The sequence below is a fragment of the Paraburkholderia sp. GAS348 genome, assembly GCF_050434205.1.
Lineage (GTDB): Bacteria > Pseudomonadota > Gammaproteobacteria > Burkholderiales > Burkholderiaceae > Paraburkholderia.
Genome location: NZ_JBNPVT010000013.1, coordinates 1 through 57,671, shown reverse-complemented (window position 1 = coordinate 57,671; position 57,671 = coordinate 1). Strand labels below are relative to the sequence as shown.

Annotated in this window: 40 protein-coding genes (1 of these 40 running past the window's edge); 28 read left to right on the top strand and 12 right to left on the bottom strand. The window is 60.7% G+C overall.

Annotated elements, in window-relative coordinates:
- The 5 genes from P3T22_RS21295 to P3T22_RS21275 form a co-directional block, all read right to left on the bottom strand.
- Positions 1–85 carry the 5' portion of a hypothetical protein gene (locus tag P3T22_RS21295; RefSeq protein WP_063495476.1) on the bottom strand. 377 nt of this gene lie to the left of the window's left edge, so only the first 85 of its 462 coding nucleotides appear in the window; it begins with the start codon at positions 83–85; its stop codon lies beyond the left edge, outside the window.
- A gap of 276 nt (positions 86–361) precedes the next feature.
- Complete coding sequence (pdxY, locus tag P3T22_RS21290) at positions 362–1,231, bottom strand: pyridoxal kinase PdxY (protein WP_429326026.1); 870 nt, start codon at positions 1,229–1,231, stop codon at positions 362–364.
- A 219-nt stretch (positions 1,232–1,450) separates the two neighbouring features.
- Positions 1,451–2,911, bottom strand: a complete 1,461-nt coding sequence (gene glgA / locus P3T22_RS21285) for a glycogen synthase GlgA (protein WP_063495478.1) — start codon at positions 2,909–2,911, stop codon at positions 1,451–1,453.
- Between the two features lie 106 nt (positions 2,912–3,017).
- Positions 3,018–4,283, bottom strand: coding sequence for a glucose-1-phosphate adenylyltransferase (gene glgC / locus P3T22_RS21280; protein WP_063495479.1), 1,266 nt, complete (start codon positions 4,281–4,283; stop codon positions 3,018–3,020).
- A 677-nt stretch (positions 4,284–4,960) separates the two neighbouring features.
- On the bottom strand, positions 4,961–5,956 hold the full coding sequence (locus tag P3T22_RS21275; RefSeq protein ID WP_429326085.1) for an LLM class flavin-dependent oxidoreductase: 996 nt from the start codon (positions 5,954–5,956) through the stop codon (positions 4,961–4,963).
- Positions 5,957–6,279: 323 nt separating this feature from the next.
- On the opposite strand from P3T22_RS21275, the gene P3T22_RS21270 reads away from it, so the two are divergent.
- The 24 genes from P3T22_RS21270 to P3T22_RS21155 all read left to right on the top strand — a co-directional run bounded on the left by P3T22_RS21270 (position 6,280) and on the right by P3T22_RS21155 (position 39,963).
- Positions 6,280–7,881, top strand: a complete 1,602-nt coding sequence (locus tag P3T22_RS21270; protein ID WP_429326025.1) for a rhodanese-related sulfurtransferase — start codon at positions 6,280–6,282, stop codon at positions 7,879–7,881.
- A 556-nt stretch (positions 7,882–8,437) separates the two neighbouring features.
- Positions 8,438–8,989, top strand: coding sequence for a hypothetical protein (locus P3T22_RS21265; protein WP_063495482.1), 552 nt, complete (start codon positions 8,438–8,440; stop codon positions 8,987–8,989).
- A 25-nt stretch (positions 8,990–9,014) separates the two neighbouring features.
- Positions 9,015–9,968 (top strand): patatin-like phospholipase family protein, encoded by a 954-nt coding sequence (locus P3T22_RS21260; protein WP_063495483.1) that lies wholly within the window; start codon positions 9,015–9,017, stop codon positions 9,966–9,968.
- Positions 9,969–10,315: 347 nt separating this feature from the next.
- On the top strand, positions 10,316–11,005 hold the full coding sequence (locus tag P3T22_RS21255; RefSeq protein ID WP_063497873.1) for an ABC transporter permease: 690 nt from the start codon (positions 10,316–10,318) through the stop codon (positions 11,003–11,005).
- Between the two features lie 4 nt (positions 11,006–11,009).
- Positions 11,010–11,723 (top strand): ABC transporter permease, encoded by a 714-nt coding sequence (locus P3T22_RS21250; protein WP_429326024.1) that lies wholly within the window; start codon positions 11,010–11,012, stop codon positions 11,721–11,723.
- A 79-nt stretch (positions 11,724–11,802) separates the two neighbouring features.
- Positions 11,803–12,594: an ABC transporter ATP-binding protein gene (locus P3T22_RS21245; RefSeq protein WP_063495485.1), complete on the top strand. Its 792-nt coding sequence runs from the start codon at positions 11,803–11,805 to the stop codon at positions 12,592–12,594.
- Positions 12,595–12,622: 28 nt separating this feature from the next.
- A complete protein-coding gene (locus P3T22_RS21240; protein ID WP_063495486.1) occupies positions 12,623–13,663 on the top strand; it encodes a GlxA family transcriptional regulator in 1,041 nt (346 codons plus the stop codon).
- 202 nt (positions 13,664–13,865) lie between these two features.
- Complete coding sequence (locus P3T22_RS21235) at positions 13,866–15,101, top strand: aspartate aminotransferase family protein (protein WP_429326023.1); 1,236 nt, start codon at positions 13,866–13,868, stop codon at positions 15,099–15,101.
- Between the two features lie 29 nt (positions 15,102–15,130).
- Entirely contained in the window at positions 15,131–16,189 is a 1,059-nt protein-coding gene (aruF, locus tag P3T22_RS21230; protein ID WP_429326022.1) for an arginine/ornithine succinyltransferase subunit alpha, read from the top strand.
- Complete coding sequence (gene astA, locus P3T22_RS21225) at positions 16,186–17,217, top strand: arginine N-succinyltransferase (protein WP_429326021.1); 1,032 nt, start codon at positions 16,186–16,188, stop codon at positions 17,215–17,217. The genes aruF and astA overlap by 4 nt, the downstream gene beginning before the upstream one ends.
- 8 nt (positions 17,218–17,225) lie before the next feature.
- Positions 17,226–18,689 (top strand): succinylglutamate-semialdehyde dehydrogenase, encoded by a 1,464-nt coding sequence (gene astD, locus P3T22_RS21220; RefSeq protein WP_063497874.1) that lies wholly within the window; start codon positions 17,226–17,228, stop codon positions 18,687–18,689.
- A 9-nt stretch (positions 18,690–18,698) separates the two neighbouring features.
- Positions 18,699–20,039, top strand: coding sequence for an N-succinylarginine dihydrolase (gene astB, locus P3T22_RS21215; RefSeq protein WP_063495490.1), 1,341 nt, complete (start codon positions 18,699–18,701; stop codon positions 20,037–20,039).
- Positions 20,023–21,081, top strand: a complete 1,059-nt coding sequence (gene astE, locus P3T22_RS21210; protein ID WP_429326020.1) for a succinylglutamate desuccinylase — start codon at positions 20,023–20,025, stop codon at positions 21,079–21,081. Before astB ends, astE begins: the two co-directional genes overlap by 17 nt.
- A 270-nt stretch (positions 21,082–21,351) precedes the next feature.
- The gene (locus P3T22_RS21205) at positions 21,352–22,146 is read left to right on the top strand and encodes an ABC transporter substrate-binding protein (RefSeq protein WP_429326019.1); all 795 of its coding nucleotides are present in this window, start codon (positions 21,352–21,354) and stop codon (positions 22,144–22,146) included.
- Positions 22,147–22,465: 319 nt separating this feature from the next.
- Entirely contained in the window at positions 22,466–23,854 is a 1,389-nt protein-coding gene (locus P3T22_RS21200; RefSeq protein WP_063495493.1) for an EAL and HDOD domain-containing protein, read from the top strand.
- A gap of 340 nt (positions 23,855–24,194) precedes the next feature.
- Positions 24,195–25,274, top strand: a complete 1,080-nt coding sequence (locus P3T22_RS21195) for a hypothetical protein (RefSeq protein ID WP_429326018.1) — start codon at positions 24,195–24,197, stop codon at positions 25,272–25,274.
- Positions 25,275–26,019: 745 nt separating this feature from the next.
- A complete protein-coding gene (locus P3T22_RS21190) occupies positions 26,020–26,358 on the top strand; it encodes a hypothetical protein (RefSeq protein ID WP_148662113.1) in 339 nt (112 codons plus the stop codon).
- An 86-nt stretch (positions 26,359–26,444) separates the two neighbouring features.
- A complete protein-coding gene (locus tag P3T22_RS21185; protein WP_429326017.1) occupies positions 26,445–26,801 on the top strand; it encodes a hypothetical protein in 357 nt (118 codons plus the stop codon).
- Between the two features lie 2,176 nt (positions 26,802–28,977).
- A complete protein-coding gene (locus P3T22_RS21180; RefSeq protein ID WP_148662116.1) occupies positions 28,978–29,487 on the top strand; it encodes a DUF5625 family protein in 510 nt (169 codons plus the stop codon).
- Positions 29,488–29,698: 211 nt separating this feature from the next.
- Entirely contained in the window at positions 29,699–30,247 is a 549-nt protein-coding gene (locus tag P3T22_RS21175) for a DUF5625 family protein (protein WP_148662117.1), read from the top strand.
- Positions 30,248–30,511: 264 nt separating this feature from the next.
- Positions 30,512–34,765 (top strand): calcium-binding protein, encoded by a 4,254-nt coding sequence (locus P3T22_RS21170; RefSeq protein ID WP_429326016.1) that lies wholly within the window; start codon positions 30,512–30,514, stop codon positions 34,763–34,765.
- Between the two features lie 191 nt (positions 34,766–34,956).
- A complete protein-coding gene (locus tag P3T22_RS21165; RefSeq protein WP_429326084.1) occupies positions 34,957–37,029 on the top strand; it encodes a type I secretion system permease/ATPase in 2,073 nt (690 codons plus the stop codon).
- Positions 37,026–38,480 carry an HlyD family type I secretion periplasmic adaptor subunit gene (locus P3T22_RS21160; RefSeq protein ID WP_063495498.1) on the top strand — a complete coding sequence of 485 codons (1,455 nt, stop codon included), beginning with the start codon at positions 37,026–37,028 and terminating at the stop codon, positions 38,478–38,480. The genes P3T22_RS21165 and P3T22_RS21160 overlap by 4 nt, the downstream gene beginning before the upstream one ends.
- Positions 38,470–39,963 carry a TolC family protein gene (locus tag P3T22_RS21155; protein WP_429326015.1) on the top strand — a complete coding sequence of 498 codons (1,494 nt, stop codon included), beginning with the start codon at positions 38,470–38,472 and terminating at the stop codon, positions 39,961–39,963. The genes P3T22_RS21160 and P3T22_RS21155 overlap by 11 nt, the downstream gene beginning before the upstream one ends.
- Before the next feature lie 36 nt (positions 39,964–39,999).
- Here P3T22_RS21155 and P3T22_RS21150 read toward each other — a convergent pair whose 3' ends face one another.
- Both P3T22_RS21150 and P3T22_RS21145 read right to left on the bottom strand, forming a co-directional pair.
- Positions 40,000–41,457: an HDOD domain-containing protein gene (locus P3T22_RS21150; protein WP_429326014.1), complete on the bottom strand. Its 1,458-nt coding sequence runs from the start codon at positions 41,455–41,457 to the stop codon at positions 40,000–40,002.
- Between the two features lie 91 nt (positions 41,458–41,548).
- Complete coding sequence (locus tag P3T22_RS21145; protein WP_063495500.1) at positions 41,549–43,363, bottom strand: putative bifunctional diguanylate cyclase/phosphodiesterase; 1,815 nt, start codon at positions 43,361–43,363, stop codon at positions 41,549–41,551.
- A 298-nt stretch (positions 43,364–43,661) separates the two neighbouring features.
- On the opposite strand from P3T22_RS21145, the gene P3T22_RS21140 reads away from it, so the two are divergent.
- From P3T22_RS21140 to P3T22_RS21130, 3 genes are all read left to right on the top strand, one after another.
- Complete coding sequence (locus P3T22_RS21140; RefSeq protein ID WP_063495501.1) at positions 43,662–44,999, top strand: EAL and HDOD domain-containing protein; 1,338 nt, start codon at positions 43,662–43,664, stop codon at positions 44,997–44,999.
- A 206-nt stretch (positions 45,000–45,205) separates the two neighbouring features.
- Positions 45,206–45,769: a peroxiredoxin gene (locus P3T22_RS21135; RefSeq protein ID WP_063495502.1), complete on the top strand. Its 564-nt coding sequence runs from the start codon at positions 45,206–45,208 to the stop codon at positions 45,767–45,769.
- A gap of 101 nt (positions 45,770–45,870) precedes the next feature.
- On the top strand, positions 45,871–46,335 hold the full coding sequence (locus tag P3T22_RS21130) for a hypothetical protein (protein WP_429326013.1): 465 nt from the start codon (positions 45,871–45,873) through the stop codon (positions 46,333–46,335).
- A gap of 229 nt (positions 46,336–46,564) precedes the next feature.
- Here the strand turns inward: P3T22_RS21130 and P3T22_RS21125 are convergent, their stop codons facing one another.
- The 4 genes from P3T22_RS21125 to P3T22_RS21110 all read right to left on the bottom strand — a co-directional run bounded on the left by P3T22_RS21125 (position 46,565) and on the right by P3T22_RS21110 (position 55,648).
- Positions 46,565–49,879 carry an efflux RND transporter permease subunit gene (locus P3T22_RS21125; protein WP_429326012.1) on the bottom strand — a complete coding sequence of 1,105 codons (3,315 nt, stop codon included), beginning with the start codon at positions 49,877–49,879 and terminating at the stop codon, positions 46,565–46,567.
- Positions 49,880–49,882: 3 nt separating this feature from the next.
- On the bottom strand, positions 49,883–53,005 hold the full coding sequence (locus tag P3T22_RS21120) for an MdtB/MuxB family multidrug efflux RND transporter permease subunit (RefSeq protein WP_429326011.1): 3,123 nt from the start codon (positions 53,003–53,005) through the stop codon (positions 49,883–49,885).
- Between the two features lie 18 nt (positions 53,006–53,023).
- On the bottom strand, positions 53,024–54,433 hold the full coding sequence (locus P3T22_RS21115; RefSeq protein WP_429326010.1) for an MdtA/MuxA family multidrug efflux RND transporter periplasmic adaptor subunit: 1,410 nt from the start codon (positions 54,431–54,433) through the stop codon (positions 53,024–53,026).
- Positions 54,434–54,811: 378 nt separating this feature from the next.
- Positions 54,812–55,648: an IclR family transcriptional regulator gene (locus P3T22_RS21110; RefSeq protein WP_429326009.1), complete on the bottom strand. Its 837-nt coding sequence runs from the start codon at positions 55,646–55,648 to the stop codon at positions 54,812–54,814.
- A 919-nt stretch (positions 55,649–56,567) separates the two neighbouring features.
- Here P3T22_RS21110 and P3T22_RS21105 point away from each other — a divergent pair.
- A complete protein-coding gene (locus P3T22_RS21105; RefSeq protein WP_429326008.1) occupies positions 56,568–56,891 on the top strand; it encodes a hypothetical protein in 324 nt (107 codons plus the stop codon).
- Positions 56,892–56,934: 43 nt separating this feature from the next.
- On the opposite strand, the gene P3T22_RS21100 is transcribed toward P3T22_RS21105, so the two are convergent.
- Entirely contained in the window at positions 56,935–57,270 is a 336-nt protein-coding gene (locus tag P3T22_RS21100) for a DUF2442 domain-containing protein (protein WP_429326007.1), read from the bottom strand.
- Positions 57,271–57,671: the final 401 nt, after the last annotated feature.

The window sequence follows — 57,671 nt, the reverse complement described above, 5'->3', positions numbered from 1 at the left end:
CCTGCTCGTGCGCTTCGTCCGCGTCGACGCTCATGCACAACTGTTCAAAAAATTCTTCCCGCTCGCTGCGGATATAACCGTCCATCGATGCCTCGTCTGCTGAATGCCGGATGCCGGATGCCGGATGCCGGTCGCCGGACGCCCGATGCCCGATGCCCGATGCCCGATGCCCGGACGCCCGATGCCCGGACGCCCGGACGCCTGAAAAATGCGGCGTAGGCGGCTGGCGGCCAGGTCCTACGCGGCACGCATTATAGGACGCCCGGCTGAAAAACGCGGCTCACGTGCCGGGTGTGGGATCGGCTGGCAACTGAAGCAGGCCGCACGGGCGCGTGTTGAACCGCGCCAGGGCACCTGGCGGCTACGCTGTCTCTTCCGCTACCCAGGCGTCGAACCATTCGCGCGGTTGCGCGATTTCGTTCTGCGCGGCCACCAGTTCCAGTTCATAGCGCCCAGCCTGCCAGGTCGCTTTGACCACCGCGTTCACGGCGGCCAGCGTGTGCTCGAAGGCCGCGCGGATCGAATCGCCCAGCAGCGTGCGCGCGACAAACACCGCGCTCGTCAGATCGCCGACGCCCACCGGCTGCCGCGCGAACGGGTAGAGCGGACGCTGCCCCATCCAGGCTTCGCGCTCGGTGACGACCACCATGTTGAACCGGTCGGCGGGGCTGTTGCGATCGAGCAGATGTTTGACCAGCATGAGCTTGGGCCCGCGGGCGATGACCTCGCGGCACGCGGCCACGGCTTCTTCGAGCGTCTCGATCTCGCGGCCCACGAGCCGCTGCAACTCGGTATGGTTCGGCGCCATGGCGTCGGCCACCGCCGGCATGGTGCGTACCAGAAATTCCTGGATGCCCGGTTCGACCTTGCAGCCGCTCGCGGCGCCCATCACCGGATCGCAGAAGTACCACGCGCGCGGATTAGCGGCCTTCACGGCCTTGACGATCTCCAGCACCGCTTGCGCCTGCTCGGGCGTGCCCAGGTAGCCGGACAGCACGGCGTCGCAGCGCGGCAGCATGCCGATCGCGCCGATTCCTTCTACAAGCTCTTCCATCTGCGATGCCTCGATCGCACTGCCGGTCCAATGACCGTACTGTGTGTGGTTCGAGAACTGGACGGTATTGAGCGGCCAGACATTGACGCCGAGCCGGCTCATCGGAAACACGGCCGCGCTGTTACCGGCGTGCCCGAAGACGACATGTGACTGGATGCTCAGAACGTTTTTCGTCATGATGTGGCCCGCGCAAACGGTGATGCGCGATCAGTGAGAACAGATGGATGGCCGCGATAACGAACCGGCCTTGGCCGGGCGCCTGAAGCGGCGTGGCTGATTCAGATAGTGCAAGAAAAATGCGCGGTCTGCATAGTCAGGAAACAATACATGAGTTTGTCACGCGCGAGTCGATCCGTCCCCGTGTTGTTGCGTCGAACCATCAAACGGGTAGGGGGATCAGGCGAGTTCGCGATACAGCGCCAGATAGCGCTCGGCCGAGGCGCCCCAGCCGAAATCCTGATGCATCGCGCGACGCTGCGTGGCTTTCCATTCGGGGCGGCGGTCATAAAGCGCAAACGCGCGGCGGATCGCGGCTGTAAGGCCCTTCGGCTCGAATCGTTCGAACACGAAGCCGGTGGCGAGATCGTCGGCGAGATTTTCGAGCGACGCGTCGACCACCGTGTCCGCCAGGCCGCCGACGCAATGCACGAGCGGCAGCGACCCATAGGCCAGCGCATACAGTTGCGTCAGCCCGCAGGGCTCGAAGCGCGACGGTACCGCGATCACGTCGCTGCCGGCGACGATCGTATGCGCGAGTGTTTCGTCGAAACCGAGTTCGACTGCCACCGATTCCGGATGCATGTGCGCGACGCGTTTCAGACCGGTTTCGAGCGCCGGGTCGCCGGTGCCGAACACCACCAGCTGGCCGCCGCGTTTGACAATTTCGGGGACCGTCTCGAGCAGCAGGTCGAGGCCCTTCTGTTCGGTTAGCCGGCTCACCACGCCAAACAGCAGCGCATCGCTTTTCTGCGCGAGGCCGAAGCGCTTCTGCAGCGCTTCCTTGCAGGCCAGTTTGCCGGCCAGACGGGTAGCCGTGTAGTGATCGTCGAGCAGCGCGTCGGTGGCGGGATTCCACACCGAGTAGTCGACGCCGTTCAGGATGCCGCTCAGATCGTGCGAGCGATGGCGCAGCAACGCGTCGAGCCCGCCACCCTGAGCGAGCGTCTGGATTTCACGGGCGTAGGTCGGGCTGACGGTGGTGATCCGGTCGCTGTAGTAGAGGCCTGCCTTGAGGAACGACAACTGCCCATAGAATTCGACGCCGTGCATGCTGAAGAAGTCGTCCGGCAACGCCAGCTGGCCGAACTGATGCGCCGGAAAGACACCCTGATACGCGAGGTTGTGCACCGTGAAGACGCTGCGCGCGAACGAGCGGCCGTGCTGCCGTTCAGCCGCTTTCAGATAGGCGGGTGCGAGTCCGGCATGCCAGTCGTGCGCATGGACGATCTGCGGCGCCCACGCCGGGTCGAGGTGCTGCGCCAGTTGGGCGGCAACCCAGCCGAGCAGGGCGAAGCGTTGCGCATTGTCGCCGTACGGGACGTGTTCGTCGTTCAGATAGGGGTTGCCGGGCCGGTCGTACAGTGTGCCGGCGCGGATCATATAGACGATCAGGCCGTTCGACGACAGCGTGCCCTGTTCGAGCGTGACGCCCGGCGAGTCGAAACGGCGGCCCAGCTGCGCCACTGGCCGCAGGTCGGCCAAGCCCGCGACCACCGCCGGAAAGCCGGGCAGCAGCACGCGCACGTCGGCGCCGCGCTCGATCAATGCGGGCGGCAATGCGCCCGCGACGTCGGCGAGACCGCCCGTTTTGAGGAGGGGATACAGCTCGCTTGCGACGTGCAGGGCGCGAATCGTCATAGGCTCGGTCTCGTTCCTGTGAGTGCTGGTTTGCGTCGGGTCTACACGAGCGGCAAGACGGGCGGCTGGCTCCGCCAGCCCGTTCGTTTTGCCGTCCCGGCGAGGATCAATTCCCTTTTTGCCGCAGCGCCTCGGGCGTGACCAGCACGACGCCGTCGTCGGTACGATAGAAGCGTTCGGCGTCGGCCACGGGATCTTCGCCGATCACCGTGCCATCCGGAATGGTGCAGCCGCGATCTATCACCACTTTCTGCAGCCGGCAGCTCGCGCCGACGGTGACCTGCGGCAACAAGACTGCCTCATTGATATTACAGAACGAACTCACTTTGACGTTCGACGACAACACCGAGCGCGAAATCTGCGAACCGGAGATCACACAGCCGCCGCACACGATCAGATTGTTGCCGGTGCCTTGCAGGCCCTTCAGGTCGCGCACGAACTTGGCGGGCGGCAATTGCTCCTGATATGTCCAGATCGGCCAGTTGCGGTCGTACAGGTCGAGCGTCGGAATGGTGGAGGCGAGGTCCAGGTTGGCTGCCCAGTAGGCGTCGATCGTGCCGACGTCGCGCCAGTACGGCTCAACGGTCGGGTCCGACGACACGCACGACATGCTGAACGGATGTGCGATCGCCGTGCCTTGCGTGACGACTCGCGGCAGGATGTCCTTGCCGAAGTCGTGATCGGTGTCGACGCTCGAGATGTTCTCTTCGAGCAGCGAATACAGGTAATCGACACTGAATACGTAGATGCCCATGCTGGCGAGCGCCGAATCCGGCCGGCCCGGCATCGCGGGCGGATCGGCGGGTTTCTCGACGAAGCCGGTCACGCGGCGGTTTTCATCGACGGCCATCACGCCGAAGGCCACGGCGTCCATGCGCGGCACCTCGATACAGCCGACCGTGCAATCCGCGCCGCTTTCCGCGTGATCCGCGATCATGCGCGTGTAGTCCATCTTGTAGATATGGTCGCCCGCCAGCACAACCACGTATTTCGGCCGGATCGAGCGGATGATGTCGAGATTCTGGAACACGGCGTCTGCTGTGCCGCGGTACCAGTGGGCGCCTTCCACACGCTGCTGCGCCGGCCACAGATCGATGAATTCGCCGAATTCGCCGCGCAGGAAGCCCCAGCCACGCTGCAGGTGGCGCAACAGCGAGTGTGCCTTGTATTGGGTGACGACCGCGATGCGGCGGATGCCGGAGTTCAGGCAATTGGAGAGCGCGAAGTCGATGATCCGGTACTTGCCGCCGAAGTGCACCGCGGGTTTGACGCGTTTGTTGGTGAGCGGCCCGAGCCGCGTGCCCCGTCCGCCCGCAAGGACGATGGCGAGGGTGGTGCGTTGCAGATCGTTCAGCCGTGCCGGAGTTTCCATGTCTGTCTCCTTTGTCGACCGGAGTTAGCGCTTTAGCTGTCGGCCAGAGTTGGCGCTTTAGCTGTCGGCCTGAGTTAGCGCTTTAGCGCTTACTCAGGCCCCATGCAAAGCACTTACTCTGGTCCCATGCAAAGCACTTACCCCGGTCCCATGCAAGCTAGTTGCTGATTAGTGTGCCCCGGATGGTCTTGTTCTCTCGCTCTGCGTTATTGATTCGTGCGGCAGGGCGGCGCCGTCTTCGCGGGCCCGTCTTCTACTTCTAGCACTGATTTGCCACGGGCGAATAGTGTGAATTGTGCGGATGCCGCTTGTGCGGCCGACTTGCGAACGATCAACCCTTGCGCCGGATGCATCCGTGCGCCACGGCACATAGAGCGTGAGGTGAGCCGCTGCAATACGCGTGCCACACCAGCCGATGCCGCTGTCTGTCAGTTTGCGCGTGCGGCGGCAAAGTCCGGCGGCGCGTCGCAGAATGGTCCGCGCTGAACGGGGTTCGGACGTTGGCTTGCCGGCGCGCGGCCTGCACGCTTCACGCGGCACGGTCTGACGGGGCGCCGTGAGCATTGCCGGTGGGCAACCTGACGTTTGTGTACTCAGGCTAGCCAGTCGATGATCGACAAAAAAGAAGGGCGGCCTGTGCTGAGACAGGCCGCCCTTTTTGCTATTTGTTGGCGTTATTACCTGCCGGCGCTCAACGCTTCGCGCACTTGCGCGGCGATCTCGAACGAGCGCAGCCGCGCTTTGTGATCGTAGATCTGCGCGGTCAGCATCAATTCATCCGCGCCGGTCTGATCGATGACAGACAGCAGCCCTTCCTGTACCGCATCGCGATCGCCGATCACGGAGCAGGCGAGCGAATGCGCGACGCCGTTCAACTCCATCTCCGACGCCTCGAGCCGCTCGACTGGCGGCTGCAGTTGACCGGGCGTGCCGCGCCGCAGGTTGATGAACTGCTGTTGCAGCGAAGTGAACAGACGCCGCGCTTCGTCGTTGCTATCGGCGGCGAACAGATTGACGCCGACCATGGCATACGGCTTATCGAGCGCTGCCGACGGACGGAATTGTTCGCGATAGACCTTCAGCGCGGTGAACATGTGGTCGGGCGCGAAGTGCGACGCGAACGCGAACGGCAGACCGAGTGCCGCGGCCAGCTGGGCGCTGTACAGCGACGAGCCGAGCAGCCACAGCGGCACATACAGACCTGCGCCGGGGACCGCGCGAATGCGCTGGCCCGGCACGGGGTCGGCGAAATAGCGTTGCAACTCGACGACGTCGTCGGGGAAAGACTCCGCACTATTTTGCAGATCGCGGCGCAGCGCGCGGGCGGTGCTTTGATCCGTGCCGGGGGCACGGCCGAGGCCCAGGTCGATGCGGTTCGGGTAGAGCGAAGCGAGGGTGCCGAACTGTTCCGCGATGACGAGCGGTGCGTGGTTTGGCAGCATGACGCCGCCGGAGCCGACGCGGATTGTCTTTGTCCCCCCGGCGACGTGGCCGATCACTACTGCGGTGGCCGCGCTGGCGATGCCGCTCATGTTGTGGTGTTCTGCTAGCCAGAAGCGGCGGTAGTGCCAGTTTTCCGCGTGCTGGGCGAGGTCTAGTGTGTTTTTGAACGCGTCCGCGGGGGTGGCGCCTGCGGTGACCGGTGATAGGTCGAGGACCGAGAAGGGGATCATCTTTCTGTTCATTTGCTGTTTCGGGCGCTTTCGCGCGATGGGGCATTGTGGCAAAGGTTTTGGTTTTCTGCTGATGGGCTGGGGATGTCCACGTTCGTGGAAGGGGGTTTGGTTTATTGGCGTCGCCCCTATGCGGAGCGGGCACCTGCTTTTCTTTGCGGCGGTGATCGTGCGTCGATCAGCATTCACGTGTACGGTGGACATATTGGCGCGGTGACGCGTTCCGTCTATCTCGCCGGCAGAGGCCGCAAAACCTTTATCTCCGGTTACTCGAACGACGTGTTGCCGAGTATCTGGAATGTTTCGAGGGAGTCCTTGATCTCATGAGTTTCGCTAAAGAATTCCGTATCAGATCATTCAAAGACGTGCGCCGCGCACTGCTCGAGCGCGAGGAAATCGCGTTCGTCGATGTGCGCGAGGAGGATCCGCACGCGCGCAGTCATCCGCTGTTCGCTGCGAATCTGTCGTTGTCGCGGCTCGAACTGGACGCGCCTGTCCGCTTGCCGCGCCGCGACGTGCCGGTCGTCGTGTTCGACGACGGCGAAGGGCTTGCCGAACGCGCCGCGCGCCGTCTGAGCGAGTTGGGTTATACCAATGTCGCGCTGCTCGACGGTGGCTTGCAAGGCTGGCGCGAAGCGGGCGGTGAGCTGTTCCAGGACGTCAACGTACCGAGCAAGGCATTCGGCGAACTGGTCGAAAGCGAGTGCCATACGCCGTCACTCGGAGCGCCGCAGGTGCTGGCGCTGCTCGATCATGATGCCGATGTGGTGGTGCTCGACGCACGCCGCTTCGATGAATACCAGACCATGAATATTCCCGGCAGCGTCAGCGTGCCGGGCGCGGAGCTGGTGCTGCGCGCACGGCAGCTTGCGCCGAACCCGTCGACGCGCATCATCGTCAATTGCGCGGGCCGTACGCGCAGCATCATCGGCGCGCAGTCGCTGATCAATGCGGGCCTGCCAAATCCGGTTGCGGCGCTGCGCAACGGCACCATCGGCTGGACGCTTGCCGGTCAGGCGCTCGCGCACGGCAGTTCGCGCCGCTTCGATCCGATTGTCGACGACACACTTCGTCTCGCCGCCGCCGATTCCGCGCGTGGGGTGGCGGATCGTGCCAAGGTGGGCCGCACGTCGCGCGACGAAGCGCGCCGTTGGGCCGGCGAAGCGGTACGCACCGTCTATCGCTTCGACGTGCGCACGCCGGAAGAATACGAAGCGGGGCACGTACCCGGTTTTCGCAACGCACCCGGCGGTCAACTCGTGCAGGAGACCGACATGTTCGCGCCGGTGCGCGGCGCGCGCGTAATCCTCGCCGACAACGACGGCGTGCGCGCGAACATGACCGCGTCGTGGCTCGCGCAGATGAACGTCGAGGTGTACGTAGTGGACGGCTTGGGCAATGCGGACTTCAGCGAAAAAGGCCCAGCGCCCGCCGCACGCTTTGCACCCACGCCGCCCGCTGTCGATGAGATCACGCCGGCCGGCCTGGTTGCTCTCCTGCAATCGCCCGGCACCGTCGTGCTGGATTTCACGACCAGCGCGAACTATGTGAAGCGCCATATTCCGGGCGCGTGGTTCGTGATTCGTGGGCAACTCGATGAAGCGCTGCGCAAGCTGCCGGATGCGCAACGTTATGTGGCGACCTGTGGCAGCAGTCTTCTTGCACGCTTCGCCGCGTCTGAGCTGGCGGCGTTGACGGGCAAGCCGGTGCAGGTGCTAAGCGGCGGCACGAGCGCGTGGATTGACACGGGCCTGGTCGTGGAAAGTGGTGAGACGCGTCTGGCATCGCCGCGCATCGATCGTTATCGTCGTCCGTATGAGGGAACCGAGAATGCGCGAGAAGCGATGAACGCGTATCTGGAATGGGAGTACGGGCTCATTGCTCAACTTGGACGCGATGGTACGCACGGTTTTCGGGTGATCTGAGTCACGCGGCTCACTACGACCGCACGGGTTTTGCTGCGTTTTGTCCGCGCCGAAGGAGAACAGCGCCAGCGCCGCGAACCGAAAATCATCTGACGATTCGGTGTAAACGCGCTCTCGTCTAAATCCGCCAATCCGTTTAGATTGGCTGCACCTGAAAGGCTTATCGGGGGACCAGGGCGGCCACACAAGCAGCGGTCCGCCATTCCGGCGATGGCGCAAGGTCAGAGGCCAAGGTCTCTCACCGCTTCGCCCGGGACCGGATCGCTGCGCGTCGTCCGCGGTGCTTTGTTTCTGGCGGCTGTCTGGCCGCTGGTTATTTGCCGGTTCTGGCCGTATCGACCGACTTGGCGACGCTTTGCACAGCGTCGCCTTTTTGCTTGTGGCCACGGTTTTCTCAGGTTTCGCCCCCCCTGTCGCCAAGCCACGTCGCACGACGGCTTATGACCCCGTTGCCGCTCTCGCTCGCGGTTTTTTCCATGCGCGGTTATCCTGTAGTACCCCCTACACAACGGGATGCGGGCGAATTGCCGCGTCGCATCTGTACAGGAAACTCGCTGTGAGCCTCAAATTGCTTACCGTCGCGATGCTGGCCGCGTGCGTTGCACTGACCGGTTGCGACGATCAACAGAGCGACCGTGCCGTGCAAAAACTCAAGGAATTCTTCAACGCCGTCAAGCCGGATGCGCTATTACTCAGGAATATGACGCCGGGCATCACGACCGAGGCGCAGATCCGCGACCAGATGGGCAAGCCGGAGACCGAGCGCACCTTTACCGACGGCTCGAAGCGCTTTGAATATCCGCGTGGCCCGCAAGGACTGAACACGTACATGGTCGACATCGACCGTGACGGCAAATTGCAAGCTATCACGCAGGTGCTGACCGCCGACAACTTCGGGAAGATTCGCCTCGGCATGACTGAGGACGAAGTGCGCCGCCTGCTCGGCAAGCCTGGCCAGATCGCCGTGTTTCCGCTCAAGCCGGAAACCGTATGGAGCTGGAAGTGGCGCGAGGGCGGCGTGACCGAAGAAGGCATTTTCAACGTGCACTTCGATCAATATCAGAAGGTGTACACGACATCGCGCTCGGACGTGATACGTGGGCGATAGATAGGCGATAAAAGGCAGGGAACAGATGATACATCGACGTCGATACAGCCGTATCGGGCTGGTGCTGGGGGGCGGAGCAGCACGAGGCTGGGCGCATATCGGAGCGATTCGCGCGTTACAGGATGCGGGCATCAAGCCGGACGTGGTGTGCGGCACGTCGATCGGCGCGCTGGTGGGTGCGGTCTACGCGAACGGCGACCTCGACTGGCTGGAGGAGTGGGTCTCGCGGCTCACCTGGCAGACGGTGGTGCGGCTGCTCGATCTGCGGCTGTCGGGCGGATTGCTTGGCGGGCGCAAGGTGATCCAGATATTCGCGGACAAATTCAATGGCCGCTCGATCGCCCAGTTGAACCTGCCGTTCGCGGCGGTGGCCACCGAACTCGATTCGGGGCGCGAGAGCTGGTTGCAGGACGGCAGCGTGGTTGACGCGGTGCGCGCCTCGATTGCGATTCCGGGGATTTTCACGCCGGTGTTTTACAACGGCGTGTGGCTGGTGGACGGCGGCTTGAGCAATCCGGTGCCGGTTTCGGTGGCGCGCGGCATGCGGGCGGACTGCGTGATCGCTGTCGATCTGAACAACGATATTCTGAATGGCCGCGATTTCGGCGGCGCGGTGGTCGAAACGCCCGCGCTCGATCCGGCTGCACCGCCGCCGGTTTCACTGCGCCGTAACGGCAAGCCTTGGCCACGCTGGCTTGCCCCTGCCGAAGGGAGCGCTTCCGACGATGTGCGCGTGCCGCCGGCGCCGAGTGCGCGCGTGCCGTCAATGCTGAGTTCGATCGCGCAGAGTATTGACATCATGCAGGTGCGGATTACACGGAGCCGCCTTGCTGGCGAACCGGCGGATATTCTGATTCAGCCGCGGCTGGGCGGGATGGGGATTTTTGATTTTCACCGTGCCGGGCCGGCTATTGAAGAAGGGCGTGCGGCGGTGGAGCATATGTTGCCCGCGATTCGGGCTCGGTTGGGGATTGAATGAAGTTTTGTTTGCCTTCGCGGCAAACCATCCAGGCAAAACTCCACGCCGTAGGCAAACAGCCAAACAACCACCACCGCAGGCTATCAAAAAAGCGACTCAAAACTTGCTAAATCGCGGCAGCGCTCATAGCGTGCTCTCCACCTTACAAAACGATATCCCCCACAAGACCAAGCCCTGCAAGCGCCCAGCCGCGGCAAACGGCCCATTGCTGCACCGCAGCACACCCTCGCCGCTCCTTTGAGAAATTAATTTCCGCTTGCGAGACTCCGCGCCATGCCGGATGAGTCGGGCAGGCATAACCCGACCCCATCCATGACATCCTCAATGAAACCTGGATGGAGACACGCGTGTTCCTTTACGGCTTTGGTCCGGTGTTGCTGGCCGGCACGATCCAGACGATCGAGCTGTCCGTCCTGTCGCTGGCAGCCTCCGTGCTGCTCGGCCTCGCGGGCGCGGCGGCGAAACTCTCCTTCAACCGCCCGCTCAGGGCAATCGCAACCGGCTATACGACGTTGATCCGCTCGGTGCCCGACCTCGTGCTGATGCTGCTGTTGTTCTACAGCATCCAGATCGCGGTCAACAATCTCACCGACGCACTCAATCTGCCGCAGTTCGATATCGATCCGTTCGTGGCCGGCGTGCTGACACTCGGCTTCATCTACGGCGCGTACTTCACCGAAACCTTCCGCGGCGCATTCCTCGCGGTGCCGCGCGGCCAGCTCGAGGCGGGCAGTGCGTACGGCATGAGCGGCGCGCGGGTGTTCACCCGCATTCTGTTTCCGCAGATGATGCGCTTCGCGCTGCCGGGCATCGGCAACAACTGGCAGGTGCTGGTCAAGGCCACGGCGCTGGTGTCGATCATCGGTCTCGCCGACGTCGTCAAAGCCGCCCAGGACGCCGGCAAGAGCACCTTCAACATGTTCTTCTTCATTCTGGTCGCCGCGCTGATCTATCTGGCGATCACCACTGCGTCGAACCTCGTGCTGATCTGGCTGGAAAAGCGCTATTCGATCGGCGTGCGCCACGCGGAGCTCTAAGACCATGGTCGACATTCTCAATCAATTCTGGCGCGCGTTTCTGTACTGGGACGGTCAGCGCATGTCGGGTCTGGCCGTCACGCTGTGGCTGCTGGTAGCGTCGATCGGGATCGGCTTTTTCATGGCGATTCCGCTCGCGGTGGCGCGCGTGTCGAAGAAGCGCTGGCTGTCGACGCCGGTGCGTCTCTACACTTACGTGTTTCGCGGCACGCCGTTGTATGTGCAACTGCTGCTGATCTACACCGGCATGTACAGCCTCGAATTCGTGCGCTCGCATCAGTTGCTCGACGCGTTTTTCCGCAGCGGCTTTCATTGCGCGATTCTCGCCTTCGCCCTGAACACCTGCGCATACACCACCGAGATTTTCGCCGGGGCGATCCGTTCCACTTCGCACGGCGAAGTGGAAGCGGCCCGTGCTTACGGCATGAGCTGGTTCACGATGTACCGCCGCATTGTGATACCGTCCGCGCTGCGCCGGGCGCTCCCGTTGTACAGTAACGAAGTGATCCTGATGCTGCACGCCACCACGGTCGCGTTTACGGCCACGGTGCCGGACATTCTGAAGGTGGCGCGCGATGCGAATTCGGCCACGTATCAGTCGTTCGATGCGTTCGGCCTCGCGGCGTTGATTTACCTCGTGGTGTCGTTCGCGCTGGTGGCCTTGTTCCGCCGCGCCGAGCGTCACTGGCTGGGTTACCTGACGGTGCGCACGCACTGAGCAGGCATGTTTCGATTGAGCGGCGCGGCTCGCCCGTGCCGTCACGTAGATTGATCCGTATTTTCAAAGGGAGAGCATCTTGCTCCACACGACTCAAACCGAAGCTTGCAAGCTCGCCGTTCAGGACATTCACAAGCGCTACGGCGACAACGAAGTGCTCAAGGGCGTGTCGCTCAACGCGAATAAGGGTGACGTGATCAGCATCATCGGCGCGAGCGGATCGGGCAAGAGCACCTTCCTGCGCTGCATCAATTTTCTCGAGCGGCCGAACGCCGGGCAAATCGTCGTCGACGGCGAAAAGGTCAAGACCAAAGCCGACCGCGCCGGCAATCTGGAAGTGGCCGATCACAAGCAATTGCAACGCATCCGCACGAAGCTCGCGATGGTGTTTCAGCACTTCAACTTGTGGGCGCACATGAATGTGATCGAGAACATCGTCGAAGCACCGATTCATGTGCTCGGCTTGTCGCGTCGCGAAGCCGAAGAACGGGCGCGCGAATATCTCGAGAAGGTGGGTCTCGCGCCGCGTCTGGAAAAACAGTATCCGTCGCATCTGTCGGGCGGTCAGCAGCAGCGCGTGGCCATTGCGCGTGCGCTGGCGATGAACCCGGACGTGATGCTGTTCGACGAGCCCACCTCCGCGCTCGATCCCGAACTGGTCGGCGAAGTGCTGAAGGTGATGCAGAAGCTCGCCGAAGAAGGCCGCACGATGATCGTCGTCACGCATGAAATGGGTTTCGCGCGCAATGTGTCGAACCATGTGATGTTCCTGCACCAGGGCCGCACCGAAGAAGAGGGCTTGCCCGCTGACGTGCTCACCACGCCGCGCAGCGAACGGCTCAAGCAGTTCCTGTCCGGCAGCCTGAAGTAACGCGCGGCTCGCGTCGTCCTCTTAAGCGATGGCTCGCACGTCCAACCCGGCTCGCACCACGCAGGTCGCCATCGTCGCCTTGCCGCCGGTGTCGATGTCGGGCGTCGGGCCGATTGTCGACGCGCTCAATCTCGCCAATGAAATCGACGGCCGCGCGCTGTACCGCGTGCAGGTGTGTTCGTGGGATGGCCGCGCGGTGCCCTTGTCGGGCGGCGCGCAATGGCCGGCCGATGCCGCCTTCGGCGATGCGATTTCGTGCGACTGGCTGATCATCGTCAGCGAACGGTTCCAGCAATTCGCCGACTATCGCCTCTTTCTCGCGAGTCTTTCGCGCGTCGGGCAGCGCACGCCGCTCGTCACCGGTATTCATCACGGCGTTTGGTGGCTGGCGATGGCGGGGCAATTGTCCGGCTATCGCGTGAGCGTCAACTGGGAAACCTACCAGCAGTTCTCCGAGCAGTTCGAGCGCTCGATTGTCACCCAACAGATCTTCGAAATCGACCGTGATCGCGCCACCTGCGCGGGCGGTCAGGCAACGGTCGACTTCATGCTCGCCATGATCGGCCGCGATCACGGGCCGGAGTTGGCGGACCGGATCGCCGATACGCTGGGCGTCGGCGTGTTGCGCGCGGGTGAAGAGCGGCAGCGCATTCCGTTCGTAACCGCGCCAGGCGAGCGCCATCCGCGCCTGAACGATGCGCTGATGCTGATGGAAGCAAATATCGAAGACCCGCTGACCACCGATGAAATCGCGGGTCTCGTCGGTGTCTCGCGGCGTCAGCTGGAGCGGCTGTTTCGCCAGTATCTCGGCTCGATGCCGTCCAAATACTATCTTGGCCTGCGGCTTTCGAAAGCGCGCACCCAATTGCAGCGCACCAGCAAATCGGTGGTGCAGATCAGCCTTGCTTGCGGGTTTTCGTCGGCGGCGCACTTTTCGAATGCTTACCGCGAACGCTTTGGTGTCACACCACGCGAGGATCGTCGTAACTGGATCGACAAGCAGACTGGCGCAGCGGCCAGTGAGCCGCGCCCGGCCGCACTGATCGAACGGCCCGATCAGGTGGAATAGGCAGGCCGGACAAGCAAGCTGAACAAGCGGCGGAAAGAGCAGCCGAACAGGCGCAATAAACGGCCGGGAAGCACGCTATTCGGGACCCGCGCGCGACCTGGGCGCCCGGAAGCTCATAGAAAGCGTCGCGTATGCGCAAGACGTATCGCGTGCGGTTTCCTACACTACGTGTATTACCTCTCACCTGTAACGAGGATTTGCCATGAACGACCTGACTGTGACACGCCAGACTTTCGACGAAGTGATGGTGCCGGTGTTTTCCCCCGCCGCCTTCGTGCCGGACCGCGGTCTTGGCTCACGCGTCTGGGATACGGAAGGCCGTGACTATATCGACTTCGCCGGCGGTATTGCCGTCACCGCGCTCGGTCATGCGCATCCTGAACTGCTGAAAGTCCTGCACGACCAGGGCGGCAAGCTGTGGCACATCGGTAACGGCTACACCAATGAACCGGTGCTGCGTCTCGCCAAACGTCTCGAAGACCTGACCTTCGCGGACCGCGCGTTCTTCGCCAACTCGGGCGCGGAAGCGAACGAAGCGGCCTTGAAGCTGGCGCGCCGCGTCGCGTTCGAACGCCATGGCGCCGACAAGGTTGAAATCATTTCGTTTACGCAGTCGTTCCATGGCCGCACGTTCTTCACCGTGAGCGTTGGCGGCCAGCCGAAGTATTCGGAAGGTTTCGGCCCGGTGCCGGCCGGCATCACCCACTTGCCGTACAACGATATCGAAGCGGCGAAGCAGGCCATCGGCGCGCAAACCTGTGCGGTGATCGTCGAGCCGATCCAGGGCGAGGGCGGCGTGATCCCGGCCGATCCGGCGTTTCTGAGGGCGCTGCGCGAAGCCTGCGATCAGCACGGCGCACTGCTGATTTTCGACGAGGTGCAAACGGGTGTGGGCCGCAGCGGTTACTTCTACGCGTATCAGGAAACCGGCGTGACGCCGGACATCCTGACCACCGCGAAGGCGCTCGGCAACGGCTTCCCGATCGGCGCGATGCTGACCACCAAGGAACTGGCTGCGCACTTCAAGGTCGGCGTGCATGGCACGACCTACGGCGGCAATCCGCTGGGCTCGGCGATCGCGGAGAGGGTGGTCGAACTGGTCAGCGATCCGCGGCTGCTGGAAGGCGTGCACTCGCGCAGCGAGGCGCTGAGGGGGCAACTTGCCAAGCTCAACGAACGCTTTGGCATCTTCGAGGAAGTGCGCGGCAAGGGTCTTTTGATCGGTGCGGAATTGACCGACGCGTTCAAGGGCCGTGCGAAGGACTTCGTCACCGCGGCCGGCAAGCACGGCGTGATCATGCTGATGGCAGGTCCGGACGTGTTGCGCTTTGTACCGTCGCTGATCATTCCGCTCGACGACATGTATGAAGGCTTCGCGCGTCTGGCGAAGGCGATCGACGAAGTGGTCGGCGCAACCGCTGAAGCCCCGGCTCGTTAATCAGGCGTCACATTCAATCAGGAACGACGATGCTCTTCGTACGCCCCAGCCGCCTCGCGGATCTCGATGCGCTCGAACATATGGCGCGCACCGCGCAACCGGTGCTGCATTCGCTGCCGCACGACCGCGGTGCGCTCGAAGCGCGCGTCGCGTTGTCGGAAGACTCATTTCGCGCGGAGGTCGATTTTCCGGGCGAGGAGTTCTATCTGTTCGTGCTCGAGGACGCGGAGAGCGGCAAGCTGATGGGCACGGCGAGCATTGTCGCCGCGGCCGGTTATTCGGACCCGTTCTACGCGTTTCGCAACGACGCGCTGATTCATGCGTCGCGCGAGTTGCACGTGAACCGCAAGATTCACGCGCTGACCATGTCGCACGAATTGACGGGCAAGAGCCGGCTGGCGGGTTTTTACATCGACCCGTCGCTGCGTGGCGACGCGGCCGCGCATCTGATGTCGCGGGCGCGAATGATGTATATCGCCGCCAATCGCAAGCGTTTCACGCCGGAAGTGTTCTCGCTGTTGCTCGGCGTGACCGACGACTCAGGCGTGTCGCCGTTCTGGGAAGCGGTGGGGCGCAAGTTCTTCGGCCGCAATTTCGCCGACATCGAAATCGAATCGGGCGGCCGCAGCCGTACCTTTATCGCCGAAGTGATGCCGACCTATCCGATCTATGTGCCCTTGCTGCCGGAAGCGGCACAGCGCGTGCTCGGCGAGCCGGATTCGAAGGCGCTGCTCGCGTATGAGATCCACCTCGAAGAAGGCTTCGAGACGGATCGCTTCATCGATATTTTCGACGCGGGTCCGGTGTTGACCGCGCAGGTCGATCGCAGCGCCTGCGTGACGCGCAATGAAACACGGGTGGTGCGCGAAGCCGGCGCGCCGGCCGGCGGCTCGACGTATCTGATCGCGCATAACGGTGCGGACGGTGAGTTCCGCTGCGTGCTTGGACCATTGTCGGACGGTAAAGCAAGCGGCGCGTCGTTGTCGCATGCGGCGCGCGCCGCACTCGGCGTGCAGGAGGGCGACGCGGTACGCTGCGTGCCGCTGCACCAGCCGCATCAGGAAGAATCTTCGGGAGACGCACAATGATCGTCGTTCGCGTTGTGCAACGAGGCGATGTGGACGCGCTCATGCGGCTTGCGCAGGAGACCGGTCCCGGCCTCACCACCTTCAAGCCGGATCGCGATGCACTCGCGGCGCGCGTTGAACGTGCGCGCCGCACGATGGAAGACAAGGCCGAGCCGCACGAAGCCGGTTACTTCTTCGTGATGGAAGACACCGACACCGGCGACGTGGCCGGGGTATGCGGCATCGAAACCTCAGTCGGTCTGCAGCAGCCGTTCTACAACTACCGCGTGAGCACCGTCGTGCACGCGAGCCAGGATCTCGGCATCTGGACGCGCATGCGCGCGCTGAACATTTCGCATGACCTGACGGGTTACGCCGAAGTGTGTTCGCTGTTCCTGAGCCCGCGTTACCGCACGAGCGGCGTCGGCGGCTTGCTGTCGCGTTCGCGCTTCATGTTTCTTGCACAGTTCCGCGAGCGCTTTCCGCAGCGCTTGTGTGCGGAATTGCGCGGCCATTTCGATGCGGAAGGCACCTCGCCGTTCTGGCGCGCGGTCGGCTCGCATTTCTACCAGATCGATTTCAACGCGGCGGACTACCTGAGTTCGCACGGCCGCAAGGCGTTTCTTGCTGAATTGATGCCGCGTTATCCGGTGTATGTCGAACTGCTGCCGGAAGAAGCGCAAGAATGCGTCGGCCTCACGCATAGCGACACGATTCCGGCGCGCCGCATGCTCGAATCGGAAGGGCTGCGCTACGAGAATCACGTCGATATCTTCGATGCGGGCCCGGTGCTCGAATGCCATATCGCCGACTTGCGCACCGTGCGCGAAAGCGTGGTGGTGCCGGTCGAGATTGCCAATGTGCCGGCGGGCGCGCCGCAGGATGCACCGCGTTCGCTGGTATCGAATACGTCGCTCGGCGATTTTCGCGTGGGCGCGGCTGCCGGCGTGCCGCAAGACGGCGTGTTCCGCATGAGCGCCGCCGAGGCCGCGGCACTCGACGTCAAGACAGGCGACCCGGTGCGGGTGCTGCCGCTGAAACACAAATAAGGATGATCATGAGCGAGCTTTTCATCGACGGCGAATGGGCCGCCGGCACAGGACCCGCATTCGCGTCGCACAACCCGGGTACGGGCGCGACGGTGTGGGAAGGCAACAGCGCCTCGGCGGACGACGTCGATCGGGCGGTGCGCAGCGCACGCCGTGCGTTCGCGGCATGGTCGGCGCTGAGTCTCGACGAGCGGTGCGGCGTGGTGCGCCGCTTCGCTGCACTCGTGACGGAACGCAAGGAAGCGCTTGCCGAAGCGATCGGCCGGGAGACCGGCAAACCGCTGTGGGAAGCGCGCACTGAAGCGGCTTCGATGGCGGCGAAGGTCGAGATTTCGATTCAGGCCTATAACGAGCGCACCGGTGAAAAACGTTCGCCGATGGCCGACGGCACTGCCGTGCTTCGGCATCGTCCGCATGGCGTGGTCGCGGTGTTCGGGCCGTATAACTTCCCTGGCCACTTGCCGAACGGGCATATCGTGCCGGCGCTGATCGCGGGTAATGCGGTGGTGTTCAAGCCGTCCGAACTCGCGCCGGGCGTGGCGGCTGTCACCGTGCAGATCTGGCGCGATGCGGGCTTGCCCGCTGGCGTGCTGAACCTCGTGCAAGGCGAGAAAGAGACGGGCATTGCGCTTGCCAACCATCGGCAGATCGATGGCTTGTTCTTCACGGGTAGTTCGGATACCGGAACATTGCTGCACAAGCAATTCGGCGGCCGTCCGGAGATCGTGCTGGCGTTGGAGATGGGCGGCAACAATCCGCTCGTGATCGGACCCGTGGCGGATCTCGACGCCGCGGTCCACCACACGATTCAATCGGCGTTTTTGTCGGCAGGGCAGCGTTGCACCTGCGCGCGCCGTATTTTCGTACCGAACGACGCCTTCGGTGATCGCTTCGTAGAACGACTGACTGAAGTGACTTCGCGAATCAGCGTCGGCGAATACAACGCTGATCCGCAGCCGTTCATGGGCGCGGTGGTTTCCGCGCGGGCGGCTTCGCGTCTGGTCGCGGCGCAGGAGCGTCTGCTTGCCGACGGCGCAAAAGCACTGCTGACGATGGAACAGCGCGATCCGGCACTCGGCTTTGTCACGCCCGCGATTCTCGACGTGACCGCCGTGAAGAACCTGCCGGACGAAGAGCATTTCGGACCGCTGGCGCAGATCATTCGCTACAGCACGTTCGACGAAGCGCTCGACAAAGCCAACGACACCGAGTTCGGCCTCTCCGCCGGCCTGCTCGCCGACGACGAAGCACTGTGGACGCATTTCCAGCGCACCATTCGCGCGGGCGTGGTCAACTGGAACCGGCCGACCAACGGTGCATCGTCGGGTGCGCCGTTCGGTGGCCCGGGGCGGTCGGGCAATCACCGGCCGAGCGCGTACTACGCTGCCGACTACTGCGCGTATCCGATGGCGTCCGTCGAAAGCGCGCAACTGCACATGCCCGCGAGCGTCTCGCCGGGCCTTCAATTCTAAGGATCGACGATGCAAGCCACTGAAGCCAATTTCGACGGTCTCGTCGGCCCGACCCACAATTACGCCGGACTCTCGTTCGGCAACGTCGCGTCGCAGAACAACGAGAAGTCGGTTGCCAACCCCAAAGCGGCTGCCAAGCAAGGCCTGCGCAAGATGAAGCAGTTGGCCGATCTCGGCTTTCATCAAGGCGTGTTGCCGCCGCAGGAGCGTCCTTCGATGCGCCTCTTGCGCGAGCTCGGTTTTTCGGGCGACGACGCGACGGTGATCGCACGCGTCGCCAAAGACGCGCCCGAGTTGCTGGCCGCGGCGAGTTCGGCTTCGGCGATGTGGACCGCGAACGCGGCGACGGTGAGCCCCTCGGCCGACACGCACGACGGCCGCGTGCATTTCACGCCGGCCAATCTGTGCAGCAAGCTGCATCGCGCGATCGAACATGAATCGACACGCCGCACCTTGCGCGCGATTTTCAGCGACGCCGACCGTTTCGCGGTGCATGAGGCACTGCCCGGCACACCGGCGCTCGGCGACGAAGGCGCGGCGAACCACACGCGTTTTTGCTCGGAATACGGCACACGTGGCGTCGAATTCTTCGTGTATGGCCGCAGCGAATATCGCCGCGGACCGGAGCCGAAGCGTTTTCCCGCGCGTCAGACCTTTGAGGCGAGCCGCGCGGTCGCGCATCGTCACGGTCTGGCAGAAGCAGCCACAGTGTACGCACAGCAGAATCCCGACGTGATCGACGCGGGCGTGTTCCATAACGACGTGATCGCGGTCGGCAATCGCAATACGCTGTTCTGTCATCAACTGGCGTTTGTCGAACAGAATGCGGTGTATGACGAACTGCGCAGCAAACTCTCCGGGCTGAAGGCCGAATTCAACGTGATCGAAGTGCCCGACGCGCAGGTGAGCGTGGCCGACGCGGTCACGTCGTACCTGTTCAACAGCCAGTTGCTGACGCGCCCGGACGGCAAACAGGTGCTGGTGGTGCCGCAGGAATGCCGCGAGAATGCGCGCGTGGGCGCCTATCTGGACGAGCTGACCGCGCACACCGGTCCGATCGACGACGTGCTCGTGTTCGATCTGCGCGAAAGCATGAAGAACGGCGGCGGTCCGGCATGTCTGCGTCTGCGCGTGGTGTTGAACGACGCGGAGCGCGCAGCGGTGACGCCTGGCGTGTGGATCAACGACAAGCTGTTCGGCCGCCTCGATACGTGGATCGAAAAGCACTATCGCGATCGTCTCGCACCGACCGATCTGACCGATCCGCAACTGCTCGCCGAGTCGCGCACTGCGCTCGACGAACTGACGCAGATTCTCGGTCTGGGTTCGCTGTATGACTTCCAGCGCTGAACGCGGCATGCCGGTTTCGATGCTCGACGATTTCCTTGCCTACACGTTGGCGGGGACGCAGCCTGGCGCGCAGGAAACGCAGGGTGTGTGCGCCAACGGCGGCGTGCGCTGGTCGTGGCTCGATGATGGTGTGCTGCTCATGGAGTCCGCGGTGCGGGATGACGGCACTCGCAGCGTGCTCGTCTCTGCCGGCGTGCATGGCGATGAAACCGCGCCAATTGAACTGCTGTCGTATCTGGTGCGCGATATCGCGCAAGGCGATGCCGCGCTGACGTGCCGCTTGCTGGTGATTCTGGGCAACGTCGACGCCATGCGCGACGCGTGCCGCTATCGCGACGACGATCTGAACCGGCTCTTCAGCGGCCGTCATACGCAAGTGCCGCACAGCCACGAAGCGCCGCGTGCGGCGGCGTTGGAGCGTGCGGCAATGCTGTTCTTTGCCGCGGCATCGCAAGCGCCCGGCGCCCGTTGGCACGTCGACATGCATACGGCGATCCGCCCCTCGGCTTTCGAGCAATTCGCCTTGTTGCCGCATACCGGCAAGCCGTTTTCGCGTGCAATGTTCGAGTGGCTCGGTGCAGCGCGCATTAGCGCGGTCCTGTTGCACACCACCAAGGGCAATACGTACTCGCACTTCACCGCACAGGCATGTGGTGCCGAAGCCTGTACCCTCGAACTCGGCAAGGTGCGCCCGTTCGGTCAGAACGATCTGACGCGTTTCGCCGGGGCGGACGAAGCGCTGCGCCATCTGCTAGCCGGTACAACGAACGGCAGCGTGCCCGCGGCGATGCCGCGCGTGTTCACCGTGATCGATCAGCTCACCAAGCAAAGCGATGCGTTCGAATTGCTGGTTGCCGCCGATGTGCCGAATTTCACGCCCTTTGTGAAGGACACCCTGCTCGCACGCGATGGCGAGTATCGCTATACCGTGCGTCATGACGAAGAGCGCCTCGTGTTTCCCAACGCGACGGTCAAGCCGGGTTTGCGCGCGGGTCTGCTGGTGGTGGAGACCACCCAGGAGACGCTCTCGAAGCTCGTTTAGCCGCACGCCGCTTCACATCCTTCACGCATCTCCTCTTGCCTGAACGCGACACGAATTTGCACCTTCGCCGTGCATCTGCGCAGGGTCGCGTGAAGGGCATTCTTTCCCCTGCCCGCCAGGCGTGCTTTGCCAGGCCTGTACAATCCCGCGCTCGCGGCTGTTGCGCCGCACCACACGGTCCGCATGAGTTTGAATCGCATTTTTGGCGCGGCAATCATGCTGGCCCGGATTCGGCTCCGTCTTATTCAATACCGTAGAGGAACACCCGCAATGAAAATGAATTGGCGAAACATGGCAGTACTCGCGCTGTTCGCGACGGCAACGGTAATGGCAGGCACCGCCTCGGCCGCAGATATCAAGGAAGTGCGTTTCGGCGTCGAGGCGTCGTATGCGCCGTTCGAATCGAAGTCGCCGTCGGGCGAGCTGCAAGGTTTCGATATCGACGTCGGCAATGCCGTGTGTGCAAAGCTCAAAGCGAAGTGCGTGTGGGTCGAGAATTCGTTTGACGGCCTGATTCCGGCATTGGAAGCGCGCAAGTTCAACACGATCAACTCGGACATGACGATCACGGACCAGCGCCGCCAGGCCATCGAATTCACCGATCCGATCTACACGATCCCGAATCAGATGATCGCGAAGAAGGGCAGTGGTTTGCTGCCTACGCCGGCCTCGCTCAAGGGTAAGCACGTCGGCGTGCTGCAAGGCACGATTCAGGAAACGTATGCGAAGGCGCGCTGGGCGCCGGCGGGTGTCGACGTCGTGCCGTATCAGACGCAGGACCAGATTTACGCCGACCTCGCGTCGGGCCGTCTGGACGCCGCGTTCCAGGACGCGGAAGCGGCATCGAAGGGCTTCCTGAAGAAGCCGCAAGGCGCAGGCTTCGAATTCGCCGGGCCGGCCGTCACCGACGAGAAGCTGCTCGGCGCGGGCGTGGGTTTCGGCATCCGCAAGGGCGACAAAGCGTTGAAGGACGCGTTGAACCAGGCGCTCAAGGAACTGAAGGCGGACGGCACGATCGACCGCTTCGCAGCCAGGTACTTCGACGTGAAGGTGGTGTTGAAGTAAGGCGTGGTGTGTCTTGCCTGATTGGTTTTGCTTGATGCAAACGGCCGCTGACGCGGCCGTTTGCAATTTGGGCGGCGTGCCGTCCACGTGCGGAATCACCTTCAGCCGGAAGTTCAGCGCTTCCAGACCTTCCGCGGGACGGGCATCCAATTATTTCGAGATATTGCGCCGCCGACATGTCGGCGCGCGGCGGCCTGCGCTAGAATCGTCGGGCTCACCGCAGGTGCAAAGGGCCTCAGGCCTTGGATGCGCACGAATGGTGCAGCGAAAACCAAAATACTGCAGGAAGCGCCTGGGCGGCGCGTAGCGGGGAACCGGAATGACCACCATCGCAATCGAGAATCCGAGGCAGACGAGTGCTTCGGACGATGCGCCACTGAATGCCAGCTTCGCGCGTCAGCCGATTCTGAATCGTGACGGAATGCTGTGCGGCTATGAAATCAAAGTGCGCGCACCGGATTTGCCTGCGGGCGCCGAACCTGGCGCGGGCGCAGCATCGGCCGCAGATTTGGCCGCTGATTCGGCTGTGGATGCCGATGCCTTGCCGGGCCGCGCGCCCGAGCCGGCACAGCGCGTGGCGCGAGCCGTGATTCGCGGTTTGATGCAGGGCATTGTGCGCGGAGCGCTCACCGGCCATCCCGCTTACGTCGATGTAAACCGCGAGATGCTGTTCGACGATTCGATCCTGCATCTGCCGGCTGACCGTTTCATGTTCGAATTGCCGCCGTCGATCGAGGCCGACGATGCGCTAGTTGCCCGTATCGTTCAATTGCACGGGCGGCGCTATCGTTTCGTACTCGACGAAGTAACGCAGCCCAATGAAACGTTTGCGAAGCTGCTGCCCTTTGCGGAAGTCGTCAAGATCGATTTCACTCGCGCGCCGAAAGCGCTGTTACCCAAATTGACGAGCGTGCTCAAGTCAGCGGGCAAGCTGCTGATCGCGCTGGGTCTCGATGCGCCGGCCGATCTTGAAGCGGCGCATGATCTCGGCTTCGACCGTTTTCAGGGCTACTTCTTCGCGCGTCCGCAGACCTCGGCGACGCGGCGCGTCAGTGCGCCGCGGCATGCATTGCTGAATCTGTTGCAGCTGTTGTCGGGCGACCCGACTGTCGCGCAACTCGAAGCTGAGCTCAAGCTGAATCCGGTGCTGGTCATGCATCTGATGAAGCTCGCGAATTCGAGCGGCCTCGCAGTCGGCCACAAGGTTACAACGCTGCGCGAAGCGATCAACGCGACCGGCACGAATCGGATCGCGCGCTGGACGCAACTGCTGCTGTATGCGGACGGCCGCAAGGTTGCGCTCGAGGACGATCCTCTGCTGCAACTGGCGGCGACCCGGGCGCGTTTCATGGAACTGGCGATTGAACGCTTGCCTGAAGCCGGCCGTGACGAAGCCGATGCGGCGTTTCTGACCGGCGTGTTTTCGTTTGTCGACGCGGTGTTCGGCGGCTCGCTCGAAAGCACGTTGAATGTGCTGACGCTATCGCGGCCGATTCAGGCCGGCATCTTGCATCGGCAAGGCGTGCTGGGGTTGCTGCTGACGGCGATCGAAGCGCTCGAGCGCGGGGCGTGGGACGAGATCGGTGCCTTGTGCGCGCGCTTGCAGCCGTTGACGGTGGAAGAGATCGCGGAGTTGGGGTTGGAGGCGGGGGCTTGGGCTGGGGTGGGGGATCGGAGTGCGGAGGGGTTGGAGCGGATTGAGGATTGAGGGGGTGTCGGTTGGCGAGTTGCTGGCTGATGTGCGTTGAACCACGGGTGCGAATGTCGCGGCGCAAATGGATGTGGTCTTTTCCCCCGATGTCAATTGAGAGGCACAGGCGGTTTATTTCAAAACGGCGAAGCACGGCTTCGCCGTTTTTGCGTTTACCGGCTACCTACTTGAACGAGCTTTGCCGTGCTATGCCTGAAGTCGCTGTCGCCCGCTTGAATTCTGACACCACCATCAGAAGTGGCCGATAGCGCGCCTTGGTCTGATGCGATAGATTCTGGGCCAATTCTTTCGATTTGAAAGAATTGGTTGCCATCACTTTGACACTTCTATCGCATTCATGGCTGCTTCTGTCGACTATAACGGCGCTGCTGACGCTTTCCAGATAACGTTTTCGACCGGCTATCGGGTCAGATTTTTCATCGTCAATCTTCTTTTGTTGGTCTTGGCGCTGTTTGTACTGATCGCGACGCTTATCGTGGCGATAAGAGGCGGCGGACTATTTGGCGCTCGCTGGTTCTGGTTGCCTGCCGCGCTCGGCGTGGGTGCGCTTGTTCTTCGCAGGATCTTGATCGCTGGTCTAACGGCGCCGCCGATCATCATCGATCGTTCTGGCAATGTTCGCCGCGGCTTCCAGCACGTGCAATTCAGAGACCGGCCCGCTGCGATTCTCACGGGGCCTGCGGCAGAGCCTGATAAACCGATTGGCTTCCAGCGCCGTGGGGTGAGGCTCAATTCATCGATCATTCTGGTTGGACCATACGGAGCGCGCTTTGTCATCTATACGGCGAAGAATGTTCACACTGTCCGCCATATCTTTGGTGGCGTTCGTGAATGGACGGGCGCCACAAACCGCGTTGTGCCACAAACGAGTGTGCCGGCAGGACGCCCATTGCTGTTCGGACTAGTCGCAGTGGGGATTGTGTCGATTGTCGGCTTACTTGTGCTCGTTTCCGATTACCTGCTTTTTTACCCCGCTTACATAGGTGTCTGGGCACTCGGCGCCAGCGTATTAGCGACTGCGTGCTTGATTCAGTTTGCGGTGATAGTGAGGCGTCGCAACTGGCCGGTCCAAGCGTTGAGAGTGCCACGTGTTCTGCGAGCGGCACATACGCTACTTGCGGGGCTGTCCATCTCCTGCTTCGCTGCAATGTTCTTTCACCTCGCTAACCTGATCGAGTTTCGCTGGACGCCGGGGCAGCTACGCACTGTCCAGACCTTCGTTTTGCGGACAAAAACATCGACGAGAGGATGCGGAAACCCGGTGTACCTGCTGGAGCCGACACTCAAGCGCGAAATCCGTTTCTGCGGCACCAGTTCGCGGAACGATTGGCAGGCAGGGCAGCGGGTGGAGATCGACGAATACGTCAATAAGTTTGGTGTGCGGCTGATTGGCATGCGGGCTTTGAATGTTGAGTAGAGAGCGGCTGGGATGGGAGTGGCGAAGGGTGCCTTTCCAAAACTGGCGCCTCGCGAAAGAGGCGCAATGGACTTTTTAGTTTGGTTCTTCGTCGACGTACTTTGTTGGGGTGTCGGGGCGGTTGGGTTGAAGATCTTATCTTTTGGAAAACTAAGGGTTTCCAGGTTGGAGCCAGACTGGGTTGCCGGATTTGGAGCTGTCGCTATAACCGTTACGTTAGCTTCCGTGATTTATATGATCAAAGGGGAGTGATCTGCAAATTGCAAGTCGCATCAAATGTCGGGTTGAGCGGCGTGGGCATCTTGACTCCGTACCACGCGCGTACATGGGGAAATAGGATTTCGCTATGTCATCCCGTTGTGGGTATTGCGGTTGGTGGAGGGTAAGTATGTTGATGAGCGACTCCTCAGTACGAGCATAACCTGGTGCGCGGGGTAATCGACGCGAATCTGCGGATAAGTGCCAGGCGAGGTTGCGTGATTTTTACGTTGTATTGCCGGTTGGCTGTTTTTTGCGAAAAATTGAGAGGTCAATGTGAATGGGTGTGCTGAAGTCGACGTTTCGAGAAGAAAATTAATTGTTGGGGTGGTTGCATTTGGGTTTGTTGTTGGTTGCAAAAAAGAAAGTGAGTTGAAAAGCACGCCGTTCTGGTTGCCATTTAATTTGGATAAATCTGGAAGTTTTTTGGAATGCGAGTTTTCCATTGAAAAAAAGGGTTTCTATGACGTAAGTTTGGAGTATTTTTTTGACAAAAAAAATTCCAGGTGATCGTGACCGCGTTTGGGCGCTGGTCGGTGGGCCGGGAGGAGAAATATCAGGTGGACGTGCTAATCGAGGGGCTCCATTATTAATAAATGTCGAGCTGGATAGGGTGGCCGGCACGGGATGGGAGTCAATTTCTAATAAAAGCGTTGATAGGCCTAAGCTTTCATCATGGGGTGCAGATAAGCTTGACGCCACGCTGGTTGTAGTTGAACTCGAGCCGGGAGTCTATCGGGTAAAAGTATTGAGCATGCTGGATGCCCCGGATTTGGCGCATGTAAGAGCTCAGATTTTGGTTAGCAAAGCATATTTTGGTAAATAATCGGATAATCAATGTAATATTTGACTATTAATATCTCGAGCCCTGGGACCGAGTTGGCTGACGGGACGGTTTCCACAGTTGGGCATATGTGGTACCAGCTTCATGACGGCGATGGTATCCACTCCACCAATCCGGACAATTCGAGTGCCTACTTCGACTTTAACGGCAGCGGCAGCCGTACGCATACCGGGTGGATCAGCGCGGGCGACGGATTCCTCGTTCTCGACCGTAACCGCAACGGCACGATCGACTCAGGCGCGGAACTGTTCAGCAATTTCACACCGCGAACCGCAATGACGCGATCCGGTCGTCGCGCAGGTAACGACGCAATCGATGAAGCCTGCGACCTGTACGGCAACGACACCGATGTAGTGGAACTCAATGTGGTGAGTGCATACATATGCATCAGTAAAGCAGATTTAGTCTTAATCGCGGCCTGTTAAATTAAGAATTTAAGAGAATATTCCATACTTTTATCATGTAGTTCGAGGCCACGCATCATTGGATCTATATTTTATGTAGAAATTTGTAAACCCATTATATTTCGTTTTGCTTTCATTGAAATTTTGGTGTAATTTTATGACTTCCGTGATGACCGACTGACGATTGGTGCGATATGTGTGTTGCCGAAAAATTTTATGTGATAACGCGTGAATACTATTTTCATAAAAACGATACCGATTAACTCAGAATATGGATCCTTGCCGGAGGATCGGTGAAAATTGCTGCAGAACAATGGGCCGTTCATGGAGCTCATCCGGAAATGCGGCTATCAATTGTAAGTCGTGCCTTGTCCTTCTCAGGCTGGGATTTTTCTTGTGCGATACCGACTAACACAAGAAATACCTATAGTCCGTGCATTTGGTATCAAAGCGAATTTTCCTTTTTCTTTGTTGTTGGGGACGGCCGGTACAATTGTTTTGTATTTTTGAGTTTTGGGATCTTGCGTAATGAGTCTGAAAAATGATGGCAATAAGCATGGAAGATTTCGACAAGGCGGCTGGCTCCGAAATGCTGAAGGATGCGGCGACGTATTTTGGGACCGAAGTGTCCAGAATAGTTAATGCTCGATCTGCATGGATTATCACTCCCGAAAATTAGATGCTTTCTCAATTTGATTGCGCAGTTAAATACTGCCAATCGTAGAGAAGTAGGGCATTTTGAACCGGATTATTGATTTTTATGATTTAAATTTATTCGATTGTTCTACGTAGGATTTTTATCGGAAATGGCTTTATCGTTGCCTGTATAGATAAAGGGGTGAGAGAAATTTTATGTATTCGGTGCCCACTAATATTGCGAATTCCGGTGCGCCATTGGCTAATGGAGGGACTTCCTCTGTAGGGCATAAGTGGCATGAGCTGAGAGCGATGCGGGGTCGTCAAATAGCTATGGATTCGCTCCATCAGCGAGCCATCACGGAAAAACCGTTGCTATCGACGACACGTAATTTTCGCTGACACTATGATTTCAAAATTATTTAATTTTGCCATCCTGACGATAGCGGTGTTTTATTACGGAAGTGGGCCGGTAAGAGTTCTTCTTTATGCGGCGCCTGAGCACAGTATGTTGACATATTCGGCTGGCATTGTTGATATAAGGAAAATATATCGAGGCGCGGAATACGTGACGTTAAGGGAGCAATCAGGGCTGCATAAATATCACTGTGGCTACTATTTATGGGGGCTGGGCGTTGGTTTTTGTCCTTTTGAAATTAGAGGGGGGATAAAATAAATGGAAAGGATGTGGTAATCGGTTGGTATGAGCAAAGAAGCGGATTTTGGGGTGTTTCGCAAAAGCAAATATTTGAGGTCTCTGCGAATGGAGGGGCTGTATTGAGTTTCGATAGTTCGGTGAAGTACTACGAAAAACAAAATAGCAAGGCGACCTGCTCATTTCTGCTGGTGTGCATCGTGATTGGGTATTTTTTTGTGTTGAGAAGAATTTTCGTTTATAGAAAATAATCGCTCTGTTCGTTGGGTAATAAGATATGAATGTTGCAAGCATTGATCACATTGGAATTGCTATTGGGCAGTTGGCTAACGGTCAAAATGCCGTTCAGGTCGGAAGATCGATCGGGGGGCATATGAAGGGCAGGAAAGAGGAAATCTACAAGCGTCGATTGCAGTTCTGCAGTTTGTCGACGGGATTATGGGCTCAGTTGGTAAATCGCTCTTTCCGCTTGCAACCAACGCGGGCACAATTTCTTGATTCGGGCCCGTTGTTGGCGTTGCCGCACTTGTAAATGACGTCTACAGCATTGCACTGGAAGTTCCGAGCGGGAAGGTATCCACTGCTAATCTGTATGCTGCTATAGGAGATGTTTTGAGAACATAAAAGATCAGATTTTAGTTAGTAAAGCATAGTAATCAGATAGACCTATGCCATCTTTGACTATTGATGGGTATATGGCCTCGTGGATGGGGTGGGTACGTTGACGGGCTCCTGTCCAAGGTTCGAGTGTAATCAGATGTGCGCGGGTAGTTCGAGCGGATCTGGAGGCAGGTGCGAGGCGAGGTTACGTGATTTTTAAGTTGCATTGCCGGTTGGCTGGTTTTTGCGAAAAATTGAGAGGTCAATGTGAATGGATGTGCTGCAGTCGACGTTTCGAGAAGAAAATTGATTGTTGGGGTGGTCGCATTTGGTTTTGTTGTTGGTTGCAAAAAAGAAGGTGAGTTGAAAAGCACTCCGTTCTGGTTGCCATTCAATTTGGATAAATCTGGAATTTTTTTGGAATGTGAATTTTCTATCAAAAATAAAGGTTTCTATGCCGTAATTTTGGAGTATTTTTTTGACCAGAAAATTCCGGGTGACCGTGCCCGTGTTTGGGCGTTGGTCGGTGGGCCGGGTGAAGAAATAGTAGGCGGACGTACTAATCGAGGTGCTCCATTATCATTAAAAGTCGAGCTGAACAGGATGGTCGGCAAGGGGTTGGAATCCATTTCTAAGCAAAACGTTGATAGGCCGAGGCTTTCTTCTTGGGGTGCAGATACGCTTGATGCCAGGCTACTTGTACTTGAACTCGAGCCGGGACTCTATCGATTAAAGATTTTGAACATGCTGGATGCTCCAGATTTTGAGAATGTAAGAGCCAAGATTTTGGTTAGTAAAGCATATCTTGGTAAGTGATCAGATAGACCTATGCCATCTTTGACTATTGATGGGTATATGGGCTAGTGGATGGGGTGGGTACGTTGACGGGCTCCTGTCCAAGGTTCGAGTGTAATCAGATGTGCGCGGGTAGTTCGCGCGGATCTGGAGGTGGGTGCGAGGCGTGGTTACGTGATTTTTAAGTTGCATTGCCGGTTGGCTGGTTTTTGCGAAAAATTGCGAGGTCAATGTGAATGGGTGTGCTGAAGTCGACGTTTCGAGAAGAAAATTAATTGTTGGCATGGTTGCATTTGGGTTTTTTGTTGGTTGTAAAAAAGAAAGCGAGTTAAAAACCATTCCGTTCTGGTTGCCATTCAATTTGGATAAATCTGGAAGTTTTTTGGAATGTGAGTTTTCCATTGAAAAAAAAGGTTTCTATGATGTAAGTTTGGAGTATTTTTTTGACAAAAAAATTCCAGGTGACCGTGGCCGCGTTTGGGGGCTGGTCGGTGGGCCGATTGAAGAAGTAATAGGTAAACGTATTAATCGAGGAGCTCCGTTATTAATAAATGTCGAGATGGATCGGGTGGTCGACACGGGATGGGAGTCCATTTCTAATAAAAGCGTTGATAGGCCCAGGCTTTCATCTTGGGGTGCAGATACGCTTGACGCCACGCTAGTTGTAGTTGAACTCGAGCCGGGAGTCTATCGAGTAAAAGTCTTGAACATGCTGGATGCCCCGGATTTGGCGCATGTAAGAGCCCAGATTTTGGTTAGTAAAGCATATTTTGGTAAGTAATCGGATAATCCTATGCCATATTTGACTATTAATATTTCGAGCCCTGGGACCGAGTTGGCTGACGGGACGGTTTCCACAGTTGGGCATATGTGGTACCAGCTTCATGACGGCAATGGGAATTCTACGAGCTACGGTTTTGCTCCACGAAAGGAAGAGTCCGGTCAGCCTTTTTCAAAAGGTAAGGTTTACAACGACGATAGTTCGAACTATCAAACCAGGAAGTATGCAACAACGATAGAAATTAGTGAGAGTCAGTATCAGGCGATGGAGAGATTCGGTGATGAGCCGGGCGACTATGGGTTCGATATGAACTACAACGGCCTAACCAACAGTTGCATCGACTTCACTTGGGCGGCTCTCAAAGAAGGCGGTTTGAATCCGAGTGGGTTCGAGGGCGGACTCTTGCCGACACTGAACATTATTAACGTCGAGTTCATGCGAAACACGCAGAACGGAGGATGGCTTTCGAACGTGATCAAGAATCTCGACATATTCAAGCTTCCCTTCGGAATTGGCGATTACTTCAAGTTTTTCATCCTAAGTGCCGGCATGGTCGACCCGTTGATCCTCGACATCGACGGCGACGGTATCCACACCACCAATCCGGACAATTCGAATGCCTACTTCGATTTCGACGGCAGCGGCAGCCGTACGCACACCGGCTGGATCAGTGCGGGCGACGGATTCCTTGTTCTCGACCGTAACCACAACGGCACGATCGACTCTGGCGCGGAACTGTTCAGCAACTTCACACCGCTCACAAACGGCACGCTCGCGGCGAACGGCTTTGACGCACTCCGCGAGTTCGACCTGAACAAAGATGGCGTCATCGACCACAACGACGCAATCTGGTCGTCGCTCAGAATCTGGCGCGATGCCAACGGCGACGGCACCTCACAATCGGGCGAACTGCTGAGCCTCGACGAACTCGGGATCATCTCGATCAATCTGAGTAAAGACGCCACGATCCGCACGCTCGAAAACGGCAACATGGTGCGAGGCTCCGGCTCGTTCGTGCAGATGGTCGATGGTGTGCCTGTCGAGCGGGACATGCAGGAAATCTGGTTCGGTCAGGATACGCTGCATCAGAAATTCGACACGGCGATCCCGCTGCGTGATGACGTGGTTGCAATGCCATATGTACAGGGCGCGGGCAATGTGCGTGATCTATGGCAAGCCGCGAGTCTCGATACTGCAGAGGGCGTAGCGTTGCGCACGCTCCTCGATCAAATAACGCAAGCAAAGACCGCTGTAGAACAGCAGGCGTTGATCGAGCCGTTGCTCAAGGCATGGGCCGCGACATCCGGCATGACGACGTCCCAGTCACTGACAGAATCTGGTAAACGCACAATCACTGGATCTGCCAACGATGTCGACTGGATTAGCCGCCTCACCGTCCTCGAAAAGATGTCCGGCACGATGCTCGGCGCCAATGCAAGCGGGACTGTCAATCTGTCGGGCACGCGCGGGCAGTATGTGTCGAAGGCGTGGTCGACGCTGGTCGAGTCGGTCTACAAAGCTATCGCGATGCAGACGGTCTGGATGCCGTATCTCGACGCGATTGGGTACGACGTCAATGAGGCAGGTCAAGTCCACGCCGACTTCAACGGCATGATGTCGAAGCTGAAAGCGGCGGAAAGCGTGATCGGCGCAACGGATGTCGCGTTCATACTGGCCGGACTGACGAGAGCATTTGGTGTGAACTGGTTGCTGCAAGGGTTCGACGTTGGCGTGGAACTCCGCACCTATGTCGAGGCACATCAGAGCGACGCGATGCGCGAAGTGCTTGGTCAACTGGGCGTCGTGTTCGGCGATGGCACACTGAACGGTAAGTCCACTGGCTCGTCGGGCAGCATCCTCATCGGGTTCACGGGTAAGGACGTGCTAAACGGCGGTGACGGCGACGACATCCTGCTGGGCGGCGACGGCAACGATACGCTTTACGGTGGCGCTGGCGATGACGTGCTTGATGGCGGCGCAGGTGATGACCTGTTGGTCGGCGGTACGGGCAGCGACACCTATCTGTTTGGACGGCGCTCGGGTAACGACACGATCGATGAGGTGTATGACCTGTACGGCAACGATACCGATGTGGTTCTATTCGATGCGGATATCCGCCCGCAGGATGTCACGGTGCGCCGCGACGGTCAGGGTTACGATCTGTTGCTGACCATCTCGGGTACGAACAACGTGCTGCGCGTCAAGACTCAGTTCTTCCAGTCTGGCGGTAGTTCGGTTTTCGGCTACGGCATCGAACAGTTCAAATTCGCGGACGGCACGATCTGGACCAAGCAGGACGTCGCCCTGATGGCATTGCAGGGCACGCCGGGCAACGACGTTCTGGTTGGCTACAACGGCGACGACGTACTCGATGGCGGCGCAGGCAACGACCTGCTGATAGGTGGCGCTGGCAGCGACACGTATCTGCTCGGCCGCCATTCCGGCAATGACACGATCGAGGAAGCGTACGACCCGAACGGCAAGGATACCGACGTCGTGCTGTTCGACGCGGACATCAAACCAGGCGACGTCACCGTGCGTCGCGACGGTCAGGGTTATGACTTGCTGCTGACCATCTCGGGTTCGAACAACGTGCTGCGCGTCAAGAGTCAGTTCTTCCAGTCTGGCGGCAGTTCGGTTTTCGGCTACGGCATCGAACAGTTCAAATTCGCTGACGGCACGACCTGGACGAAGCAGGACGTCGCCCTGATGGCATTGCAGGGCACGCCGGGCAACGACGTGCTGGTTGGCTACAACGGCGACGACGTACTCGACGGCGGTGCAGGCAACGACTTACTGATCGGCGGCACCGGCAGCGACACGTATCTGTTCGGCCGGCATTCCGGCAACGACACGATCGAGGAAGCATACGACCCGAACGGCAAGGACATTGACGTCGTGCTGTTCGACGCGGACATCAAGCCAGGCGACGTCACGGTGCGCCGCGACGGTCAGGGTTATGACCTGTTGCTGATCATTTCGGGTTCGAACAACGTGCTGCGCGTCAAGAGTCAGTTTTTCCAGTCTGGCGGCAGTTCGGTTTTCGGCTACGGCATCGAACAGTTCAAATTCGCGGACGGCACGATCTGGACCAAGCAGGACGTCGCCCTGATGGCATTGCAGGGCACGGCGGGCAACGACGTTCTGGTTGGCTACAACGGCGACGACGTGCTCGATGGCGGTGCAGGCAACGACTTGCTGATCGGCGGCACTGGCAGCGACACGTATCTGTTTGGACGGCGCTCGGGTAACGACACGATCGATGAGGTGTATGACCTGTACGGCAACGATACTGACGTCGTGCTCTTCGACGCCGACATCCGTCCGGAAGACGTTACCGTGCGTCGCGACGGTCAGGGTTATGACCTGTTGCTGACCATCTCGGGTTCAAACAACGTGCTGCGCGTCAAGAGTCAGTTCTTCCAGTCTGGCGGTAGTTCGGTTTTCGGCTACGGCATCGAACAGTTCAAATTCGCGGACGGCACGATCTGGACCAAGCAGGACGTCGCCCTGATGGCATTGCAGGGCACGCCGGGCAACGACGTTCTGGTTGGCTACAACGGCGACGACGTACTCGATGGCGGCGCAGGCAACGACCTGCTGATAGGTGGCGCTGGCAGCGACACGTATCTGTTCGGCCGCCATTCCGGCAACGACACGATCGAGGAAGCGTACGACCCGAACGGCAAGGACACTGACGTCGTGCTGTTCGACGCGGACATCAAACCAGGCGACGTCACCGTGCGTCGCGACGGTCAGGGTTATGATCTGTTGCTGACCATCTCGGGTTCGAACAATGTGCTGCGCGTCAAGAGTCAGTTTTTCCAGTCTGGCGGCAGTTCGGTTTTCGGCTACGGCATCGAACAGTTCAGGTTCGCCGACGGCACGAACTGGACCAAGCGGGACGTCGCCCTGATGGCAATGCAGGGCACGCCGGGCAACGACGTTCTGGTTGGCTACAACGGCGACGACATACTCGACGGCGGTGCAGGCAACGACTTACTGATCGGCGGCACCGGCAGCGACACGTATCTGTTCGGCCGCCATTCCGGCAACGACACGATCGAGGAAGCGTACGACCCGAACGGCAAGGACACTGACGTCGTGCTGTTCGATGCGGACATCAAACCAGGCGACGTCACCGTGCGTCGCGACGGTAACAGTTCGGACCTTCTGGTCACGCTGCCGGGTTCCGACAATGTACTGCGAATCAAGATGCAGTTCTACGCGAGCGGTTCGACGCTGCCGTACGGAATTGAACAGTTCCGTTTCGCCGACGGCACCACCTGGGACAAGGCTACGATCAACGCGAAAGCGATCGCAGCGCAGCCTAAGCTCATGTCGTCGATGCGAACCTTCGAGCCGGATCCAATCGACACATCGGCATATATCGAAAGCAAACTCGACCTGCTGATCCAGACAATGGCGAGCATCGCGCCGCCGTCGCTATCTGACTCGGCATGGCAGCAAGGCGCAACGCAAGCGCTGACACCGCCGGTAGCGGTGAACTGTTTCTAGTCCGCTTCGCCACCATCAGGTCGCGCGACGCTTACGTCACGCGACCTGCTTACCCGCAGCCGTAGCACGCAGAAAGCAATACCTCAATGCAACCCGATGCCGTCCTGAATACCCCGCGTAGCGAACATACGCAGCAGTCTCCGCTCAATTCCGACGCTCCCTCCATCGACACAGGCATCTTCTGCCTCGTCATGCTGGCCCGCTATCACGGCATCGCGGCGGATCCGGATCAACTGGCGCACGAGTTCAAGCCTGGATCGGAGCCACTCAAAACAACACAACTCCTGCTTGCCGCAAAATCGCTCGGGCTTAACGCGAAGCACACAAAAGTCCGCTGGGATCGTCTGGATCGGCTCGCACTGCCTGCTGTCGCCATCGATCAGGCCGGCGACTTTTTTGTTATCGGTCGCATAGAAAAGAACAAGGCGGTGATCCAGCGTCCCGATGCCGCGCAGCCCGTCTCTATCCACATCGAAGTATTAAAAGGCGATTGGTCCGGAGAAGTGATCCTGTTCGCCTCACGCGCGTCGTTGCTCGGCGAGCTGACGAAGTTCGACTTCACCTGGTTTATTCCGGCGTTAATCAAGTACCGGCGTCTTCTGTGCGAGGTGCTTGTTGTCTCGTTCTTTATCCAGGTCCTCGCGCTGATCACGCCGCTGTTCTTCCAGGTCGTGATGGACAAGGTCCTGGTGCATCACGGACTGACCACGCTCGACGTGATCGCCGTCGGACTCACGATCGTCGTGCTATTCGATGTCGCGCTAACCGCGTTGCGCAGCTACGTATTCGCGCATACCACGAGCCGGATCGACGTCGAACTCGGGGCGAGTCTGTTCCGCCATCTGCTCAAATTGCCGCTTGCGTATTTCCAGGCGCGGCGTGTCGGCGATTCAGTCGCGCGCGTTCGCGAACTGGAGAACATTCGCGCGTTTCTGACCGGTAACGCAATCACGCTTGTGATGGATCTGTTGTTCTCATTCGTCTTCATCGCGGTGATGCTGTTCTACAGTGGTTGGCTCACGCTGATCGTGCTTGTTTCGTTACCGTGTTATGTACTGCTTTCGGTAGTTTGCACGCCAGTACTCCGCCGGCGACTAAATGAGAAATTTGCTCGCAGTGCAGAGAATCAGTCGTTTCTCGTCGAAACGATCAGCGGTATCGACACAGTCAAATCGATGGCGGTTGAGCCGCAGTGGACGCGTCAATGGGACAACCAGCTTGCAGCCTATATCGGTGCGACTTTTCGCGCGTCGACCGTCGGCATTTGGGCAAGCGGTGGCGTTAGCCTGGTGAACAAACTCGTCACTGTCGCGCTGATGTGGGTCGGGGCGCGTCTCGTGATCGACAGCAAGCTCACGGTCGGTGAGTTGATCGCATTCAACATGCTGGCTGGTCAGGTTGCGGGGCCGATCATGCGGCTCGCCCAGTTGTGGACCGATTTCCAGCAAACGGGCATTTCAGTCGCGCGTCTAGGCGACATCTTGAACAGCCGCACGGAAGCGGCCGGTGCGAAGAGCGCGCTGCCTGCCGTCAAAGGTCGTATCGAACTGGAGAATGTCGTATTCCGCTATCGGGCGGACGGTCCGGCCATTCTCAGCGGCGTGAACCTGTCGATCGCAGCGGGCGAGGTGATTGGCATCGTCGGGCAGTCGGGATCGGGCAAGAGCACGCTGACCAGGCTGGTGCAGCGGCTCTATACGCCGGAAGGCGGTCGTATCACGATCGACGGGCAAGACCTCGCGCTGATCGACACGACCTCGTTGCGGCGCCAGGTCGGCGTTGTATCGCAAGAGAACGTGCTATTCAGCAGGAGCATTCGCGACAACATCGCGCTGACCGATCCCGGTGCGCCGCTCGATGCGGTGATACATGCCGCAAAACTGGCCGGTGCGCATGAGTTTATTGTTGGCTTGCCGGAAGGATATGACACAGCGGTCGGCGAACATGGCTCGACGCTCTCGGGCGGCCAGCGGCAGCGCATCGCAATTGCCCGCGCACTGATGCATGAGCCACGCATTCTGATCTTCGACGAAGCGACCAGCGCGCTCGACTACGAGTCGGAGCGCATCGTGCAGGACAATATGCGGGCAATCTGCCGTGGGCGCACGGTGTTGGTGATTGCTCACCGTTTATCCGCGGTACGGCGTGCTGACCGGATCATTGTGATGGAGCGCGGGACGATCATTGAGCAAGGCCCGCACGACGTTCTTGTTGGTGCAAAGGGTGCCTACGCAAAGCTTTGGCATTTGCAGGCGGGAGTATGACGATCCGTGCTCTGCTGTGGCTAGGGGCCACCCGGGATCTGGCGCGCCAGTATCTGAAAGTGTGGCGCGCGGCATGGCAGGCGCGCGAGCGGAACGCCCCGTTGTGGTCAGCCGGCGAATCTGAGTTTCTCCCTGCCGCACTGGAGTTGCAACGCCGGCCAGTTTCACCGTTGCCACGCGTTGCAATGGCGACAATCGTTTCGCTATTGCTGATTGCCTTGCTTTGGGCAGTCTTCGGCAAGATCGATATTGTCGCGACCGCACAAGGAAAAATCGTCCCGGACGGCCGCGCGAAAATTATCCAGTCGATAGAAACGGCGAAAGTTACCGCGATACATGTCAGCGACGGCAAGCTCGTAAAGGCGGGTGATGTCCTCGTCGAACTGGACTCGACGGCGTCGTCAGCGGATCGTTTGCGTTTGCGCGACGACTGGGCGGAAAGCTGGCTCAGCGCCGCTCGCGCTCGTGCGTTGCTCGCAGGCATCGATAGCGGCTCGACTCAACGCATCGACGTCGGCGCGAACACGCAGGTGCCGGCTGAACTATTGCCGCCTGTGGCTCGCGTTGAACAGGAGCAACGCTTCCTCGATGGCGAACTTGCTGAGTTTCGTTCGAAGCTCGCGCGCCTGGACGCGGAAATTGCACGCAATGCGGCCGAGCTCCAAACGGTCGGCGCGGTGATCCACCGGTTACAAAGCACGTTGCAAATTGCCCGCGCCCGCGAAGCGGATTTCAACGAGCTCGCTGCGAAGAATTACGTTTCACGTCATGAGTATCTGGAGAAACAGCAGGTGCGCATCGAGCAGGAAGGCGAGTTGGCCGCGCAGAAAAGCCGCATCGGCGAGATAGGCGCAGCGATCGTGAGCGCTCGGCGTCAGCGCGAAGAACTCGTTGCTTCGACCCGCCGTGCGACGCTCGAAAATCTTGGAACCGCGACGCAAAAAGCGGCCGAGCTTCGCCAGGAATACATCAAGGCGGACGCGCATGATCGCTTTATGACACTGAAGGCGCCGGTCGACGGTGCCGTCCAGCAGCTTGCTGTGCACACGGTTGGTGGCGTCGTGACGGCTGCCCAGCCTTTGATGGTCATTGTCCCGAACGAACGTCCCGCTGAGATCGAGGCGTTCCTGGAGAACAAGGACATCGGGTTTGTCGCCGTGGGACAACCCGCTGCCGCGAAGCTTGAAACGTTTCTCTATACCCGCTACGGCACGCTGCCGGCTGAGGTGGTTAGCGTGTCGCACGACGCCATCGAAGATGAAAAACGCGGGCTGATCTACGCGGTGAGGGTGAAACTGCATCAGTCGAGCATGATGATCGACGGTCAGCGTGTGGCGCTCAGTCCCGGCATGGCAGCGAGCGTCGAGATTAAAACGGGCAAGCGCAGATTGATCGAATATTTTCTGAGCCCTTTGCTGACGAGGGTCGAAGAGAGTCTGCATGAGCGATAGTCAGCATCAATCCGTACGGCGCAGGTGGCTTGCCTTGCGTGGCCTCCTTGCCGTTGCCGCCGTGATCCTGCCAATTGGGGTAGGCGCACAGGCCGGGACAGGCGGTTTTGATCCGCTCGGCACTCGACTCGAAATCACTGTGCCGCCAGTCGCTTTAAGCGTTTCGGAAGTCACGGGGGTGGCGGCTTGCGAATTTGGCTTGCCGAGCGAGCCGCTGAGACTTGAAGACGTGGCGGCGCGCGCATTGTGCCGCAATCCGCTCACCCGTCGTGCATTGGCCAGCGCGCAGGTTCAAGCCGCGCGTTTGGGCGAAGCGCGGGCCGCTCAATGGCCGACGCTCACGGGGAATCTGAATGGCTCGCTCAATCGCGGAAGCATGGCTTCAGCAAACGCATTGGCGGCGCAGGAGTCGTACAACGGCACGGCACGAGCGGCCGAGTTGGCATTCGAGTGGGTCGTGTTCGATTTCGGTGCGCGTTCGGCGGAAGTCAGGAAGGCGCGCGAATTGATGACCGCGGCGAATCAATCGTTCAATGGTGTGGTGCTCGACGTGCTCTATACGAGCACCCACGATTATTTCGCCGCTGTGACCGCACGAGCGCAGGCCGAAGCCGCGCATGAAGCGCAAACCAACGCGGCGCAAAGTCTCGCGGCCGCGCAGGCCCGGACGCGCTCCGGCGTTGCATCGGTCGCTGACGAATTGCAGGCCCGCACGGCGCATGATCAGGCAATGCTGGGCGTCGTCAAGGCGAATAGCGCGCTGCACGAAGCGACCGGTACGTTGGCGATCGATATGGGGTTAAGTCCCGATGTGCCGATCGTGCTGGCGGATGCGTCGGCAGCCATGCAAGGAACCGCGCCGCAATTGGACGCGATCAGGACGCTATTGGATCAGGCGGTCGACAATCATCCCCGTCTGCTGGCGGCGCGTGCCGAACTGCGCGCCTCGGAGGCTTCGGAGGACAGCTTGCGAGCGCAAGCTTTGCCGAGCGTTCGACTCCAGGCTGGGAGCTCGGTCAGCAATAGGCCAACGGCATCGATTGGACCAACTGGAGGGGTGTCCTCGACGTCGCGCAGTAGTTATGTCGGTGTTCGAGTCACGATCCCGCTTTTCGAAGGCTTCGGTTCGACTTATCGGATTCGCGAGGCGAGGGCACAAACGGAGCTTCAACAGGCGAACCTCGCCGAGACCGAACAGCAAGTCGCGCTGAACGTCTGGAAAAGCTACGAGGCAGTGCGGGCGGGTGCACAAGCCGTGAAGCAGGCCGAGGCCTTGCAGGAAAACGCCGCCTTGGCGTTCGACGCCGTTCAGGCGCGCTATAAAGCCGGAGTGGCGAGCATCATTGAACTGTTGCACGCGCAAGATGCGCTCGTTGCCGCAAGGCATCAAAGCATCGCAACCCAATCCGACTGGTTCGTCGCGCGCCTGAGTCTGGCGGCGAGCCTCGGCAAACTCGACTTAGGGCAAATACAAAACCGGTGACGGTGAAGCACCGTGATCAACGATCACGCCACGTCTTCACGTCGTCTCCATTTCCTGCATCTGCCCCAAGCCAAAAAAACGTCCTAACTCCTTTGCCAGTTCATTCAACGCGCTCATTTCCTTCTGCGATATCCGGCGCGGCTCCTGGGTATGCGACCAGTCGCCGTATAACAGCGCCACCGTCTGATCGGTTTCGTCGACGACCGGCAGCAGCACGAAGGCGCGGGCATCGTCGAACGAGCGGCGGAACCATTCCGGTAATCGCGCGACCATCTTCGGGTCGCGTGCGTTCTCGATGAAGATGCCGACCGAGTTCGCTATCGCGAGATGAAACACGTCGGGCTCGAACGCGGTGTTGAAGGTCAGCTTCGGCAGCGCCGCGTCGATCTTCGGACCGAGCCCGAGGCGCGCCTTGAAGGTGCCGTTGCTATGCTTCACGAACACCACCGTGCGCGCAAAGCCGAGTGCCGCCAGCACGGTTTCCGCGGCCAGCGCCAGCGCCGGCGCGAGCGCGCTGCCGTCCGGCAGGCCGCGCAGATCGCCCACCCCCGCGGCGATGCGCGCTTCCGGATCGAGCGCCTCGCGCGCAATCGCGTCCGCATTGGCGCGCAACTCGACGATCTCGCGCATCACGCCGTCGCCGCCTTCCTCGCGGGCGAGCGCAACGCTCATCTGATGCAGCACGTCAGGATCGGTATTCAGAGCGTGGCTGTATCCCTGCGCCAGTTCGGCGATGCGCTCCTCGCGCTGCCGGTCCGGCATGTTCTGCTGGGTCAGCACGTCGGCAACAGCCGTCGAATAGTTGGTGATGGCGCGCAGCCACTGCACCTGACGCGGCTGCTCGACATCCAGCGGATCGAACTCGCCCATGCCGGAGCGGATCATATCGGGCAAGCGCCAGCGTACCGCCGCTTCGGCGCCGATTTCGTCGAACGTGACACCGAGCACCAGCACGCAGGCATCGGCTTCGAGTGTGCCGTCTTCGATATGGCAGCGGATCTGATCCCACTCGGCGTCGAGATAGAACACCACCAGCAGCTTGCCGATCTGCCGCATCAGCGTGCAGACCACCGCTTCTTCGCCGGCGCGCAGATCGCCGCGCTCGGTCAGCTTGCGCGCGACGCAGCCCGACAGCAGCGTGCGGTTCAATTCGAGTTTCGCGTCGATGCGGCGCGGCGCGCTGTGATGAAAGTGATCGACGATTTTCAGACCGACCACCAGATGGCCGACCGCGTCCATGCCGAGCACCATCAGTGCGCGCGACACGGTGGTGATGTTGCCGCCAAACGCCATGTACATGGCCGAGTTGGCCAGCCGCAGCACTTTTTGCGTCAATGCGAAATCCGATAACACGACCTGCACGAGGCCGGTGAAGTCGAGGTCGTCGTTGTTCATCGCCGCCATGGTGGTGCGCAACGACTGCGACAGCATAGGGAAATCGCCGCGCTCGCTCATTCGCGTCCAGAGCCGGTCGAGCACTGCGGCCTTTACCATGTGAGTCCCGCCAAAGCCATACATGTTCCAATGAGTGCCACGCCGGCGTTAGGCCGGCATCTTGCGCTGTGCACGAGGTTCGCCTGCATCGCTATGCGGTGTGCAGGTGGAGCGTGCGCGCTTCGAAACGCTGCGCGAGTTCGTCGGAAGGCAACGCCTTGCAGACGAGCCAACCCTGAATGTGGTCGCAGCCCATCTCGGTGAGCAGGGTGCGCTGTGCTTCTGTTTCGACGCCCTCGGCAACCAGTTCGAGATCGAGTGTTTGCGCCAGTCCGACGACCGCGCTAACGATGGCTTGATCGTTTCGGGAGGTTAGCAGATTCTCGACAAAACTCCTGTCGATCTTGAGCTTGGCCAAGGGGAATCGTTGCAGGTAAGCCAGGCTTGAATAGCCGGTGCCGAAATCGTCGACGGCAAAGCGGATGCCCATCGCAGTCAGCTCTTCGAGCAGGACTTTGGCATGCGCCGGGTCGTGCATCAGCAGGCTTTCGGTGATCTCGAACACAAGGCGGCGCGGATCGATGCCCGTCAACTCGATCGCTTCGCGCACGCTGTCCTTGAAACGCGGATCGCGGAACTGCTGCGGCGACACGTTGACGGCCACGTATTGCAATGAGATGCCCTGCGCGTCCCACTGGATCAACTGCATGCAGGCGACCTTCAATACCCAGTTGCCGAGGAAGTTGATCAGGCCGATCGATTCCGCGAGCGGAATGAACATCGAAGGGGGAACGAGGCCGTGCACGGGATGCGACCAGCGCATCAACGCTTCGACGCCGACGACACCGTGCGTGCGACTGCTCGTGATCGGCTGGAAGTGCAGCGAGAATTCGCCGTTGCGCACGCCGTCGTAGAGGTCGGCCTCGAGCTTCAGGCGCTCGGCGTCGGCGGGGTTGTCGTCCGGTACGTAGAAGGCGAGCGTGTTGCCGCCGGCCGCCTTGGCTTGCAGCAAGGCATGGTCGGCCCAGCGCAGCAGGTGCGTGTCGTGGGCGGCGTTGTCGTTGGCGTGGCGTACATCGGGGTAGAGCGCAATGCCGATGCTCGCCGACAGATGCACCTGCTGGCCGCTAAAAACATACGGCTGCTGGATCGCGGTCAACAGGCGGCGCGCCAGCGTTTCGGCCGCGGCGGCCGCGTCGGTGCGGCTCGCGGCAGGCTTCACGAGGATCGCGAACTCGTCGCTCGCGACCCGCGCCACCGTCTCGCTCGGGCTCGTCATATTCAATAGACGCCGCGCGGTGTCGCGCAACATCTCGTCGCCGGCATCGTAGCCGAGCGCGCGGTTCACGCGCTGATAGTCGTCGAGATCGAGCAGCAGGAGCGCGGCCGGCGTGCCGTGGACGTCGGCTTGCCGTTGCGCGTCGAGCAGCGCGGGGATCAGCGCCGGCTGATTGGCCAGGTTCGTCAGGCGGTCGAGGTGCAGCGCCTGGGTCAGGCGTTCCTCGGTGGCGCGCCAGGCCGACACGTCGAAGCCGGCGATCGCATAGCCGTCGGCACCGTTGGGGCTGCTGCGCACCACGCGCAGCTCGACCGTGACCGGATAGGTCAGCGACTTGATGAGACCGAGCGTGGCTTTCTCGACATTGCCCGTAGCGGTGGCGCGCGTCAGCAGCGCGTCGAGGCGCGACACGTCGGCGGGCGCCACGAGATCGTGCAGCGTAATGGTCTCGAGATACTCGCGGTGATAGCCGATGAAGCGCAGGCTGGCGTCGGAAACATAAAGGAAGCGCAGTTCCTGGTCGACGCGCGCCAGCAGGTCGACGGCGCCGACCACCTGTTCCAGCTGCGCAGTGCGGCTTGCGCCTGCCTGCGGCTTGCTGTGGGCACGCCGGCCGAACGCGCGAAACCGGTCGATGACCGTGCGCAAGGAGCCCCGGCGGGGCGCGGTGATCCTGTTCGCTTCCATGTTTGTCGCTGGCAACCTGTATTCGTCTGCAGGCGGGGCGGCTCGCTGCCCGCCGGGTCCGGGCGGTCAAGCGGTATCAGGCCGCCCCATCAGAACAAGATAACGACTCGCGCGGGGAAATCTTTAGCGCGTGCTGCAAAAAACGCATGGCAAGGGGGGGGCGGCGCAGCCGGGCACCGCCGCGGGAGCGATTCGGTTAAAGTGCAGCGGCTTCGCATCCGTTAATAGGTCAAACCCGTTGTGCAGTGCCGGCTATGACGTCGCTGCGTAGCTTTCCGAACACTTGCACCGATGATCCATGTCTGAACGTCACTTTGTCTGGGCCACCCCCCGGCACGCCGAGGCGCTTGAACAGTGCGCCGCAGATGCCGACCCGGCGTCTGGAGCACAGTTCGTCTATCTGGGCCGCCAGCCGATTCTCGACCGCGACGGCGCGCTCAATGCTTATGAATTGCTGTTTCGAGCCGGCTCGCATAACTACGCCGAGGTCAGCGACGACGCCCAGGCAACGGCGCAGGTCGTGGCTCGCGCGATCGGCGGGATCGGCGTGGCGGCCGTACTCGGCCAGCACCGCGGCTTCGTCAATATTGACCGCGCGCTGCTCTTTAACGACATCGTCCACCTGATGCCACCCGAGCGCTTCGTGCTCGAGATCCTGGAAACCGTCAAGTTCGATGTGCATCTGGCCCGCCGGCTGACCGAATTGCGCCGCGCGGGCTTCCAGGTGGCCCTCGACGATGTCAGTGGACTGTCGGACGAACTGCTCGCCGTGCTGCCGCACGCCGACATCGTCAAAATCGACTTCCTGCAGGCCGAGCGGTCCGCGCTTGATCAATTGGCGTCGACGGTACGCAGCCATGGCAAGACACTGATCGCGGAGAAGATCGAGACGCGCGAAGACTTTGCACTGGCTCGCGACCTCGGCTTCGATCTGTTCCAGGGATACTTCTTCGCGCGGCCGCAGGTGCTGGCCGCGCCGCGCAACCGCTCGCCGCGCCCCGGCCTGCTGCGTTTGCTGGCGCTGCTGTCGCGCGATGCCGGGATTTTCGAGCTCGAAGCGGAGCTCAAGCTGAACCCGAGCGTGGTGGTGCAACTGCTGCGCCTCGTCAATTCGAGCGCGTTCGGGCTGGGGCGCAATATTGCCTCGCTGCGCGAGGCCATTATTGCCACCGGCACGCGGCAGATCGCGCGCTGGGCGCAGCTGCTGCTGTACGCGGACAGTGGCGATCTGCCGTGGCGGGCCGATCCGCTGGTGCAGCTGGCCGGTACGCGCTCGCGCTTCATGGAATTGGCTGCAAGCTGGCTGCGGCCATCCGATGACGAATTTGCCGATGCCGCTTTCATGACCGGCATTTTTTCTCTGGTGCACGTGGTGCTCGGCAGCACGCCCGCGGCTGTCCTGGAGAAACTTGGGCTGGCGCAGCAGATTCGTGACGCGATCGTCACGCGCGGCGGCGCGCTCGGCACCTTGTTGCGAATTGCCGAAGCGGCCGGCGAGGGGGGCGATGCCACCTCGATCGCAGCCGGCCCCGATGCGCCGCCCGGCTTCGCGGCGCTCACGCCCGAGGTGCTGGCGGAGCTGAACCTGTCCGCTGCGGCGTGGTTCGGCGCGCATATCGAAGAAGTGGCCGCCTGAGGCCTGAGCGGCGCTGCGTCAGGTCGTGCCGCTGCAGGCGCGGGTTCGCGGATGTATCCTTTTCGCATGCATCCTTTAGGCAGGTTCTTACGTACCTGATCTGTACGTGATCCAATGGCGCGTCGAGGTTGCCGGCGTTCCGCTGAACGCCGCGACCTTCAGCTGATTGCGCCCACAGAGCGCATTACCGTTTCGAGGGACTGCAGATGAAGAGAAGACTCATACCGGTGGCACTGGCCGCCGTCTTGTCGGTGGGATTCGCGATGCATTCGCTGACGGCCGCGGCCACGCTCAAGCCGGGCGATGCCGCGCCACCGTTCACCGCACAGGCTTCGCTGGGCGGCAAGACCTACACGTATTCGCTCTCCGACGAACTGAAGAAAGGGCCGGTGGTGCTGTATTTCTATCCGGCGGCCTTCACGAAAGGCTGCACGATCGAAGCGCACGAGTTTGCCGAAGCCGTCGACGAGTACAAGAAATATGGCGCGACGGTGATCGGCGTGTCGCACGACAACATCGGCACGTTGACGAAGTTTTCGGTGAGCGAATGCCGCAGCAAATTCCCGGTGGCGGCCGATGCCGACGCGAAGGTGATCGGCGCATATGATGCCGGCTTGCCGATGTATAGCTCGATGGCCAACCGGGTGTCGTACGTGATCGCACCGGACGGCAAGGTCATTTACGAGTACACGAGCCTGTCGCCGGAGAAGCACGTCGAGAACACGCTGAAGGCGGTGAAGGAATGGGCGCAGACGCATAAGCAGCCGTAACAGCTTGCTTCGCGCGGCTGTGCGGTTTTTGCAATGGTTTTTTGCCACGAGGTTTCGCGTTGCTCGTGCTAGCCTGAGTTTTTTTGCCGGGTGGACTTGCGATGCCGATTATTGTTGCACTTATTGCGCTGATCGCACTGGTGTATGGTGCAGTGCGCGCGTTTTATGCCTTGCAGGCGGCTTTTGGCTTGGCCGTTGCTGTTGGGGTCGCCGTTCTTGCCGGTTTGCTTTTGATTGCTGCGGTTGTTTATTGGTGGCGCCGCCGGAAGGAAGTGGCTTCCAATATTCGCGATGGCGATTGGACTCATGAGCTTAAGGGAACCTGGGGTTCGGTCCGGCTTGCTGCCGGTAAACGGCTATGTGAGATTCACCTTGGCGGCGAGCAGGGTGCTTATATCTTTGCCGATCTGCTTGGCGCTGAGGTGCAGGGCCATGATGCTCGATGGCAGGTCGCTTTGAAGGTCAAAGACGCTAAACATCAGGTTTGGGTTTTGCCCATGCTGGGCGAGCGGCAGGCTAAGCAGTGGAGGCGGGTTTTTTTGCTTGCTGTTGAGCAGAGGCTCTGAGGGTAGCTGGCTGCGCCGTGCTTTGTTCGTCCTTTGTTTGTCTGTTGGCCTGCGGCGTTGGGCTTTGCTTGGGTTTTTTGCCTGCTCGGTGCGTTTTGTCTGTGCGCTTATTTCAAAAGATCAGTTCTGCAAGCGAGTGAAGGTACGCGAATGCAGACCAAATAAAACGTCGGTGTATTGCAGTTGCAGCAGTGATAGCAAGGGCTCCCGCCACGCTGAGGCAAAAAAATCAAGAAGCCGCCATGCCAGCTCTGCGAGCCTTCCTCGACTCCCACCGCACCCGAATCCGATCCATATAGAGATACACCACCGGCGTGGTATAGAGCGTCAGCATCTGACTGACAATCAACCCACCCACAATGGCAATCCCCAACGGAGCCCGCAGCTCCGCCCCTTCCCCGCGCCCAAAGGCCAGCGGCAACGCCCCAAGAAGGGCCGCGCAAGTCGTCATCATGATCGGCCGGAACCGCAGCAGACAAGCCTGATAAATGGCATCCCGCGACGACATCCCCAGCCGGGAGGCTTCAATCGCAAAGTCCACCATCATGATCGCGTTCTTCTTCACGATGCCAATCAGCAAGATCACCCCAATCAGCGCGATGATGCTGAACTCCGTCTTGAACAACAGCAAAGCCAGCAACGCCCCCACGCCCGCGGACGGCAGTGTGGACAAAATCGTCAGCGGATGGATATAACTCTCGTACAGCATCCCCAGCACGATATACACCGCCGCCAACGCGGCCAGAATCAGAATCGGCTGGTCGGACATCGACTGCTGGAACGCCTGAGCGGTCCCCTGAAAACTGCCGTGTATCGTCCCCGGCATGCCGATCTGCGCCATCGTGTCGTATATCGCCTGCGTCGCCGTCGATAGAGACACACCCGGCGGCAGATTGAACGAAATCGTCGAGGCCACAAACTGGCTCTGGTGATTCACCGACAACGGCGTATTCCCCGGGCTGAAGCTCGCGATCGCCGACAACGGCACCATTGTTTCTTTCGAGGTCGACACCGCCGCGCCCGACGAAGCACTCGATTTGCCGCTCGCCGCAATCGAATTGATCGCCTGATTGCGCGCGGAATCGGCGGCGATACTCGCCGCGCTCGACGCAGTCGTACCCGCCGTGCCGCCAATCGTCGCGCTCGTGCTGGCGGGCGCGGTCGTCTGCGCGGTAACCGTGCCGGCCGGCGCGTTGGTGGTCTGCGCGCCGCTCGCGCTGCCGCCCGAGGTGCTGATGTAAATCTGTTTCAGCATGTCCGGACTCTGCCAGTACTTCGGCGCCACTTCCATTACGACGTGATACTGGTTCAGCGGGTTGTAGATCGTCGATACCTGGCGCTGGCCGAAGGCGTCATACAAGGTGTTGTCGATCTGCGCCGGCTTGATGCCGAGGCGCGCGGCGGTGGCGCGGTCGATCGTCACCATCGCCTCGAGGCCGCCTTGCTGCTGGTCGGAATTCACGTCGGCAAGTTCGGGGCGTGCTTGCAGCGCCTCAGTGAGCTTCGGTCCCCACAGATACAGATCGGGCGTCGAATCGGCCAGCAGCGTGAACTGATACTGCGCGTTCGATTGCCGGCCGCCGACGCGAATGTCCTGCACCGCCTGCAGGAAGGTCCGCGCACCGGCCACGTCGCCGAGCGGGGCGCGCAGTTGCTGGATCACCTGGTCGGCGGATAGCTTGCGCTCGCTCTTCGGCTTCAGCGTCACGAACATGAAGCCGGAATTGGTCTGACGGCCGCCGGTGAACCCGGCCACGCTGTTCACCGCCGGGTTCTTGCCGACGATCTCCATCATCTGGGAGAACTTTCCCTTCATCGCCTGGAACGAGGTGGCCTGGTCGGCCTGAATGCCGCCGACTAGCCGCCCGGTGTCCTGCTGTGGAAAGAAGCCCTTCGGTACGATGATGTACAGCCAGATGTTCAGGCCGATGGTCGCGAGCAGAATCGTCACGATCAGGCGCGGATGCAGCATCGCCCAGCCGAGGGTGCGCTCATAACCGCGCTGCATCGACGTGAAGCCGCGTTCGAGCCAGCGTCCAAAGCGTCCTTCTTCTGTCTTTTCGTGCGGCTCGCGCAGCAGGCGCGAACACATCATCGGCGTCAAGGTCAGCGAGACGAGCAACGACACGCCGATCGCCAGCGACAGCGTCAGCGCGAACTCGCGGAACAGCCGCCCGACAATGCCGCCCATCAGCAGAATCGGCAGGAATACGGCGACCAGCGAAATACTGATCGACAGCACCGTGAAGCCGACTTCGCGAGCGCCGAGAAAGGCGGCCTTCATGCGCGGCACGCCGTTTTCTATATGCCGTGAGATGTTTTCCAGCACCACGATCGCATCGTCGACCACGAAGCCGGTTGCGATCGTTAACGCCATCAGCGACAGGTTGTCGATCGAAAAGCCCAGCATATACATTGCGCCGAACGTGCCGATGATCGAGATCGGCACGGCCACGCTCGGAATCAGCGTGGCGCGCCAGTTGCGCAGGAACAGGAACACCACCATTACCACCAGCGCTACGGCGATCATCAGCGTGTGCTCGGTATCCTTCAGCGACGCACGGATCGTCGTGGAACGGTCACCGGCCGACGCGATGTCGACGTCTCCGGGCAGCGACGCGTGCAACTGCGGCAGCATCGCCATCACGCGGTCGATGGTGTCGATGATGTTTGCGCCCGGCTGGCGGTACAGAATCACCAGCACCGAACGCTTGCCGTTGAAGAGGCCGAGGTTGCGCAGGTCTTCGACCGAATCGACTACTTCCGACACGTCGGACAGCTTCACCGCCGCGCCATTGCGGTACGCGATGACCAGATCTTTGTACTGCGACGCCTTGCTCGCCTGGTCATTGGTATAGATCTGCACGCGGTTCGGGCCGAACTCGATCGAGCCCTTCGGGCTGTTCGCATTGGCCGCTGCAAGCGCCGCGCGCACGTCTTCGAGACCGATGCCGTAGTGGGACAGGGCATTGGGTTCCAGTTCGACGCGCACCGCCGGATTGGCCGAACCGCTCACATCCACTTCGCCGACGCCGTCCACCTGCGAGAGCGATTGCTGCAGCACGGTGGCCGCGGAGTCGTACAACTGGCCGGCGGTCAGCGTCTTCGACGTGAGCGCCAGGATCAGGATCGGCGCGTCGGCCGGGTTCACCTTGTGATACGTCGGATTGCTGCGCAGGCTCGCCGGCAGATCGGCGCGCGCGGCGTTGATGGCCGCTTGCACGTCGCGCGCGGCGCCGTCGATGTCGCGGTTCAGGCCGAACTGCAGCGTAATGCGCGTCGAGCCGACCGAGCTCTGCGAGGTCATTTCGGTGACGTCGGCGATCGAGCCGAGATGCCGTTCGAGCGGGCTCGCGACGCTGGTCGCCACCGTGTCCGGGCTCGCGCCCGGCAACGTGGCCTGCACCGAAATGGTCGGAAAGTCGACCTGCGGCAGCGGCGCGACCGGCAGCTTGGTGAACGCAAAAATCCCGGCCAGCGCGATGCCGAGCGCCAACAGTGTGGTGGCGACCGGGCGGGAGATAAACGGACGCGACAGGTTCATCGCTCAGGTCCCTGCATCGGTGGCGGGCGGCACGGGCTTGCCGCGATTGAAGCGCTCGCGCGCGCGGCGGGCGAGTGCGTCGAAGCCGAGATAGATCACCGGCGTTGTAAATAGCGTGAGCAGCTGACTGACGATCAGGCCGCCGGCAATCGCGATACCGAGCGGGCGGCGCAACTCCGAGCCTGCGCCGGTGCCGAGCATCAGCGGCAGGGCGCCGAGCAGGGCGGCGAGCGTGGTCATCAGGATCGGCCGGAAGCGCAGCAGACACGCCTGATAGATGGCTTCGCGCGGCGGCTTGCCTTCCTCGCGCTCGGCGTAGAGCGCGAAGTCGATCATCATGATGGCGTTCTTCTTCACGATACCGATCAGCAGCACGATGCCGATGATGCCGATGATGTCCAGATCGTGCCCGGTCATCAACAGCGCAAGCAGCGCGCCGACGCCCGCCGAGGGCAGCGTCGACAGAATCGTGATCGGGTGAATAAAGCTTTCGTACAGCACGCCGAGCACGATATACATCGTGACGATCGCCGCCAGGATCAGGAACAGCTCGTTCGACAACGACGCCTGGAACGCCAGCGCCGCACCCTGGAAGCGCGTCTGGAACGACGCCGGCAAGGCGATATCCTTCTCCGCCTGATCGATCGCTTTCACCGCTGCGCCGAGCGACGAACCCGGTGCGAGGTTGAACGAGACGGTGGTGGCCGGGAACTGGCTCAAATGCGTGACCAGCAGTGGCGCGGGTTGCTCGATGAACTTCGCGATCGACGACAACGGCACCTGGCCGCCCGACGAGGTGGAAGAGGGCAGGTAGATCGAATTCAGCGATTCCGTGTAGTGCTGCATCTGCGGCTGCGCTTCCAGAATCACGCGGTACTGGTTCGACTGCGTGAAAATGGTCGAGATGATGCGCTGGCCGAAGGCGTCATACAACGCGCTGTCGACGGTGGCGGGCGTGATGCCGTAACGCGACGCGGTGGCGCGGTCGATTTCGATGTAGACCGACTGGCCGTTGTCCTGCAAGTCGGTGGCCACGTCCGCCAGTTCCGGCGACTGCTTCAGCCGGTCGACCAGCTTCGGCACCCATGTGGTGAATTCGCTGATGTTCGGGTCGGTCAGCATGAACTGATACTGTGTCGGGCTGACGGTGGAATCGATCGTCAGATCCTGCACCGGCTGCATGTACAGCGAGGCGCCCGGAATATGCGCGACGTCCTGCTGCAACTGGCGGATCACGTCGCTCGCGGTGTTGCTGCGGTCGTCGCGCGGCTTCAGGTTGATCAGCATGCGGCCACTGTTCAGCGTGATGTTGCTGCCGTCCACGCCGATGAACGAGGTGAGGCTTTCCACGTCCGGGTTCTTCAGGATCTGCGCGGCGAGTTCCTGCTGACGCTCGGCCATCGACGCATACGACACCGACTGCGGGGCCTGCGTAATCGCCTGGATCACGCCGGTGTCCTGCACCGGGAAGAAGCCCTTCGGAATGAACACGTACAGCACGCCGGTCAGCACCAGCGTGAGCGCCGCGACGAACAGCGTGGCGCGTTGCCGGTTCAGCACCCAGGTGAGCGCGACTGCGTAGCGGGCGATCACCCAGTCGATAAACTGATGGGCTTTGGCTTCGAATCGGTGGCTCTCATGCGGCGGCGAGTGGCGCAGGAGCTTCGCGCACATCATTGGCACGAGCGTGAGCGAGACCACGGCCGAAATCACGATCGTCACGGCCAGGGTGATCGCGAATTCGTGGAACAGCCGCCCGACCACGTCGCCCATGAAGAGCAGCGGAATCAGCACGGCGATCAGCGAAACCGTCAGCGAAATGATCGTAAAGCCGATCTGTTTCGAGCCCTTCAGCGCGGCCTCCATGGGAGACTCGCCTTCTTCGATATAGCGCGCGATGTTCTCGATCATCACGATTGCATCGTCGACCACGAAGCCGGTCGCGATGGTCAACGCCATCAGCGACAGGTTATCCAGCGAGAAACCGCACAGGTACATCACGGCAAGCGTGCCGATCAGCGACAGCGGCACCGACAGGCTCGGGATGATGGTGGCGTAGATGTTGGCGAGGAACAGGTACATCACCAGCACCACCAGCACGACCGACATCAGCAATTCGAACTGCACGTCGCGCACGGACGCGCGGATCGTGGTGGTCCGGTCGGTGACGATCTCCACCTCGAGCGCGGCGGGCAGCGACTGTTGCAGCTGCGGCAGCAGCGTCTTGATGCTGTCGACCACCTGGATCACGTTCGCGCCCGGCTGGCGCTGCACGTTCAGGATGATGGCCGGCGTGTTGTTGACCCATGCGCCGAGCTTGGTGTTCTCCGCGCCCTGCACGATGGTGGCGACGTCCGTCAGCATGACCGGACGGCCGCCCTTGTACGCGACCACGGCGCTCTTGTAAGCGTCGGCGTCGGTCAGCTGATCGTTCGCGTTGATCGTGTAGTTGCGCGTCGGGCCGTCGAAGTTGCCCTTCGGCGTGTTGACGTTCAGGTTCGAAATCGTGGTGCGCAGATCGTCCAGATTCAGACCGTACGCGGCGAGCGCGCGCGGGTTCGCCTGAATCCGGACGGCCGGGCGTTGACCGCCTGACACGCTCACGAGACCCACACCCGCCACCTGCGAAATCTTTTGCGCGAGACGCGTGTCGGCCAGATCCTGCACCTGTGTGAGCGGCAGCGTTTTCGAGGTGATCGCGAGCGTGATGATCGGCGCGTCGGCGGGATTGACCTTGGCGTAAATCGGCGGCGCGGGCAGGTCGGACGGCAGCAGGTTGCCCGCCGCATTGATCGCTGCCTGGACTTCCTGCTCGGCGATATCGAGCGGCAGATCGAGGCTGAACTGCAGCGTGATGATCGACGAGCCGGCCGAGCTTTGCGACGACATCTGATTCAACGACGGCATCTGCCCGAACTGGCGTTCGAGCGGCGCGGTGACCGACGAGGTCATCACGTCCGGGCTCGCGCCCGGATAGAAGGTCTGCACCTGGATCGTCGGATAGTCGACCTCGGGCAGCGCGGAGAGCGGCAGGAAGCGCAGCGCGACGAGACCGACCAGCATGATCGCCGCCATCAGCAGCGCGGTGCCGACGGGGCGCAGAATAAAGACGCGGGATGGATTCATGCGGTAGTCGCCGTGCCTTTATTGCGAGGCTTGCGCCGCGTGTTTGCCGTGATGTCCGTGGGCGCCGGAGGCACCCGATGCGGCTGCCGCGCCACTCGCCCCACGGGCGCCCGAAGCGCCGCGCGGCCTGTCGGCCGGAATCGTGATCTTCGCGCCTTCCTTCAGCCGGTCCGAACCGTCGATCACGACGCGCTCGCCGACCTGCAGGCCGGATTTGATGCTGGTGCGTTCGCCGTCCACCGGGCCCACCTTGACCGCACGCACCGTCACCGTGTTGTCGGGCTTCACGACGTACACGAACGAGCCCATCGAGCCGTTCAGCACAGCCGGCGTCGGCACGATCACCGCGTCCTTGATCGTATCCACGAGGAGGCGTGTATTCACGAACTGATTCGGGAACAGCAGGTTCTTGTCGTTCTGGAAGTTCGCGCGCAGCTTGACCGTGCCGGTGGTCGTGTCGATCTGGTTATCCAGGGTTTCGAGCGAACCGCCTTCGAGCGAGATGGTGTTGCTGCGGTCGTACGCGGTGACCGAGAGTTTCGCGCCCGTTTGAGTCTGCTGGAGGATCTGCTGCAAGTTGTCTTCGGAGGTGGTGAAGATCACGCTGATCGGCTGCAACTGCGTAATCACGACGAGGCCGTTAGTCAGGCTCGGCGTCACGTAGTTGCCCGGATCGACCTGGCGCAAACCGACGCGCCCCGACACCGGCGCGGTGATGCGCGCATAGACGAGATCGAGTTTGAAGGTATCGATGTTCGCCTGGTCTGACTTCACCGTGCCTTCATATTGCCGCACGAGCGAGGCTTGCGTGTCGACCTGCTGGCTGGCGATCGAGTCTTGCGCGAGCAGCGTCTGATAGCGCTTCAGGTCGAGGCGGGCGGTTTGCAGCAACGCCTGGTCGCGCGCGAGGGTGCCTTGCGCGTTTTCCAGCGAAATCTGATAGGGGCGCGGGTCGATCTGGGCAAGCACGTCGCCCTTCTTGACCATCTGGCCTTCCTTGAAATACACGTCCTGCAGCACGCCGCTCAACTGCGGCAGCACGGTGACGTTGGCGAGCGGCGTGACCGTGCCGAGCGCGGTCAGCACGACCGGCATCTCACCCTGTCTGGCGGTCGCCACGTGAACGGGCTGCGGCATGCTGGCGAGGCCGCCGCCACGGCCCGCGCGACCGCTGCTCGCGCCACTCGCACCGGCCGCCGGGCTTGCGCCGCCAGGCCCGCCCCACGGATGCCAGCGCCACAATACGATCCCGAGGATGAGCAGCGCCGCCACGATCAGGGCGATGTTGCGGCCGCGATGGCGTTTGGCCGTGGCCGGCGCGGTGCCGGGGGCACCACCAGGCCTTCCGGTGGAGGACGGTTGCGAACCCGGTAGGGAAACCGGAGCGGCAGGGCGTGAAGTTTCCGAAAGCTTTTGTTGTTCGTCCATCAGTTCGGTCAGGTGGCTGGCTTTGATGTGAGCCGTTCGTGCGGTTGCGCCGCTTCGACAGTTCGGCGGGCCGGCACGCAGGCGGCATGACAGGCGGTTTCGACCGCGGACGCGCCGCGAATGTTCAGCGCGATGCTACCCGAGGCGCGGGACACAGATGTTAGCTCAACGCGCCATCGTGACAGGTCGGCGGGACGTTATCGAAGGGTGATAGCGGCAAGCCGGGCGAGCGCCCCGCGACGGGAATGCATGATCCTACGTTGCGGGTGTTGTAACAGTCCACCCATGTATTTTTCTGTTGATTACAAAAGTTACAGTGCGGATGGAGGACGGGTTGAAAATGCCGTGGCCGCCGATCGGCGAGCGTCTCTCGCGTTTTCAGTTGTCCAGGCGGCGCCCAGGCGTGCCGCCGATCTCGAGAACGATCTTACTGATGCATTCGAGCAGCGCCGGCGCCGCATGCGATATCAGCCAATCGCGCGGGCACTGACCCGCGGAGCCGCCGCAAGTGACGGCATAGCGCTCGCCCGAGGGGCCGATGAACCCTGACGCGATGGCGTTCAGGCCCTCGTGCCATTCGCCCGCGGTGATCGCAAAGCCTTGCTCCGCGGTTTCCCGTAACGCGCAGGCCAGACGGCTGCTGACATGGCCCCAATCTTCACCTTCGGCGGCTTGCAAGCCGGTGAGCAACTTTTCGCGTTCCGGGTCGGTAAGAGCTGACAGATAGGCGCGGCCGACTGCGGTGCGGCTAAGGTTCATGCGCGAGCCGATTTCGAGGCGCGACACGAGCACCGCCGAACGTGGCCGGATTGCGTCGATCACCACCATGTCGAGGCGGTCGCGTACGGCCAGATGCACGGACAACGCGGTGCGTTCGGCGAGTTCGATGAGGAAGGGGCGCGCTCGGGCCCGAATGTCGAAGTTGCGTAGAAAGCCGTTGCTCAACTCCAGTACCGAGGAAGTCAGCACGAATCGCTCGCTGTCGGGCAAGCGGAACAGGAAACCTGCGCCGACCAGCGTGGCGGTAATCCGGGAGACGGTAGGCTTCGGAATGCCGGTTAGCTCTGTCAACTCGCGGTTGCTGAGCGGCGCGTCCGCTGCGGCGATCGAACGCAGCACGGTCAAGCCGCGTGCCAGCGCGGTGACTTCGTCGCCCGAGCCGTCTTTATCTTTGGCTGGGACTGTGTCAGTTCGGGAGGGCGTTGGTCGGTTCATATCGTTTTTTTGGAACTACATTTCAGTTTTTGTCCGCTTGCCTGCCAGCAAGCGTTCCGCAAAAGCTCGGCGGTAGTCCCAAAATGGGGAGTGAGCCCCATTTTTCATCTGAAGATTCATTGTATCGGAATATTTTGCCGCAACGAATGCAGCTTCTTTAGATTTTGCTTGACTTAGTCAGCATAACCGTAAAAAATGGAACTTCATTTCGAAAGACGGTTTCAGGTTCTGCTTTTTGAAATTCCGAACCAACCGTGGTCCGCGGAGTGTCTGGTCGAGTGCCTTAACAGTCCCCCGTAACAGTCCCGCAGTGTCCTTCTCGAGTCCGGCGTCCAACATCGCGCGCCCGTTCAACTTTCGAATACCGTCTCTCAGGTTCTAGCACGGCCCTCGGAATGGCTAGAACTTTTTAAGGCGTCACGGAAACGTGACGCCTTTTTTTTTGTGCTATGGGCGCACAACAAAGTCTGCACCAGTCGCTAACGACGCGTTAACAGACAACAAAGTCTGCTCCAACGGCAAAATACGCGTTGCGGTGCAACATTTGACATAGGAAAGAACTATAAGGGTGCCTGATATTCCCTGCATAAGGACGCAACGCCGGGTGCGTCGGGCAGGAGTGGGCGCTGCTTTGAAAACTCTGCGGGCGGCGGATCGCTTCGTCCAGTTTTCTCGAATATGGGGGAGATGCCACGACGCCCGCTATGGTCGTGCGGCCGGCCGCCCCATCCCTTTTGCACCTAGCGTAATCTTGACTCTGGACTGGCAGAAGAGGGCGGCGGTGAGAGTCCTGCGGCATTGGCCGGCAGGGTCCGATTCGTATCGTACGTTCCTGGTTTCCACTTTCGAGCCTGATAAGGGCGGTTGAACATATCGCCCGCGTCCTGCAAACCACCACCTCGTGTGTTGGGAGGCGAAAATGACGAAGGTACCTGACGACTTTCCGCGTGATGTCGCGCCAGCCGCGCTCGCCGGAGCACAGCCGAAACTGGCGGCGCGCATGATCAACGGGCGGTTTGTCGTCGGACTGACCGAAGACGAGCGATTGGAGCGATGGCAGATATGTGAGGACCTGGCACTGCAACTGATGGTGCCCGCCCGGAAGGAAGCCGCCAAGTACCCGCAGAATTCTCACGATGTAGTGCTGGGGCGCATCGGGGACGCTATCGCGGGCAAGGACTGGTGCAGTGTAGTCGAAATGAACTGGATCATTGCCCGGTTGCGCGAGCTGCTCAGATGGTAATCCTTCATCAGCTACCGGGCGTGTGTCGAAAGCCGGGTTAGATTCACCGGACAGTTTCATCCATCTGGCCGCGAAGTAATCCGGCGACACTGATGTCTTCGTCGAGGGCGTCCCAATGCAGACCCGCGCCTGTGGCAGAGATGCGGAATGCGTCGCGTTGTTCACGCGTTGCTGCAGCCAGTCGCGGGAAACACCGTATTGGAATTTTGAGCCTGCGACCGTCGCCCAGTACGACGGTGAAGCTGGTGTCGTCAAACAGCAGGTCTGTTGCGAGCGGTGTCATCACGATACCTTCTGCAGTTTCGTCGCCCTGCTTGTGAACCCGCATCATCAGAGGACGGTCGTCGGTGTTCACCGTGAGTAGCGTGAAAGCGATCATGGTGGTTAATCATAACGCCTGGCGGTGCCGCGATGGACGGCGGGCGTGGCTGCAGTCGGGCGCGCGGAAGCCAACAGCGTTCTCCGCTGGAATGTCCATCGCTCGGGTTTGCCGGGGGAAGGTGTGCCGTCTCGTGGCGGCCGTCAATGGTGCCGATCCGATGCGTCAGAACTGCTATCCGACATGCGCGGATGCGGCCTTCGCAGGCCATGAATTCACGATATCGGGAGTAATGGTGAAAACGGCATCAGGTTAGAGCATCACCCGATTGCCATCCTTTTCAATATCGCCAAACGCAATGGTGGCAAGGCAGAGGATTTTTAGCGGAGCGGAAGCGGCGCACCGGGATGAGCGCAGGCACGACGCGAAATCCGCGTCCGCTTCGCTAAAAATTCTTTGAG

What these genes read in the sequence shown, in the direction of transcription:
- P3T22_RS21270 (WP_429326025.1), top strand. Translation starts at nt 6,280, where the DNA reads ATGAGTTTCGCTAAAGAATTCCGTATCAGATCATTCAAAGACGTGCGC.
- P3T22_RS21100 (WP_429326007.1), bottom strand. Translation starts at nt 57,270, where the DNA reads ATGATCGCTTTCACGCTACTCACGGTGAACACCGACGACCGTCCTCTG.
- P3T22_RS21120 (WP_429326011.1), bottom strand. Translation starts at nt 53,005, where the DNA reads ATGAATCCATCCCGCGTCTTTATTCTGCGCCCCGTCGGCACCGCGCTG.
- P3T22_RS21240 (WP_063495486.1), top strand. Translation starts at nt 12,623, where the DNA reads ATGGCTCGCACGTCCAACCCGGCTCGCACCACGCAGGTCGCCATCGTC.
- P3T22_RS21275 (WP_429326085.1), bottom strand. Translation starts at nt 5,956, where the DNA reads ATGATCCCCTTCTCGGTCCTCGACCTATCACCGGTCACCGCAGGCGCC.
- P3T22_RS21185 (WP_429326017.1), top strand. Translation starts at nt 26,445, where the DNA reads ATGTGGTACCAGCTTCATGACGGCGATGGTATCCACTCCACCAATCCG.
- glgC (WP_063495479.1), bottom strand. Translation starts at nt 4,283, where the DNA reads ATGGAAACTCCGGCACGGCTGAACGATCTGCAACGCACCACCCTCGCC.
- P3T22_RS21250 (WP_429326024.1), top strand. Translation starts at nt 11,010, where the DNA reads ATGGTCGACATTCTCAATCAATTCTGGCGCGCGTTTCTGTACTGGGAC.
- P3T22_RS21145 (WP_063495500.1), bottom strand. Translation starts at nt 43,363, where the DNA reads ATGGAAGCGAACAGGATCACCGCGCCCCGCCGGGGCTCCTTGCGCACG.
- P3T22_RS21195 (WP_429326018.1), top strand. Translation starts at nt 24,195, where the DNA reads ATGGCTGCTTCTGTCGACTATAACGGCGCTGCTGACGCTTTCCAGATA.
- P3T22_RS21125 (WP_429326012.1), bottom strand. Translation starts at nt 49,879, where the DNA reads ATGAACCTGTCGCGTCCGTTTATCTCCCGCCCGGTCGCCACCACACTG.
- P3T22_RS21200 (WP_063495493.1), top strand. Translation starts at nt 22,466, where the DNA reads ATGACCACCATCGCAATCGAGAATCCGAGGCAGACGAGTGCTTCGGAC.
- glgA (WP_063495478.1), bottom strand. Translation starts at nt 2,911, where the DNA reads ATGACGATTCGCGCCCTGCACGTCGCAAGCGAGCTGTATCCCCTCCTC.
- P3T22_RS21115 (WP_429326010.1), bottom strand. Translation starts at nt 54,433, where the DNA reads ATGGACGAACAACAAAAGCTTTCGGAAACTTCACGCCCTGCCGCTCCG.
- P3T22_RS21135 (WP_063495502.1), top strand. Translation starts at nt 45,206, where the DNA reads ATGAAGAGAAGACTCATACCGGTGGCACTGGCCGCCGTCTTGTCGGTG.
- P3T22_RS21105 (WP_429326008.1), top strand. Translation starts at nt 56,568, where the DNA reads ATGACGAAGGTACCTGACGACTTTCCGCGTGATGTCGCGCCAGCCGCG.
- astD (WP_063497874.1), top strand. Translation starts at nt 17,226, where the DNA reads ATGAGCGAGCTTTTCATCGACGGCGAATGGGCCGCCGGCACAGGACCC.
- P3T22_RS21140 (WP_063495501.1), top strand. Translation starts at nt 43,662, where the DNA reads ATGTCTGAACGTCACTTTGTCTGGGCCACCCCCCGGCACGCCGAGGCG.
- astE (WP_429326020.1), top strand. Translation starts at nt 20,023, where the DNA reads ATGACTTCCAGCGCTGAACGCGGCATGCCGGTTTCGATGCTCGACGAT.
- P3T22_RS21260 (WP_063495483.1), top strand. Translation starts at nt 9,015, where the DNA reads ATGATACATCGACGTCGATACAGCCGTATCGGGCTGGTGCTGGGGGGC.
- P3T22_RS21160 (WP_063495498.1), top strand. Translation starts at nt 37,026, where the DNA reads ATGACGATCCGTGCTCTGCTGTGGCTAGGGGCCACCCGGGATCTGGCG.
- pdxY (WP_429326026.1), bottom strand. Translation starts at nt 1,231, where the DNA reads ATGACGAAAAACGTTCTGAGCATCCAGTCACATGTCGTCTTCGGGCAC.
- P3T22_RS21155 (WP_429326015.1), top strand. Translation starts at nt 38,470, where the DNA reads ATGAGCGATAGTCAGCATCAATCCGTACGGCGCAGGTGGCTTGCCTTG.
- astB (WP_063495490.1), top strand. Translation starts at nt 18,699, where the DNA reads ATGCAAGCCACTGAAGCCAATTTCGACGGTCTCGTCGGCCCGACCCAC.
- astA (WP_429326021.1), top strand. Translation starts at nt 16,186, where the DNA reads ATGATCGTCGTTCGCGTTGTGCAACGAGGCGATGTGGACGCGCTCATG.
- aruF (WP_429326022.1), top strand. Translation starts at nt 15,131, where the DNA reads ATGCTCTTCGTACGCCCCAGCCGCCTCGCGGATCTCGATGCGCTCGAA.
- P3T22_RS21110 (WP_429326009.1), bottom strand. Translation starts at nt 55,648, where the DNA reads ATGAACCGACCAACGCCCTCCCGAACTGACACAGTCCCAGCCAAAGAT.
- P3T22_RS21170 (WP_429326016.1), top strand. Translation starts at nt 30,512, where the DNA reads ATGGAGAGATTCGGTGATGAGCCGGGCGACTATGGGTTCGATATGAAC.
- P3T22_RS21130 (WP_429326013.1), top strand. Translation starts at nt 45,871, where the DNA reads ATGCCGATTATTGTTGCACTTATTGCGCTGATCGCACTGGTGTATGGT.
- P3T22_RS21235 (WP_429326023.1), top strand. Translation starts at nt 13,866, where the DNA reads ATGAACGACCTGACTGTGACACGCCAGACTTTCGACGAAGTGATGGTG.
- P3T22_RS21205 (WP_429326019.1), top strand. Translation starts at nt 21,352, where the DNA reads ATGAAAATGAATTGGCGAAACATGGCAGTACTCGCGCTGTTCGCGACG.
- P3T22_RS21165 (WP_429326084.1), top strand. Translation starts at nt 34,957, where the DNA reads ATGCTGGCCCGCTATCACGGCATCGCGGCGGATCCGGATCAACTGGCG.
- P3T22_RS21150 (WP_429326014.1), bottom strand. Translation starts at nt 41,457, where the DNA reads ATGGTAAAGGCCGCAGTGCTCGACCGGCTCTGGACGCGAATGAGCGAG.